Origin of the sequence: Streptomyces sp. NPDC101191 (assembly GCF_044767915.1) — a bacterium.
Classification (GTDB): Bacteria; Actinomycetota; Actinomycetes; order Streptomycetales; family Streptomycetaceae; genus Streptomyces.
In genome coordinates, this window is sequence record NZ_JBIWOU010000011.1 from 169,384 (window position 1) to 227,054 (window position 57,671).

A 57,671-nucleotide genomic window follows, 5' to 3' on the forward strand; every position below is an offset into this window, starting at 1 on the left:
CTGCCAAGCGCTCGCCGGGCCGCCCGCGTGGCTGTCGGCACTCGCCGCCGAACTGCACGCCGCCGGACTCGGCGCCGACTGGGCCACCCTGTTGTGGGAGGCGGCCTCGCTGCCGCCGGCCCGGCTCGCCGCCGTCGCGGGCGCCCTGGCCGACGCGGGCCGCCCGTACGACTGCGACCGACTGCTGCGCCAGGGCGTCGCGCGCCCGGTCGAGGAACTGGCCGGCGCCTGCGCGGCCCTGCACGCCGAGGGCCACCACGCCGAGGCGCAGGCCCTGCTCACCGCCTTTCTCCGCGCCCGCACACCCGAGGAGGCGGCCCACCTCGCCGCCACCGACCCGAACGCGCTCGGCCCCGCCCTCCTCGCCGCCGCGCGCACCGTCTCCCCGGCCTGCGAACGCGACCTGGTCCACGCCCTCAGGGTCTCCGGGCGGGGGTGAGGTGCCCCCTCACGACCAGGGGGTCCCGGACGCCGAGGCGCGCGGAACCGGTCCCGAGCGAGATCGGTACGCTCCCGGACGTGTCGGTACGTGTCCGACGTGGACCACTCGGGTATGAAACATGATCGACTCCGCTGCTTCACGGCAGTGGTCTTGCTCCGGGGTGTGACGGGGCTTACGTTCTCCTCCTACGCATCGCGTCTACGTGCGTAGAGGCTCTCTGACGCCGTGCCGAAGGAGCAGCTCATGACCGACGTCGTACGCGCCGCGCTCGTCCAGGCGACCTGGACCGGCGACACCGAATCCATGATCGCCAAGCATGAGGAGCACGCCCGCGAGGCGGCCCGGCTGGGGGCCAAGGTCATCGGGTTCCAGGAGGTGTTCAACGCCCCCTACTTCTGCCAGGTGCAGGAGCCCGAGCACTACCGCTGGGCCGAGCCCGTGCCCGACGGGCCCACGGTGCGCCGCATGCAGGAGCTCGCCCGGGAGACCGGGATGGTGATCGTCGTGCCCGTCTTCGAGGTCGAAGGCGCCGGCTTCTACTACAACACCGCCGCCGTCATCGACGCCGACGGCTCCTACCTCGGCAAGTACCGCAAGCACCACATCCCGCAGGTCAAGGGATTCTGGGAGAAGTACTACTTCCGCCCGGGCAACGCCGGCTGGCCCGTCTTCGACACCGCCGTCGGCAAGGTCGGCGTCTACATCTGCTACGACCGCCACTTCCCCGAGGGCTGGCGCCAGCTCGGGCTCAAGGGCGCCCAGTTGGTCTACAACCCCTCCGCCACGCACCGGGGTCTCTCCTCGTACCTGTGGCAGCTGGAACAGCCCGCCGCCGCCGTCGCCAACGAGTACTTCGTCGCCGCCATCAACCGCGTCGGCGTCGAGGAGTACGGCGACAACGACTTCTACGGCACCAGCTACTTCGTCGACCCGCGTGGCCGGTTCGTCGGCGACGTCGCCTCCGACAAGGAGGAGGAGCTCGTGGTCCGCGACCTCGACTTCGGGCTCATCGAGGAGGTCCGCCAGCAGTGGGCCTTCTACCGCGACCGCCGCCCCGACGCCTACGACGGGCTGGTGCAGCCGTGAGCAGCCTCCACGACCGCCACCGCGCCGTTATCCCCGACTGGGTCGCCCTCTACTACAAGGACCCCATCGAGCTCACCCACGGCGAGGGCCGCCACGTCTGGGACTCCGACGGCAACCGTTACCTCGACTTCTTCGGCGGCATCCTCACCACCATGACCGCCCACGCCCTCCCCGAGGTCACCAAGGCCGTCGCCGAGCAGGCCGGGCGGATCATCCACTCGTCCACGCTCTACCTCAACCGGCCGATGATCGAGCTCGCCGAGCGGATCGCCGCCCTCTCCGGCATCCCCGACGCCCGCGTCTTCTTCACCACCTCCGGCACCGAGGCCAACGACACCGCCCTCCTCCTCGCCACCGCCTACCGCCGCTCCAGCCAGATCCTGGCGATGCGCAACAGCTACCACGGACGCTCCTTCTCCACCGTCGGCATCACCGGCAACCGCGCCTGGTCGCCCACCGGCCTCTCCCCGCTCCAGACCCTGTACGTGCACGGCGGCGTCCGCACCCGCGGCCCCTACGCCCAGTACAGCGACGAGCGCTTCATCGACGCCTGCGTCGCCGACCTGGAGGACCTGCTCGGCCACACCCGCGACGTCGCCGCCCTCATCGCCGAACCCATCCAGGGCGTCGGCGGCTTCACCTCCCCGCCCGACGGCCTCTACGCGGCCTTCCGCCGCGTCCTCGACCGGCACGGCATCCTGTGGATCGCCGACGAGGTGCAGACCGGCTGGGGCCGCACCGGCGAGCACTTCTGGGGCTGGCAGGCGCACGGCCAGGCCGGCCCCCCGGACATGCTCACCTTCGCCAAGGGCATCGGCAACGGCATGTCCATCGGCGGCGTCGTCGCCCGCGCCGAGATCATGAACTGCCTCGACGCCAACTCCATCTCCACCTTCGGCGGCTCTCCCGTCACCATGGCCGCCGGGCTCGCCAACCTCTCCTATCTGCTGGAACACGACCTCCAGGGCAACGCCCGCCGGGTCGGCGGACTCCTCATCGAACGGCTCCGCGGCATCACCGCCGGCATCGACGCCGTACGCGAGGTCCGCGGCCGGGGGCTGATGATCGGTGTCGAGATCACCGAGCCCGGCACGGACCGCGCCGCCCCCGACGCCGCGGCCGCCGTCCTGGAGGCCACCCGCGCGAACGGCCTGCTCATCGGCAAGGGCGGCGGGCACAACACCAGTGCCCTGCGCATCGCGCCCCCCATGTCGCTCACCGTCGCCGAGGCCGAGGAAGGCGCCGCGATCCTGGAACAGGCCCTCCAGTCCCTCTAGTTCGCGTCCCTCCGGTTCGCGACCCCGTCAGCGATCCCCCTAGTTCGCAGGGAGAAGTCCCGTGAGCACCCGCACCCTCATCCGCGGCGGTCTCGTCGTCACCGCCGCCGACGAGATCCACGCCGACGTCCTCGTCGAGGACGGGCGGATCGCCGCCCTCGCCGCGCACGGCTCCGACATCGCCGCCGGCTGGACCGCCGGCCGCGTCATCGACGCCGCCGACCGCTACGTCATCCCCGGCGGTGTCGACGCCCACACCCACATGGAACTGCCCTTCGGCGGCACCTTCGCCTCCGACACCTTCGAGACCGGCACCCGCGCGGCCGCGTGGGGCGGCACCACCACGATCGTCGACTTCGCCGTGCAGAGCGTCGGCCACTCCCTGCGCGAGGGCCTCGACACCTGGTACGCCAAGGCTGACGGCAACTGCGCCGTCGACTACGGCTTCCACATGATCCTCTCCGACGTCAACGAGCACACGCTGAAGGAGATGGACCGTCTCGTCCAGGAGGGCGTCTCCTCGTTCAAGCTCTTCATGGCCTACCCGGGCGTCTTCTACAGCGACGACGGGCAGATCCTGCGCGCCATGCAGCGCGGCGCTGCCAACGGCGGCCTGATCATGATGCACGCCGAGAACGGCATCGCCATCGACGTCCTGGTCGAGCAGGCGCTCGCCCGCGGTGAGACCGACCCCCGCTACCACGGAGAGGTCCGCAAGGCACTCCTGGAGGCGGAGGCCACCCACCGCGCCATCCAGCTCTCCCGCGTCGCCGGCTCCCCGCTCTACGTCGTGCACGTCTCCGCCGAGGAGGCCGTCGCCGAACTCGCCGCCGCCCGCGACAAGGGACTGCCGGTCTTCGGCGAGACCTGCCCGCAGTACCTGTTCCTCTCCACGGACAACCTGGCCGAGCCAGGCTTCGAGGGCGCCAAGTACGTCTGCTCCACCCCGCTGCGGCCCCAGGAGCACCAGGCGGCGCTCTGGCGCGGGCTGCGCACCAACGACCTCCAGGTCGTCTCCACCGACCACTGCCCCTTCTGCTTCAAGGGTCAGAAGGACCTCGGCCTCGGGGACTTCTCCAAGATCCCCAACGGACTGCCGGGCGTCGAGAACCGCATGGACCTGCTCCACCAGGCCGTCGTCGACGGGCACATCTCGCGCCGCCGCTGGATCGAGATCGCCTGCGCGAGCCCGGCCCGGATGTTCGGCCTCTATCCGCAGAAGGGGACCATCGCGCCGGGCGCCGACGCCGACGTCGTCATCTACGACCCGCACACCACGCAGACCCTGTCCGCGGCCACCCACCACATGAACGTCGACTACTCCGCGTACGAGGGGAGGACCGTCACCGGCCAGGTCGAGACCGTCCTGTCCCGCGGCGAACCCGTCATCGAACAGCGGAAGTTCACCGGACGCGCCGGACACGGCAGCTTCGTCCCCCGCTCCACCTGCCAGTACCTGAACTAGGAGACCGCCCCTTGGACTTCGGACTCGTCCTGCAGACCGACCCGCCCGCCTCGGAGGTCGTCGGCCTGATGCGCCGGGCGGAACGCAACGGCTTCCGCTACGGCTGGACCTTCGACTCCGCCGTGCTCTGGCAGGAACCCTTCGTCATCTACAGCCGGATCCTCGAACACACCACCAAGCTGCACGTCGGCCCCATGGTCACCAACCCCGGCACCCGCACCTGGGAGGTCACCGCCTCCACCTTCGCCACCCTCAACGACATGTACGGCAACCGGACGGTCTGCGGCATCGGCCGCGGCGACTCCGCCATGCGCGTCGCCGGCCGCCGGCCCAACACCCTCGCCCGGCTCGGCGAGGCCATCGACGTCATCCGCGACCTCGCCGAAGGCCGCGAGGCCCTCGTCGACGGCAACCCGGTCCGGATTCCGTGGGTGCGCGAGGGCAAGCTGCCCGTATGGATGGCGGCGTACGGGCCGAAGGCCCTCGCCCTCGCCGGCCAGAAGGCCGACGGCTTCATCCTCCAGCTCGCCGACCCCTTCCTCACCGAGTGGATGGTCAAGGCCGTCCGCGCGGCGGCCCGGGACGCCGGCCGGGACCCCGACGCCCTCACCATCTGCGTCGCCGCCCCCGCGTACGTCACGGCCGACGACTCACCCGGGGCCCTGGCCCACGCCCGTGACCAGTGCCGCTGGTTCGGCGGCATGGTCGGCAACCACGTCGCCGACCTGGTGTCGAAGTACGGCGAACACTCCTCGATGGTCCCCGAGGAGCTGACGGCCTACATCAAGGACCGCCAGGGTTACGACTACTCCCACCACGGCCGCGCCGACAACCCGGACACCACCTTCGTCCCCGACGAGATCGTCGACCGCTTCTGCCTCCTGGGCACCGCCGAGGCCCACGTCGAGAAGCTCCGCCACCTGGAGAGCCTGGGCGTCGACCAGTTCGCCGTCTACGACATGCACGACAACCGCGAGGCCACCATCGACGCGTACGGCGCCGAGATCATCCCGGCGATCAACGCCTGACACGGATCGGCCGGCCTCCCCACGGCCGGCGCGACGTGGTGCCGGCCCACCGAAGAAGGAAGGCCCGCCGGCGCGACCTCGGAAGTCCTCTCGCGGACTTCCGAGGTCCTGCGTGTCGTGCCCGCGCGGTCGGTACCGCGTGAGCCGCGCGATCGCGTCCGGAGACGCTTGAAGCAGCGTCGGACGTTCTCCGGCCCTGCGCCTCGGCTTCGCCACCGGCATCAACGGGGATGACGTCCTGCCGGCCGCTCGCGGACGGGACCGAGGACCAGGCCTAGGGGCCTGATCCTCAGGGGTAGCAGCTGTTCACCGGTGGTGGCAGTCCCAGTGGCCCTTCACCCAGTAGTGCTCCCAGTGGGCGGGCACATAGACCCACTTGTAGGAGTGCTCGTGGCTCCAGTAGCCCCGGTGCCAGTCGCCGTGCCTGTCGTGATAGCCCGGGTGCCACGTCTTGTGGTGGGTCCACTTCTTCTCCCAGTGGCCCTTCACCCACTTCTTCTCCCAGTGCCCCTTCTTCCACTCGCACCGGTCGTGGTGGTCGTGACGGTCACCAGCCACGACGGTCGAGACGGATGTGGGCGCGGGTGCCGCGGTGGCCGTGCCGGACATGCCGAGCGCGGCGCCGCCGGCCAGCAGTCCCGCCGCCGCGGCGGTTGCCACCAGACGACGGGCGCGCATGGACGCGGTCATCGGACGCACCTCCCTCGATTGATCGACTGTCGGAGCACGTCGAGCACACGCCGTGCGGTTCGAACGGCTGCTTCGCCGTGCGGGGTCATGAGGGATTCGTAGCCGCCCCGCCGGCAGATGAAGGAGCGCCGGAAAACATCCTCATCAGGGTCGCCCCCCCATGACCGATCCGTCATCCGTGGTCGGAGCGGCTACGAATCCCTCACACAGGAACCCCTCGCCTCCAGGGAGCGGTCATGACCGTCACCGCACCACCCTTGACGCCCAGCGCCACGTGCCTTGTCGTGGCTCTTCCCTGGGGGCTGCAAAGCCCGGCTGCCGCCCGCCGTATCGCGGCCGGATGGCTGGAAGCGACCGAGTGCACCCGGACGGCCGACGCCGTCCTGATCGTGTCCGAGCTCGTCACCAACGCCGTCCGTCACACCCGCGGCCCGTGCCTCCTGACCCTGGCCGGGCACGGCGGTTTCCTGGACATCGCGGTCAGCGACCACAGCGAGGACATGCCCGACGTCCACCGTCCCGCGGGTGGCGCTCAGCGGGGCGGATTCGGCCTGGAGATCATGCGCTACCTGGGAGACTCCCTGAGGGTCGTTCCTCGTATCGGCGGCAAGACCGTGCACGTCGCCCTGCGGGTCCGCGCACCGGCACACGACCGCCGACGGCCCACGTGACGACCTCCGGCCCCGACCCCGGACTCACCCGGCCGGAGCGGCCACGCTGCACGACCCCGCCGAAGACGGCAGAGTCGAACGAGTCGCGCCGCCCGAGCAGGGCTACTCCGTCGCGCGGCCGGGCGACCGACCGACCGAGGCACGATGACGGGGGACGACCGTTGCCGCACCCATCCGAACCGAACCCCCCTCTCGACGCACTCCTGCTCCGGGCGGCCGACGGCGACCGGGAGGCGTTCGCCCACGTCTACGACGCACTGGCCCAGCCGGTGATGGGGCTTGCCTGCCGGATCCTGCGGGACGCCAGCCAGGCGGAAGAAGTCACGCAGGATGTCATGATCGAGGTATGGCGGACAGCAGACCGCTTCCGGCCCGACCTCGGAACGGCGAAGGCGTGGGTGCTCACCCTCACCCACCGGCGCGCCGTGGACCGGGTGCGTACCATCCAGGCGAGCAAGGACCGCGAAGTACGTGCCGGGATGCTGTCGCCCGACCGGGACTTCGACCAGGTCGTCGAGACCGTCGAAAGCAGCGACGAACGGCGCCGTGTCCACCAATGCCTGGCGGCCCTGGGACGCCTCCAGCGTGTGCCCCTGGTGCTCGCCTACTACCAGGGGATGACCTACCTCGAGGTGGCACGCTCCCTGTCCACCCCCGAGGGAACGGTGAAGTCCCGCATGCGTAAGGGCCTCGAACAGCTGCGTGCCTGCCTGGAGGCCGGATCATGACCACGCCGGAAGATCCCCACCTCGGCGCCGCGGCATACGTCCTGCACGCTCTGCCACCCGCGGAGGAAGCCGCCTTCGAGAATCATCTCGCCGGCTGCGAGAGCTGCCGCCAGGACGTCGCCGAGTTCGAAAGGACCACCGCCCGGCTCGCCTCCGCCGAGACCGCCCCGGTACCCGAGGGGCTGCGCGCGCGCATCATGGAGCAGGTCTCCCGTACGCCGCAGGACCGGCGCAGTCCCACCGCCCGGCCCGGTGGCAGCTCGCGCGGCCGGACCGGCCTGCGTCTCGCGCTCGCCGCGAGCATCGTGGCGGCGGCCACGCTCGGTGCCGTCGCCGCCCGGGAGCACGCGGACGCCGAACAGGCACGTGCCCAGGCGGCACGGGCCCAGGAGCAGGCCCGCACCGCGAGCAGCACCTTCGCGGACATCGTCACCGCCCCCGACGCCACCGTGCACGCCGGTGCACTCGCCGGCGGAGCCAAGGCAGCCGTCGTCGTCTCCCGCGAGCAGGCCCGGGCCGCGTTCACCGCCCGCGACCTCCCCACGCTGCCGAGAGACAGAGCGTACGAACTCTGGTACGCCGACAAGACCGGCGACCTGCGTCCCGCAGGCCTTCTGGACGACAACGACGACCAGGCGACACGTGTCCTCGACGGGCCCCTGGGCAACGCGGTCGCCGTCGGTATCACCGTCGAACCCGCCGACGGCTCCGCCCAGCCGACCACCGAACCCCTCGGCATCATCTCCATCAAGACCTGAGCCACGAGCGCACCGGGCACACCTCGCCCTGCGGGGAGGGGGGCGGGGGTTTCGTCCTCCCGGAGTGCGCGGGTGATCCGTCAGCAGTCGGGTCGTCCGGCACGGCGGACGGGAGTCAGAGACGGTTTCCAGGGCCGTCGGAGCGGGCGAACACTTCCGTGCTGTCCGTCGGGGCTCCGGGGAAGGGAGCGAGTCCGAGGAGAGCCGCCGCCGCTTCCGCTGTGAAGCGGTGCCACTGGCGGGCGTCACGCATCATGGCGTGGCCACCTCTGGGCATCGCGATGCCTGCGACGCGGGCCCCTGCCGTGCGGGCGCGGGTGAGGAAGGCCCAGGTATCCGCGGCGGACGTGACCCTGTCGGCCTCGTCGTGGAGCGCGACGACCGTACGGTCGTGCAGGTGTACCGCCGGCTCGCCCGGGGGACACCAGGGGGCGAGTGCGACGACTCCCCTGACGCCGGGGTCGGCCGCGGCGCGCAGCGCGGCCCGTCCTCCGAGAGAGTGGCCGACCAGGACGACGGGCACGGAGCCGGTGAGCGCCCGCAGTTCGTCCAGGGCCCTGCGCGTGTCGGCGACCGGATGAGCGTGAGGGCCGTTCCAGCCGCGGTAACGGTAGCGGACGTGGGCGACGAGGACTCCGTCGTGTGCCGTGGTGCGCGCGATCGCGCCGGCGAAGGGCCGCATCCGCCACGCGGGCAGGTTCACCGGCGGCAGTGGCCCCAGGTCGTCCGCCCGGCCGCCGTGCAGGACGAGGACCGCCGCCTTCGCCTGAGAAGGCGGCGGTCCGGTGAAGACGGGCACCAGAGCCGGTCGTGGTACCCGATGCGCGTTCGCTGCTGACGTGGGCACGTGCCACCTCCCAGGCCGTGGAGCGTACCGGCGGGCCGGTCGAGGAAGGAAGCCGCTGGTACGGGCGGCGTACGCGGTGTACACGGACCGTGGCCGGCGGAGAGTGTTCGGTGCGGGTATCCGGTCAGGCGGGAAGGGCCATCAGGAGCAGGGGGTCGGTGGTGGGCCGGGGCGAGCCTCCGGTGGGTTCGAGGGTGAGGCCGACGGCGCCCGCGTCGGCGGGGTTCCCGGCGAGGATCACGGTGCCGTCGTGGTCGATCAGTCCGGCCGGGCGCATGGTGCCGTCGTGGTCGAGCCACAGCTGGTAGGTCTTCCCGGCACCGGGCGCGGGCAGGTTGGCGGCGGTGAAGACGGCCTTGTCCTGCTGGTCGGAGGTCACGACGGTCGTCAGAGCCCCATTGGCGGCCTTGCCGTGAACGGTCCGGGCATCCGGCGCCGCCAGGACGGAACCGACCGCGTCGAGCTGCTGCCGGGCCTGTCGGGCCTGCTGTTCGAGCTCCTGTCCGTTCTGCGTCTGCCAGACCGCGACGCCTCCCAGCACGGCGGCGGCCACGCTGGCGGCGAGCGCCCAAGGCACCGCGCGTCGGCGGAGGAAGCCACCGAGCGCGGGCGTCACGCTGGGGGCGGGGACGCGCGGGGGCAGCTGGCGTACGCCGTCGATGGCAGCCATGACCTGTGTCTTGGCCGCGGCCGGGGGATTCTGGGAGACCGCCGCGGCGAGGCGGGCCGTGGTGGCCTCGAACTCGGCTGCTTCCTGCCGGCATGCCTCACACGTCCGGAGGTGGGCGTCGAAGTCCTTGCGCTCGTCGTCGTCGAGTGCGCCCAGGGCATAGGCGGCGACGAGGGTGTGGGCGTCGGTGGCGTGGTGGTTCATGTGGTCACCCCCATGCAGTCGCGGAGCCGGATGAGCCCGTCGCGCATGCGTGTCTTGATGGTGGGAAGAGGCGTGCGCAGGGCTTCGGCGACTTCACGGTAGGTCAGGCCCTGGTAGTAGGCCAGGGTCACGGCCTGGCGCTGGAGCTCGGTCAGGCCGCGCAGGCAGCGTCTCACCTGTTCGGACTCCAGCCGGGTTTCGACCTGTTCGGCGACCTCGTCGAAGGCGGTGGCGTGCTCGCGGGCGGCCTGGGCGTGCTCGCGGTCCGTGGCGGCCTGGGCGGAGCGGACCCGGTCGACGGCCCGGCGGTGGGCGATGGTTGCCGCCCACGTTCTGACGGAGCCGGCATCGGGCCGGTACCGGGCGGCCTGGCGCCAGAGATCGATCATGACCTCCTGGGCGACCTCCTCCGACTGTGCCCGGTCGCGAACGACTTTGAGCACGATGCCGAAGACCAGGGGGGCGAGGGCGTCGTAGAGGGCGGAGAACGCCTGCTTGTCGCCGTGGGCGACCCGCTGCATGACGTCGCTGAGGTCGTTGGCCTCGGCGGGACGGCCGGTGCCGAAGGGGATCGGTTGGTTCACCTTTGCCGCTCCGGTCGTGGGGAGAAGGCGAAGGGACGGCCTGGGGAGGCCGTCGGGGGGCGGGGCGTCCATCGCATGCCGCTCCTTGTGTGGTCGCTCGTGTGGTGCCGGACCGTCCCCGGAGACGGTCCGCTGTGGGGAATCTGTTCGTGTGTCGCCCGTTCTTCGTAGCGGACGGCCCTGCGGATGGGAGGGCTCTTCGTCACCGGCACCACCTTCGGGTAACCCGTTCGAGCGAAGTGGAGCGCCGGCGCCAAACCGGCGGGAGAACGGTCGCGAAGACCACGAGTGAGGGGCTCCCGAAGACGTTCGAGGGAGATCCTCACGGGCCGGGCGGGACTTCCGCACGGCCGTCATCCTCACGGAAGGTGCAAGACATGGTGCGTGTACGACGAGGTCTGGCCGTGGCACTGGCCGCCGGCGCGGTCGTGGTGGCCGGAGGCTCGGTGGCGTCCGCCGACGCGGGCGCGCAGGGCGTGGCCGCGTACTCGCCGGGGGTCGGCTCGGGCAACCTCATCCAGGTGCCCGTCCACATCCCGGTCAACGCCTGTGGCAACACCGTCAGCGTCATCGGCCTGCTGAACCCGTCCTTCGGCAACACCTGCGTCAACGCCTGACCGACCGCCGCGGGCAAGAGCCCCGGTCCGCCCCGCCAGGACGGGGCGGTGCGGACCGGTGACCCTCCGGCCCGACACGCGCTGAGCGTGTCCCCGGGCCGGGCGGGTCTGCTGCGGGTGGCCGTCGGCACAGCCACCCGCAGCACCGACGATTTCCAGCCGCCTTCCCGGTGACCGCCCCCGCGCCGGCCTGCCCCCGCGCCGGCCTGCCCCCGCACGCTCCGGACCCCGCACGCTCCGGACCCCGCACGCTCCGGACCCCGCACGCGCCGCTGCCGCGGCGACCTGACGGCAGCGCGAGCGCCCGGTTTCACTCTTTCGAAGGTCGTACCAATCCGCCGGGCGGGGGCTGCCGAACGCCAGGTGTGAGCAGCTTCCGCAGCAAACTCGTCCGCGCCGCCACCGGTGCCCTCGCCGGGCTTCTGGCCGCCTTCACGGCGCTGGCCTCTGCCGAACTGGTGGCCGGACTGGTGCGTCCTGCCGCAGGGCCGGTGACCGTCGTGGGCGGAGCGGTGATCGACCGCACACCGGCCCCGGTGAAGGATTTCGCGATCCGCACCTTCGGAGAGAACGACAAGACCGTCCTGCAGCTCGGGATCCTCTCGGTTCTCGCCCTCGTCGCCCTCGCCCTGGGCATCCTGGCCCTGTCACATCGGCGAGCAGGAGCCGCAGGCGTGCTGCTCTTCGGGGTCATCGGAGCGGTAGCCGCCCTCGGCCGCCCCGACTCCACCGGCATCGGCGACGTACTCCCCTCTGCCGCCGGAGCACTTGCCGGAGCACTCGCCCTCTACCTCCTTGCGGCGAAAGCCGCACGGGCCCCCGCCCCGTCCGGCGCCGGCGGGGAGAACGCCGCGGGCGGATGGAGCCGGCGTGGCTTCCTTACCGCGGCCGGCGTGACAGCCGTGGTGGCGACCTCGGCCGGGGCACTAGGCAGGTTCTTCACCGGCCGGCAAGGCCAGGGAGCCGTCGCCTCCCGCGAGAGCCTTGTTCTGCCCGAGCCTGCCTCTCCGGCGCCCGCCGTCCCGGTCGGCGTCCAGCTGAAGGTCCCCGGCATCACCGCCTTCACCACTCCGAACTCCGACTTCTACCGCGTCGACACCGCCCTGACCGTGCCCAAGGTCGACGCCGGAACCTGGCGGCTCCGTATCCACGGCAAAGGGGTCACCCGACCCCTCACCTACACCCTCGACCAGCTCTTGGCGCGCCCGCTCATCGAACGCGACATCACCCTGACCTGTGTCTCCAACGAGGTCGGCGGCCCGTACATCGGTTCCGCCCGCTGGCTGGGCGTCCCCCTCGCCGACCTGCTGAAGGATGCCGGCGTCATCCCGCCGTCACGCGGGGGGAAGGCCGATCAGCTGGTGGCCCGCTCCGTGGACGGCATGACCCTCGGTTCCCCGGTCGAGGACGTGATGGACGGCCGGGACGCGATGCTCGCGGTCGGCATGAACGGCGAACCGCTCCCCTTCGATCACGGCTTCCCCGTACGGATGCTCGTCCCCGGGCTGTACGGCTACGTGTCGGCCTGCAAGTGGATCACCGACATCGAGCTGACCACCTTCGATGCCTACGACCCGTACTGGGTGAAACGAAAGTGGGCCCGAAGGGCGCCGATCAAGACGCAGTCCCGCATCGACACCCCCAAGCCCTTCGCCCGCCCGCCCGCCGGCCCGGTCGTCATCGCCGGCGTCGCCTGGGCCCAGCACCGCGGCATCACACGCGTCCAGATCCGCGTGGACGACGGGCCGTGGCGGGACGCCGACCTCGCCGCACAGGCAGGCATCGACACGTGGCGCCAGTGGTCCTACCGCTGGAATTCCACCCCCGGCGGACACACCATCACGGTCCGCGCCACCGACGGCACCGGCCAGGTCCAGACCGAACAGCGCACCCGGACCATCCCCGACGGAGCGAGCGGCCGCCACAGCGTCTTCGTCACCGTCACATAGACCCCGGACACGCGTGCCCGGGCACTGAGCCATCCAGGTCAACTCCCCCGTAGAAAAAGCCCTTTGCAAGGAGCAATCGATCGTGAGCAGCATGAAGATCCGCCGCACCGCCATCGCCGTCGCAGCAGCAGCCCTGCTGCCCCTCTCCCTCGCGGCGTGCTCGGACTCCGACAGCGACACCAAGGGTGCACCCTCGAACGCGGCGGGCGACGAGGCACAGACCAGCGCGACGCCCACCGAGGAGGCCATGACCGGTGACCAGCCCTTCGGCCCGGCCTGCGCGGGCGTACCGAAGGAGGGCGCGGGCTCCTTCGACGGCATGGCCAAGGACCCCGTCGCCACCGCCGCGTCCCACAACCCCGCCCTGTCGACCCTGGTCACCGCGGTCAAGCAGGCCGGACTCGTGGACACCCTCAACAACGCCGAGAACATCACCGTGTTCGCGCCCACCAACGACGCCTTCGCGAAGATCCCGAAGGCGGACCTGGACAAGGTCCTCGCCGACAAGGCCACGCTCACCAAGATCCTCACCTACCACGTCGTCGGCCGGAAGCTCACCCCCAAGCAGCTGGAGAACGGCAGCTTCGAGACCCTCCAGAAGGGCATGATCACCACCAAGGGCTCCGGCGAGGACTACACCGTCAACGACACCTCCAAGGTCGTCTGCGGCAACGTCAGGACCGCCAACGCCAACGTCTACATCGTCGACACCGTCCTCATGCCGAAGTAACACCGCGCGCCCGCAGCGGCAACGGCCGCCGGCCCCGTTCCTCTTCCGTGAAGAGGGACGGGGCCGGCGGCATGGCCACAGTCCGCCCGCGCACGGCGCGGACGCGGGCCCGCGCGACGGTCCCCGGGCGCGGGCCCGGGCGCTCGAGGGCGGGCTACCTCTGGTTGACGGGCAGGGCCAGGTCGGTGACCTGGTACTTGGTGGGGAAGGCACCCTTGCCGACGGCCTTGCCCGTCAGTACGTCAACGGCGTACAGACGGTAGGAACCGCCGCTTCCGATGGCGGCGAAGCCGTGATTCATGCCGGTAGCGGCGTTGTAGTAGATGTCGAAGCCGGCGTCCAGGGCGGCGTCCACGCCGAGGCTGCCGGTGGGCGCGAGGGTGCCGGCGTTGGCGGGGGACTGCAGGGAGATTCGGTCGGCCACCGTGTCCAGGTCGAACAGGGTGGTCGCGGTCGCGGAGCTCAGGTCGTTGTTGGTGTAGGCGGCGCCGGTGACGCCCATGGCGGTCGACGGCGGCATCGTGGGGTTGGTGAGGGTGCCGTCGACGGTGGTGGTCAGCGGGGCGGCCGGGTCGTCGATGTTGTGGCGCAGGTTCTGTCCGGTGTCGGAGATGACCCGGAGCCGGTTGGCGGCGGGGTTGAAGTCCACGCCGAACGCGGTGCCCGCCGGCGCGACGGTCAGCTGGGAGACCTTCATGGCCCTGGCATTGGTGGTGTTCAGGGTGTAGACGCCGCCCTTGTCGCCGACGCCGTACAGCTTCTCGTTCTGGACGCGGAAGTCGATCCCGACGAGCCTGGTGTCGCCGGACAGCCCGGAGACCTCGCCCAGCGACCAGGTCCTGCCCGGCTTGTTCACGTCGAACTCGACGAGACGCTGGTCGCCGGTCAGGCCGATCGCGTGCAGGGCCCTGTGCTGCTTGGCGGGCAGCGTCTGCGGTGCGGCGCCGGACGCGGCCAGTGCGGGCGCCGCGCACAGGGCGGCCAGAACAGCCGCGGACACGGCGGTCAGCGTGCGGTTGCGCATGTTCACTCCTTCGTCGGGCCCCTGGACCGGGGTGGCCGAGGGCTCGTGAGGCCTTCGGCACCGCGGCTGCGGAGGACCGGTACTTCCGGCGGACGCCACCCGCATGGCGCAGCAGACGCCGCCCGGGCTGCGCCGGCCGGGTGCGGATACCGCGCGAGGAGCTGTCACGCCCCGCCGGATTCCGGCGGGAGTGGAGGAGGCTGACACCCGCACCAGGGCGCGGGCGCCCCCGCCGGAATCCGGCGGGGGCGCCCGGGTCTGCTCAGGACGTTCAGGACAGACGCGTGGACAGCACCAGACCGTCGCCGATGGGCAGCTCGACCGTGGCGTAGTCGGGACCGTTGACGTGCTCCAGGTACGGCTCCCACAGCCAGCGCGCGAGGTTCACGTCGTCGCCCAGCACCAGCGCGTTCGGGGCCAGCACCGGCTCCAGCATCTTCAGGACGGTGAGGTTGTCGTCCTTCCACGCGTCGAGGAGCAGCAGGTCGATGGGACCCTTGAGGTCGGCCAGCGTCTTCAGCGCGTCGCCCTCGCGGATCTCCACGTACTCGGTGAGCCCGGCCTCCGCGATGTTGCGGTTGGCGACCTCGATCTTGGACGGCATCACCTCGGTACCGATCACCTTGCCGCCGCCGTTGTCCTTCACACCGGCCGCCAGGTAGATCGTCGACACCGCGAACGAGGTGCCGAACTCGACCGCCGTACGCACGTTGCGGTTCCGGCACAGCAGGTACATCAGGTTGCCGATGTCCCGGTGGACCGGCAGATAGGCGTCCTCGAACATCTCGTTGAGGGCCTCGTGCCCGATCTGCTCCGGCGGCCGCCCGTCGGCGATCAGCTTCTGGATGGGGTCCGCGTCCTTGACCTTCTCGTCCTCGTAGAGGCGGTCGAGCAGTGCGCTGACGTTCTCGTTCTTCAGTGTCGTCATGCCACGCCTTTCGGGCGTTGAGGGAGCTGGCCGGCGTGGCCAGTCCGAGCGGAGATCGAATCGAGGAGAGCCCGTCCGGGCCCGGACCGGCTGCATCGCGGAGGCCTCGGTGACACATCCACCTGAGCACCGGGTTCGGCGACGAGGCTAGGGCCCCACGGCGCCGACAGGACCCCGGCCGGGGCGTCTTAGGGGGGCCGGTTCCACTGATCTGGGGTCCGGTCCGCTGGCGCCCCCGATCGGCCGGGTGGCTGAATGACCGAGGCCGGGACAGGTCCCTCCGCCCCGCGCCCCCGCGCCGGACTCGACCGGCGCCGCGGCCCCTCCGCCGACGATTGGACGAGCGAGTGGACGACCGAGTGGACGCACACGTGGACCGGCTGCGCGCGGGCCGGCTCTTCTTCGCCCACCACCATCTGACCGGATCGGCCTGGGGGCAGCCCGCCGTCCACCCCTTCCCCGAGCGGGCCGCCGCCGTCGCCGCCGCCGGTTCCACCGGCATCGGCTTCGACGCCCAGGAACTCACCCAGCTCGTCGCCGAGCACTCCGCCGACTGGGTCCGTGACGTCCTCGCCACCCACGGCCTGCGCATCGGCGAACTCGAGGTGCTGACCTGGTGGTGGGGCACCCGCGACGACGCCGACGCCTCCCGGCCGATGGCGGAGTCGATGTTCGCCCTGGCCGACGAGTTCGGCATCGGCCGGCTGAAGGCGTCCGCGGTGTTCCTGCAGGCGGGCGACCGGCCGCCGCTGGAGACGCTGGCCGAGCGGTTCGCCGTCCTGTGCGACCGTGCGGCCGAGCACGGCCTGCGCATCGCCCTCGAACCCGTCGCGGCCTTCCCGTACTTCGGCTACGCCGACGCGGCGCAGGTCGTCCTCGACGCCGACCGGCCCAACGGCGGCGTCGAGATCGACGCCTGGCACTTCTTCCGGGACCCGGACGGCTTCGCCGCCCTCGACCGGCTGGAAGGACGGCACATCACCGGACTCGAACTCTGCGACGGCGTCGCCGAACCGCAGGTGTCCCTCATGGAGGACTCCGCGGACGGCCGGCTGCTGCCCGGCACGGGCAGCTTCGACCTGCTGCGGCTGCTGGGCGAGGTCGAACGCAAGCGGCCCGACGTCGACCTGTCGGTGGAGGTCCTCTCCGCGCCGCTGCGGACCCTCTCCCCGGCCGAGAACACCAAGCAGACGGTGGCGGCGGTCGACGCCCTGCTCGACCGGCGCTGAAACGGCACCCCGCCCGCTCCCCAGCATCCCGTCAGTCAGTCATTCAGTCAGGACGGCTTCCATGACCCAGGCACCCCAGCCTCAGCAGGATGACAAGCTCCGTGACTACCTGAAGCGGGCGACCGCCGAACTGCAGACCACCCGGCGGCAGTTGAACTCGCTGAAGGACGCCGCACGCGAACCGGTCGCCATCGTCGGCATGTCCTGCCGCTTCCCCGGCGGGGTCGCCTCCCCGGAGGAGCTGTGGCGGCTCGTCGCCGAGGGCCGGGACGCCGTCTCCCCCTTCCCCACGAACCGGGGCTGGGACGTCGACGCGCTCTACGACCCCGAGCCGGGGGCCGAGGGCAAGACCTACACCCGGGCCGGCGGCTTCCTGCACGACGCGGACCGGTTCGACGCCGACTTCTTCTCGCTCAGTCCCCGGGAGGCCGTCGAGTCCGACGTCCAGCAGCGCATCCTCCTCGAACTCGCCTGGGAGGCCTTCGAGTCGGCGGGCATCGACCCCACCCTCGCCCACGGCAGCCGCACCGGTGTCTTCGCCGGGCTGGTCTACCACGACTACCCGGGCAACGCGAACATGGGCTCCATCGCCTCGGGCCGGGTCGCCTACACCTTCGGCTTCGAAGGCCCGGCGGTCACGGTCGACACCGCGTGCTCGTCGTCCCTCGTCGCCGTGCACCTGGCCGCCCAGGCCCTTCGCTCGGGCGAGTGCACCCTGGCGCTCGCCGGAGGCGTGAACGTCATGTCCGCCCCTGACGCCTTCGTCGAGTTCAGCCGGCAGCGCGGTCTGTCGCCGGACGGTCGGTGCAAGGCCTTCGCCGAGGCGGCGGACGGTACGGGGTGGGGTGAAGGTGCCGGGCTGCTGTTGCTGGAGCGCCTGTCGGACGCCCGCCGGCTGGGGCATCCGGTCCTTGCGGTGGTGCGGGGTTCGGCGGTCAACCAGGACGGTGCGTCGAACGGGCTGACCGCGCCGAACGGGCCGGCCCAGCAGCGCGTGATCCGGGCGGCGCTGGCCGGTGCGGGTCTGTCCGCCACCGATGTGGACGTCGTCGAGGGGCACGGTACGGGGACGCGCCTCGGCGACCCGATCGAGGCGCAGGCGCTGCTGGCCACGTACGGGCAGGGCCGGGAGGGCGGGGAACCCCTGTATCTGGGCTCGTTGAAGTCCAACCTGGGGCACACGCAGGCCGCCGCGGGCGTGGGCGGCGTCATCAAGCTGGTGGAGGCCATGCGGCACGGCGTCATGCCGCGGACCCTGCACGTGGACGCGCCGTCGTCCCAGGTCGACTGGTCGGCGGGGGCCGTGGAGCTGCTGACGGAGGCACGGGACTGGCCGGCGGCAGAGGACCGGCCGCGGCGGGCGGCGGTGTCGTCGTTCGGGGTCAGCGGGACCAACGCGCACCTGATCGTCGAACAGGCCCCCGAAGCACATGAGTCGGCTGCTCCCGAGGCCGGCGTCGGCGGACCGGTGCCGCTCGCCCTGTCCGCCCGGTCGCCGGAGGCGTTGACGGAGTCCGCCGCACGCCTGGCGTCCTGGTGGGCCGCTCGGGACGAGGTGGAAGTCCACGAAGTGGCCTCTGCGTTGGCGCACGGGCGGGCCACGCTGGAGCACCGGGCCGTCGTGCTCGCCGCCGGGCGGGACGAGGCGCTGGCCGGCCTGGCGGCGTTCGCGTCCGACGGGGCCGCCGCCGCCACCGGCCGGGCGACCGCGGGCGGGACGGGGTGGCTGTTCACGGGACAGGGGTCCCAGTGGCTCGGCATGGGCCGCGAACTGCACGCCGTGGACCCGGTGTTCGCGGCGTCCTTCGACGAGGCGTGCGAGGCCCTGGACCGGCATCTCGAACGGCCGATCCGTGAGGTGGTCTGGGGTGAGGATCCGTCGCTCGTGGACGCGACGGTGTTCACGCAGGCGGGCCTCTTCGCCGTGCAGGCCGGTCTGGTGGGGGTGCTGCGGCACTGGGGTGTGACTCCGGATGTGCTGGTGGGGCACTCGATCGGGGAGATCTCCGCCGCGTACGCGGCCGGGGTGTTCTCGTTGGAGGACGCGGCGCGTCTGGTGGTGGCGCGGGGGTCCTTGATGCAGGCGCTGCCCGAGGGCGGGGGCATGCTCGCGCTGGCCGCCGGTGTCGAGCGGGTCGAGGCCCTGATCGCCGGGCGGGACGTGGATGTCGCGGCCGTGAACGGGCCCGCGGCCGTCGTGGTCTCCGGCCCGGTGACGGAGCTGGAGCAGGTGGCTGCCGCGGCGGAGGAGACAGGGGTGCGGGCGACGCCGCTGGCGGTCTCGCATGCCTTCCACTCCCGCCTGATGGAGCCGATGCTGGAGGAATTCGCTCAGGTCGCCGCCACCGTCGCCTACGCGGAGCCCGGCACCCCCGTCATCTCGAACGTCACCGGTCAGGTCGTGTCGGCGGAGCTGACCGACCCGGGCTACTGGGTGCGCCACGTGCGCGAGGCGGTCCGCTTCGCCGACGGTCTGGCCACGGCCCGGGAACTCGGCGTGACACGGTTCGTGGAGGTGGGGCCGGAGGCCGTACTGACGGCCCTGGCGCGCCAGGGCCTCGACGGAGCCGCCGAGTCGACCTTCGCGCCGCTGATGCGGCGCCCGAAGGAGGACGGTCCCGGTGCTCAGTTCACGCTGCTGTCGGCCGCCGCCGCCCTGCAGGTGTCCGGTGCGGCCGTGGACTGGCACCTGCCCGCCCCCGCGCGCCGCCTCGACCTGCCCACCTACCCCTTCCAGCGCAGCCGCTACTGGGCCGACGCGCCGGTGACCGCACGGCATCCGGAGGACCGGGCCCGGCAGCAGCTGGATCAGTGGCGCTACGAGGTCGGCTGGGAGGCGCTGGAGGGGGACGGGTCCGCGGAGCTCACGGGGGACTGGTGGCTGCTCGTACCGGCCGGGAGCGACGACGTGGACGGCTGCCGGGTGTTCGGCGGCCTGACCCGCCGGGGAGCCCGGCTGACCGTCGTCGACGTACCGGAGTCCGACCGCGAGGACATCGCCGCGCTGCTCCGCGCCCGGCTGGCCGAAGGGCCCGCCCCGGCGGGGATCGTCTCCCTGCTCGGTGGTGAGCGGCGCCCGGGCGACTCGCCCGCCGCGTCGCACGGCCTGCTCGTCAGCGTCGCCACCGTCCAGGCCGTCGTGGACGTCGGGCTCGCCACGCGCCTGTGGTTCCTGACGACCGGCGCCGTCGCCGTCGCCGGCCCCGAGGAGCTGACCGCTCTCGACCAGGCGTCCCTGTGGGGCGTGGCCGTCGGCACCGCCCTCGACCACCCCGACGTCTGGGGCGGCATCGTCGACCTGCCCGTCGCGTTCGGCGAGGCCGACGTCGAGGCGCTCTGCCGTGTGCTCGCCGCGGGCACCGAGGACCAGGCCGCCGTCCGCGGCGGGACCGCCTACGGACGCCGACTGCGGCACGCCCTCGTCGCGGACCCGATCGCGGCGGCGTGGCGGCCGCGCGGGACCGTCCTGGTGACCGGAGGAACCGGTGGCGTGGGCGGCGAGGTCGCCCGCTGGCTCGCCGCGAACGGCGCCGAGCACATCGTGCTGGCGAGCCGCCGCGGGGGCGCCTCGCCCGAGGCCGCCGCGCTGGCCGAGGAGCTCACCGCGGCCGGCACCCCGGTCACGCTCGCCGCGTGCGACGCCACCGACGCCGACGCCCTGCGACGCCTCGTCGACGCCGTTCCCGCCGACCGGCCGCTGACCGCCGTGGTGCACGCCGCCGGCCAGTCGCAGCGGCTGGCTCCCCTGACCGAGCTGTCCACCGAGGAGTTCGTCGACGTGATCCGGGCCAAGGTGGCGGGCGCGTCGGCGCTCGACGAGGCCGTCGGTGACCGCCCCCTGGACGCGTTCGTCGTGTTCTCCTCCGGCGCCTCGGTGTGGGGCAGCGTCAACCAGACCGCGTACAGCACCGGAAACGCCTTCCTCGACGCCTTCGTCCAGGACCGGCGCCGACGCGGCAGACCGGCCACGGCGATGGCCTGGGGACCGCTCGACACCGGCATGCTCGACGCGGAGGCCGCGGACTACATGCGGCGGATCGGGGCGCCCCCGATGGTCACCGCCACGGCCCTGACGGCGCTGCGCCACGCCGGCGGTGCGGCGCCGGTCCACCAGGTGGTGGCCGCCTTCGACTGGGAGCGCTTCGCACCCACCTTCACGCTCGCCCGCCCCCGCCCGCTGCTCGACGCCCTGCCCGAGGTGCGCGCCGCGCTCAGCGGCGGCGAGGCCGGGGGAGAGGGCGGCGACTCCGAACTCGGGCACCGGCTGGCTTCGTTGCCGCCTGCCGGGCAGCTCAACGCGGTGCTGGACGTCGTCCGCACCCAGGTGGCGGCCGTCCTCGCCTACGCGGATCCCTCGACGCTCAGTCTCGACCGCCCCTTCGCCGACCTCGGTTTCGACTCGCTCGCCGCGGTCGAGCTGCGCGGCGGCCTCGGCAAGGTCACGGGGCTCGACCTGCCCAGCACCCTGGCCTTCGACTTCGCCAGCCCCGCCACCCTGGCCGAGCATCTCCGCTCACGGCTCTGCCCCGATCCGGCGGAGCAGGCCGCCGCGCTGCTCGACGAGCACCTGGCAGGTCTGGAGCGGGCGATCGAGGCGATGGCGCCGGCCGACCTGGAGGCCTCCGGGGCGACGACGAGACTGCGGTCCCTGCTCACCCGGCTCGACCAAACCGCCGACGACGGTGCACTCACCGACCGGCTGGAGTCCGCCACCGCGGACGACGTCTTCGACTACATCGACAGCGAGCTCGGTCTCGGCGCGAGCAACTGACCCGAAGGAAGCGGCGGAACCGATGTCCACTGACGGCAAGCTCCTCGACTACCTCAAGCGGGTCACGGCCGACCTCGCACGGACCCGGCAGCGGCTCGCCGAAGCCGAGTCCCGGGACCAGGAGCCCATCGCCATCGTCGCGATGAGCTGCCGCTACCCCGGCTCGGTGAACTCGGCCGACGACCTGTGGCGCCTGGTCCGCGACGGCGTCGACGCCACCTCGGACTTCCCGGCCGACCGCGGCTGGCGGGTCGCGGCGGCACGGCCCGCGGGTGCGGCGGACGCCCTCCGGACCGCCGGGCCGGCCGGCCGTCCCGACGCGCCCGGCTCCGCGGACCCGGCCTCCGCCGGGGACCCTTCCCGTCCCGCCGGCGCGGACGAGGACACGGGGGAGACGACCGAGGTCACCCGGGGCGGGTTCGTCACGGACGCCGCCCTGTTCGAGCCGGGCTTCTTCGACATCTCGCCGCGCGAGGCGGTCGCGATGGACCCGCAGCAGCGGCTGGTCCTGGAGACGGCGTGGGAGGCCTTCGAACGGGCCGGGATCGACGCCCACACGCTCAAGGGCAAGCGGGTCGGCACCTTCATCGGCTCCGGTCTGCAGGACTACGGCTACCTGCTCGAAGGCGCGCCCGAACTCGCGCAGACCTACCAGGCGACCTCCACGGCCGCGTCCGTGCTGGCCGGCCGCGTCGCCTACACCTTCGGATTCGAGGGCCCGACGGTCACCGTGGACACGGCCTGCTCGTCCTCCCTGGTGGCGCTGCACCTCGCGGCACAGGCCCTGCGGGCCGGGGAGTGCTCCATGGCCCTGGCCGGTGGTGTCATGATCATGTCCACAGCCGGGGCGTTCGTCGGCTTCGGCAAGCAGGGGGGACTGGCCGCCGACGGGCGCTGCAAGCCGTTCGCGGAGGCGGCGGACGGGACGGCGTGGGGCGAGGGCGCCGGTCTGCTGCTCGTCGAGAAGCTGTCGGACGCGCGCCGGCTCGGGCATCCGGTGCTGGCCGTGGTGCGGGGTTCGGCGGTCAACCAGGACGGTGCGTCGAACGGCCTCACCGCGCCGAACGGGCCCTCCCAACAGCGCGTGATCCGGGCCGCGCTGGCCAACGCGGGCCTGTCCGCCACCGATGTGGACGTCGTCGAGGGCCACGGAACCGGGACACGTCTCGGGGATCCCATCGAGGCGCAGGCGCTGCTGGCCACGTACGGGCAGGGCCGGGAGGGCGGGGAACCCCTGTACCTGGGCTCGTTGAAGTCCAACCTGGGGCACACGCAGGCCGCCGCGGGCGTCGCGGGCGTGATCAAGCTCGTGGAGGCCATGCGGCACGGCGTGATGCCGCGGACCCTGCACGTGGACGCGCCGTCGTCCCAGGTCGACTGGTCGGCGGGGGCCGTGGAGCTGCTGACGGAGGCACGGGACTGGCCGGCGTCCGTGGACCGGCCGCGACGGGCGGCGGTGTCGTCGTTCGGCATCAGCGGCACGAACGCGCACGTGATTCTGGAGCAGGCTTCCGAGGTGCCCGAGGCCTTTGGGGTGTCAGAGGAACCCCGGACGCCTGAGGTGCTTGAGGCATCGGAGGCATCGGAGGTCTCGGAGGCATCGAAGGCATCGAAGCTCTCGGAGGTCTCGGAGGAGTCTGAAGCCTCCGACGAGGTCGAGACGGCCGACGCGGCGGCGTGGGAGCAGGCCGTGGGGGTCGACGGTCCGGTGGCGGTCACCCTGTCGGCACGGTCACCCGAGGCGTTGGCGGAGTCCGCCGCCCGGCTGGCGTCGTGGTGGGCTGCTCGTGCCGGCATCGACGTCGAGGCGATGGCCTCGGCGTTGGCGTACGGGCGCGCCTCTCTGGAGCATCGTGCGGTGATCCTCGCTGCCGACCGCGAGGAGGCGCTGGCGAGCCTGGCCGCGTTCGCCTCCGAGGGGACCCGTGCGGTCACGGGGCGGGTGTCCGCCGGCCGGACGGCGTGGCTGTTCACGGGACAGGGCTCGCAGTGGCTCGGCATGGGCCGTGAACTGCACGGCGCCGAGCCGGTGTTCGCCGCCGCCTTCGACGCGGCGAGCGAGGCGCTCGACCGGCATCTTGAGCGGCCGATCCGTGAGGTGATCTGGGGCGAGGACCCGTCCCTGGTCGACGCGACGGTGTTCACCCAGGCCGGCCTGTTCGCCGTGCAGGCCGGCCTGGTGGCCGTGCTGCGGCACTGGGGCCTGAGCCCGGACGTGCTTCTGGGGCACTCCATCGGGGAGATCTCCGCCGCGTACACAGCGGGCGTGTTCTCGTTGGAGGACGCGGCGCGTCTGGTGGTGGCGCGCGGTTCGCTGATGCAGGCGCTGCCCGCGGGTGGCGGCATGCTGGCGCTGGCCGCCGGTCCGGAGCGGGTCGACGAGCTGATCGCGGGTCTGGGCGTGGACGTCGCGGCCGTCAACGGGCCTGCGGCGACCGTGGTTTCGGGACCGCTCGTGGAGCTGGAGAAGGTGTCCGCCCGAGCGGACGAGGCCGGTGTACGGGCGACCCGGTTGTCGGTCTCGCACGCCTTCCACTCGCGGCTGATGGAGCCGATGCTGGAGGAGTTCTCCCAGGTCGCGGCGGCGCTGTCCTCCCGCGAGCCGAACGCCCCCGTCGTCTCGAACGTCACCGGCCAGGTCGTGTCGGCGGAGCTGACCGACCCGGCGTACTGGGTGCGCCACGTGCGGGAGGCCGTGCGCTTCGCCGACGGTCTGGCCAAGGCCCGGGAGCTCGGCGTGACGCGCTTCGTGGAGGTCGGGCCGGAGGCCGTGCTGACCGCGCTCGCGCGCCAGGGTCTCGACGACGCCGACGAGTCGACCTTCGCGCCGCTGATGCGCCGCCCGAAGAAGGACGGCCCCACCGCCCGCACCACGCTCCTCACCGCGGCCGCCGCCCTCCACACCTCCGGCGCGGCCGTCGACTGGCACCTGCCCGCCCGGACCCGCCACCTCGACCTCCCCACGTACCCCTTCCAACGCCGTCACTACTGGGTCGAGCCCACCGTCTCGGTCGCCGACGTCGGTGCGGCCGGGCTCGACGCCGCCCAGCACCCGCTGCTGGGCGCGGCGGTCGGCGTCGCGGACACGGGGGGCGCTCTGCTGACCGGGCGCCTGTCCGTCGAGACGCAACCGTGGCTGGCGGACCACCGGGTCGGGGACGCGGTGTTCTTCCCGGGGACGGGCATGCTGGAGCTCGTCGTCCGCGCCGGCGACCAGGTCGGCTGCCGCCGGGTCGAGGAACTGACCCTGCACGCGCCGCTGGTACTGCCCCGGACGGGAGCCGTCCAGGTCCAGGTGACGGTCGGACCGGCCGACGAGCAGGGGCTGCACGCGGTCGCCGTCCACGCCCGCCCGACGGGGCCGGACGCTCCCGAGCAGTGGGTCCGGCACGCCTCCGGATCGCTGTCCGCCGCCGCGTCGTCCGTGGCCTCGGCGTCGTCGGTGCCGTCCGCACCGATCGCGCCGGAGGCAGCCGTCGCCTGGCCGCCTTCGGGGGCGCAGCCCATCGACATCGAGGCCCTGTACTCCGACCTCGCGGCATCGGGGCTGCGCTACGGCCCGGTGTTCCAGGGTCTGCGCCGGGCCTGGCGGCTCGACGACGAGGTCTTCGCCGACGTCGCCCTCGCTGACGTACGGGACGGGGCCGGGTTCGGCCTGCACCCCGCGGTGCTCGACGCCGCCCTGCACGCCGTCGCGCTCTCCTCGGCGAACGAGGGCGCCGCGGCGCTGCCCTTCAGCTGGTCCGGCTTCGAACTGCACGGCAGCGGGGCCGGCGCGCTCCGGGTCCGGATCCGGCCCCTCGCCGCCAACGAGGTCGCGCTGACCGTCGCCGACCAGGCGGGCCACCCGGTGGCCACCGCCGACTCCCTCTCCCTGCGCCCGCTCGCGAGCATCGACCAGCGGCCCGACGCGCCGCCGCTCTACCAGCAGACCTGGTTCCCGGTCCCGGCGCCGGTCGAACCGGTCGCCGTCGAGGAATGGCGGACACTCGACCCGTCGGCCACGCCGACCGGGGTGGTGCTGCTGCGGACGTCCCGGGGGAGCGAGCGGGACGTCGTGGCCGACGTCCACGCCCGGACCGCCGAAGTCCTCGGCGTGGTACAGCAGTTCCTCACGGAGCCGCGACTGTCCGCGGCCACCCTGGTCGTGCTCACCGAGGGCGCCGTCTCCACCGCCGGAGAGCCGGTCGCCGATCTGGCGGGAGCCGCCGTCTGGGGTCTGGTCCGCTCGGCGCAGTCGGAGAACCCGGACCGCTTCGTGCTGGTCGACGCGGACGCCGACCGTGCGGGCCGGGCCGACGGCGGCGCCGACGAACGGGGGGCGACGGGTCTCGCCGTCGCCACCGGCGAGCCCCAACTCGCCCTGCGCGGGTCTCGCCTGCTCGCCCCACGACTGACCCCCCTGTCCGCCCCGGTCGAGCGGCCGCCCGTCTTCACCACGGACGGCACGACGCTCGTGACCGGTGGCTTCGGCGCGCTCGGCGGACGCCTGGCCCGGCATCTGGTGAACGCCCACGGAGTACGCCGCCTCCTGCTGGTCGGCCGCCGGGGCGCCGAGACCCCGGGCGCCGCCGCACTCCTCGACGAACTGGCGCGGTCGGGAGCACAGGTCACCGCTTCCGCCTGCGACCTCTCCGACCGCGACGCGGTCGCCGGCCTGCTGGCCGCGATCCCCGCCGACGCGCCGCTGACCGCGGTCGTCCACGCCGCCGGCGTCCTCGACGACGGCGTGATCCCCTCACTGACGCCCGAGCGACTCGACGCCGTGCTCGCCGCCAAGGCCGACGCCGCGCTCCACCTGCACGAACTCACCCGCGACGCCGACCTGTCGGCGTTCGTGCTGTTCTCCTCCGCCTCCGGCCTGCTCGGCGCACCCGGCCAGGGCAACTACGCGGCGGCCAACACGCTCCTCGACGCGCTGGCCGAGACCCGCCGCGCGCGGGGACTGCCCGGCCTGTCGCTCGCCTGGGGCATGTGGGCCGTCGCCGACGGCATGGCCGACAGCGACGAGCCGGCCGCATCCGGAGCGCTGCTCGGCCACACCGCGGAGCAGGGGCTCGCCATGCTGGACGCGGCCCTGCACTGCGCCCCTGCCCTCGTCGTGCCGCTCCGGCTGGACCTCGCCGGACTCCGCCGCGACCCGGAGTCGCTGCCCCCGATGTTCCGCGTGCTGGCGCCGGTCCGCCGGCGCCGGGCCGGGAGCGGCCGCGCCACCGACGCGTCCGGGCTCCGGCGACTGCTGCAGGACGTCCCCGAGACCGAGTGGGAGCGGAGCCTGCTGACCCTGGTCCAGCGCGAGGCCGCGGCCGTGCTGGAGTACCCGGACCCCGCCGCCATCGAGGCGACGAAGGCCTTCCGCGACATGGGCTTCGACTCGCTGGCCGGCGTGGAACTCCGTAACCGCCTCAACACCGCCACCGGCCTGCGGCTGCCCGCCACGCTGGTGTTCGACCATCCCGAACCGGCCGTGCTGGCCCGCTTCCTCCGGGAGGAGGCCGCCGGCCCGGCCGCCGGCGCCGCGACCCCGGCACGCCTGACCGGCGCCCTCCCGGACGCCGAACCCCTCGTCATCGTCTCGATGGCCTGCCGCTACCCGGGCGGCGTCACGTCCCCGGAGGACCTGTGGCGCCTGGTCGCCGAGGGCCGCGACGCGGTCTCCCCGTTCCCCGCCGACCGGGGCTGGGACCTCGCCCGGCTGGTGGACCCCAGCCGTACGGTGCCGGACACGTCGTACGTCGACCACGGCGGCTTCCTCCACGACGCCGATCTCTTCGACGGCGACTTCTTCGGCATCAGCCCCAACGAGGCGCTGATCATGGACCCGCAGCAGCGCCTGCTGCTGGAGACGTCCTGGGAGGTGTTCGAGCGGGCCGGCATCGACCCCGGCACGCTGAAGGGCAGCGACACCGGGGTCTTCACGGGCGTCATGTACCACGACTACCCCCACAACACGGCGACCGGCGCGATCGCCTCCGGCCGGGTGTCGTACGTCTTCGGCTTCGAAGGCCCGTCGATGACCATCGACACGGCCTGCTCGTCGTCGCTCGTGGCCCTGCACCTGGCCGCCCAGGCGCTGCGGTCGGGGGAGTGTTCGCTGGCCCTGGTCGGCGGGGTGACGGTGATGTCCACGCCGGAGACCTTCGTCGAGTTCAGCCGTCAGCGCGGACTCGCCGCCGACGGGCGGTGCAAGGCCTTCGCCGACGCGGCGGACGGTACGGGCTGGTCGGAAGGCGTCGGTCTGCTGCTCGTCGAGAAGCTGTCGGACGCGCGCAGGCTCGGACATCCGGTCCTCGCGGTGGTGAGAGGTTCGGCGGTCAACCAGGACGGTGCCTCGAACGGCCTCACGGCGCCGAACGGGCCCTCCCAGCAGCGCGTCATCCGGGCCGCTCTCGCCAACGCCGGCCTGTCCGTGAGCGATGTGGACCTGGTGGAGGGGCACGGCACCGGCACCCGCCTCGGCGACCCGATCGAGGCGCAGGCGCTCCTGGCGACCTACGGGCGCGACCGGGACGGCGGGCCGCTGTACCTGGGATCGCTGAAGTCGAACCTGGGCCACGCCCAGGCCGCGGCCGGGGTCGGCGGCGTCATCAAGCTCGTGGAGGCGATGCGGCACGGCATCATGCCGCGGACGCTCCACGTGGACGCACCCTCGCAGCAGGTCGACTGGACGGCCGGAGCGGTGGAGCTGCTGACCGAGGCGCGGGCGTGGCCGGCGGCGGACGCCGATCGCCCCCGCAGGGCGGCGGTGTCGTCCTTCGGCATCAGCGGCACCAACGCGCACGTGATCCTGGAACAGGCCCCCGAACAGGCCCCCGATCCGGTAGGTGCGCCCGAGGTCGAGGGACAATCCACGGGCGACACCGCGGTGGCGTTCACCCTGTCCGCGCGCTCGCCGCGGGCCCTGGGCGAGGCGGCCGGGCGGCTGGCGTCGTGGTGGTCGGCGCACACGGACGTCGCGGCCACCGAGGTGGCCGCCGCCCTCGTACGGAGGCGGGCCTCGCTCGACCACCGGGCGGTGGTGGTCGCCTCCTCGCGCGAGGAGGCGCTGACGCGGCTGGCCTCGTACGCCTCCGAGGGGACCGGCGCCGTGACGGGCCGGGCGGCGACCGGCCGGACCGGGTGGCTGTTCACCGGGCAGGGGTCGCAGTGGCTGGGGATGGGTCGTGAACTGTACGCGGTGGAGCCGGTGTTCGCGGCTGCGTTCGACGAGGCGTGTGAGGCGCTGGACCGGCATCTGGAGCGGCCGATTCGTGAGGTGATCTGGGGCGGGGACGCGTCGTTGGTGGATGCGACGGTGTTCACGCAGGCGGGTCTGTTCGCTGTGCAGGCGGGTTTGGTGGGGGTGCTGCGGCACTGGGGTGTGGTCCCGGATGTGTTGGTGGGGCATTCGATCGGTGAGATTTCCGCCGCGTATGCGGCGGGGGTGTTCGGGCTTGAGGACGCGGCGCGTCTGGTCGTGGCGCGGGGGTCGTTGATGCAGGCGCTGCCGGAAGGCGGCGGCATGTTGGCGCTGGCCGCGAGTCTCGAACGGGTCGGGGGGCTGATCGCCGGGCTGGGCGTGGACGTCGCGGCCGTCAACGGGCCCGCGGCGGTCGTGGTGTCCGGCCCGGTCGCGGAGCTGGAGAAGGTGGCCGGCGCGGCGGAGGAGGCCGGTGTCAGGGCGACGCGGTTGTCGGTCTCGCACGCCTTCCACTCGCGGCTGATGGAGCCGATGCTGGAGGAGTTCGCCGAGGTCGCCGCCACCCTGACCTACGCCGAGCCGAACGTGCCCGTCGTCTCCAACGTCACGGGGCAGGTTGTGTCGGCCGAACTGACCGACCCCGGCTACTGGGTGGGGCACGTGCGGAACGCCGTGCGCTTCGCCGACGGACTGGCCGAGGCCCGGGAGCTGGGGGTGACCCGGTTCGTGGAGGTGGGGCCGGAGGCCGTACTGACGGCCCTCGCGCGCCAGGGTCTCGACGGAGCGGACGAGCCGACCTTCGCGCCGCTGATGCGCCGCCCCAAGCCGGACGGCCCGACCGCCCGGGTCACGCTGCTGACCGCGGCCGCCGCCCTGCACGCCTCCGGTGTCGCCGTCGACTGGCACCTGCCGGAGCCCGTCCGCCACCTCGACCTGCCCACGTACGCCTTCCAGCGCAGCCGCTACTGGTTGACCGGGCCGACGCAGGCGTCCGTCGGCGTGGGGGCGGCGGGTCTGCGGGAGACCGGGCACGGGCTGCTGGCCGCCTCCGTCACGACCGCGGACGGCGCCGCGACGGTGCTCACCGGCCGGATCGGCGTGAACAGCCATGCCTGGCTGGCGGACCACGCGGTGGGCGGGGTGGTGCTCGTACCCGGTACGGCTCTGCTGGACATGGCGCTGTACGCCGCCGACGTGACCGGGTACGGCGAGGTCGGCGAGCTGGTCATCGGGCAGCCCCTCACGCTGCCGGCCCAGGGGGCCGCGGACGTCCAGGTCCAGGTGACCGCCGCCGGCGACCAGGCGGAACTCACCGTCCACTCCCGCCCGGCCGGTGACACGGAGACCCCGTGGACGCCACACGCCACGGGCACCCTCACCCTGAGCGCCGCACCGCCCCCGGCTCCCGCGGCACCGGACACATGGCCCCCGACCGAGGCCGTGTCCATCGACGTGTCCGACGGATACGCGGAGCTGCACGAGCTGGGGCTGCAGTACGGCCCGGCCTTCCAGGGCCTGCGCGCGGCCTGGCGGCACGGCGAGGACGTCTACGCGGAGGTCGTGCTGCCGGAGGGCGTCGACGTGGCGGGGCACACGGTGCACCCCGCGCTGCTCGACGCCGCCCTGCACGCCGTCGCCCTGCTCGACAGCGACGCCGGAGGGGGCACCGTACGGCTTCCGTTCGCCTGGTCCGGCATCGCCCTCCTGGCGGAACGGCCGAGCCACCTGCGGGTCCGCCTCACCCTCGACGGCGCCGGTGTACGACTGCGGGCGTGGGACCCGGGCGGGCAGCCGGTGCTCGCCGTCGACTCGCTGGCCCTGCGCGAACTGTCCGACGCGTCACCGGCCGCGCCGACCGCGGCCGTGGACGGCCTCTACGAACTGAGGTGGATCTCGCGCGGGCCGCTCGCGTCGCCCGGGAGGACGCCGACGAGCGGTCGGGTGCTGGACTTCACCGAGCTGTCCGCGGACGGGGAGGTGCCGGAACACGTCGTGCTGCGGACCGGCGGCGGAGATCCCCGTGAGGCCGTGCACACCGCCCTCGCGGCCCTGCAGGACTGGCTCGCCGACCCGCGGACGTCCGCGTCGACGCTCGTCGTCCTCACCCGCGGAGCCGTCTCGGTCGCGGGCGAGGACGTCCCGGACCTGGCCGGCGCCGCCGTCCGCGGACTGGTCCGCTCGGCACAGGCGGAGAACCCGGGCCGCATCCTCCTCGTCGATGTCGATGTCGATACAGATACAGATACGGATGCGGATGCGGATGCCGATGCCGACATCGACGTCGGTGCTGACCCGGATCGAGACACCGGCACCTACGGCGCCGACCTCCCCTTCGGTGTGCTGACGGGCCTCGACGAGTCCCAACTGGCAGTCCGTGACGGCCGGGTATTCGCCGCCCGACTGCTGCGCGCCACCGTGCCGCCCGCGTCGCCCGACCCGTTCGCGTCGCCCGCGTCGCCCGCGTCGCCCCACCCGTCCGCGAGCCCGGAGGCGCTCCCCGCCGTCGCCGGGTACGGCGACGGCACCGTGCTCGTCACCGGCGCGACCGGCAACCTGGGCCGGCTCTTCTCCCGGCACCTCGTCGCCGAACGCGGCGTACGCAGCCTGCTGTTGGTGGGACGCCGGGGAGCGGACGCGCCGGGGATGCCCGAGCTCGTCGAGGAGCTCACCGCACTGGGCGCCCACGTCAGCGTGGCCGCCTGCGACGTCGGCGACCGCGCGGCCCTCGCCCGCGTGCTGGCCGGTGTCTCCGAGGACGCCCCGATCACCGCGGTCGTCCACTCCGCCGGCGTGCTCGACGACGGCGTGATCGCGTCGCTGACGCCCGAACGCGTCGACACGGTCTTCCGGCCGAAGGCCGAGGCCGCGTTGCACCTGCACGAGCTGACCCGGGACATGGACCTGTCGGCCTTCGTCCTCTTCTCCTCGGCGGCAGGCGTGCTCGGCGCGCCGGGGCAGGGCAACTACGCCGCCGCCAACGCCCTGCTCGACGCCCTCGCCGGGCACCGCCGCGCCACCGGCCTGGCCGGCCAGTCGCTCGCCTGGGGGCTGTGGTCGCTCGACGGCGGCATGGCCGGCGAACTCGGCGAGGCCGACCTCCAGCGCCTCCGCCGGGCCGGCATCGAGCCGCTCTCCGAGAAGAGGGGCACCGAGCTCTTCGACCGCGCCGGCGACTCCGACCGGCCGCTGCTCGTACCCATGCTGCTCGACACCTCCGCGTCCGGCGAAGGCGAGGTGCCCGACCTGCTGCGCGCCCTGATCCGGCTCCCGGGACGGCGCCTGGTCGCCGCGGCCGCCGACCGGGGGGCCGCGCTGCGCGAGCGGCTGGCCGGCCTCGCTCCCGCCGACCGCCTCGACCGCATCTCCGACCTCGTGCGCGGACAGGCGGCGGCCCTCCTGGGCTACTCCGGCCCCGAGGCGATCGACGCACAACGCCCCTTCGGGGACATGGGATTCGACTCCCTGGCGGCCGTCGAGTTCCGCAACGGCCTCGGCACGGCCACCGGCCTGCGCCTGCCCGCGACACTCAGCTTCGACTACCCGACCCCGGCCGGCCTGGCCGCCCACCTCGCCGAACAGCTCTTCCCCGAGGGACGGTCCGACGCCACCGCGGAGCAGGACGTGCGGTCGGCCCTGCAGAGCATCCCGCTCGCCCGGCTGCGCGACGCCGGCCTGCTCGACACCCTGCTCCAGCTCGCCGGTCGCACCGGCATCGACTCCACCACCCCGTCCGCCGGCTCCGAGACCGACGACGCCGGCTCCGGCGCCGTGGACGTCGACGCCATGGACGCGGACGCCCTGATCAACCTGGCGCTCGAGGGCGCCGACTTCGACGACGTCGCCGAGGATGCGTGAGGCTGCGATGACCGGAACCGACGAGAAGCTCGTCCATGCGCTGCGCGCCTCCGTCAAGGAGACCGAGCGGCTGCGCGGACAGCTGCGACAGGTCACGGCGGACAGCCGCGAACCCGTCGCGATCGTGTCGATGGCCTGCCGCTACCCGGGCGGCGTCGCCTCCCCGGAGGACCTGTGGCGCCTGGTCGCCGAGGGCCGCGACGCGGTCTCGCCGTTCCCGGCCGACCGCGGGTGGGACGTCGACGGCCTGTACGACCCCGAGCCGGGCGTCGAGGGCAGGTCGTACACACGTGAGGGCGGCTTCCTCCACGAGGCGGCCGCCTTCGACCCGGCCTTCTTCAACATCAGTCCCAACGAGGCCCAGATCATGGACCCGCAGCAGCGCCTGCTGCTGGAGACGTCCTGGGAGGCCTTCGAGCGCGCCGGCATCGACCCGGGCACGCTGAAGGGCAGCCGCACGGGCGTCTTCGCGGGCGTCATGTACCACGACTACCCGTACAACTCCGCGACCGGCGCCATCGCCTCCGGCCGCATCTCCTACGTGTTCGGCCTCGAGGGACCGGCGGTGACGGTGGACACCGCGTGTTCGTCGTCGCTCGTGGCGCTGCACCTGGCGGTGCAGGCGCTGCGGTCGGGGGAGTGTTCGCTGGCCCTGGTCGGCGGGGTGACGGTGATGTCGACGCCGGAGACCTTCGTCGAGTTCAGCCGTCAGCGGGGACTGGCCGCGGACGGCCGCTGCAAGTCGTTCGCCGACGCGGCGGACGGTACGGGCTGGTCGGAAGGCGTCGGTCTGCTGCTCGTCGAGAAGCTGTCGGACGCGCGCAGGCTCGGACACCCGGTGCTGGCCGTGGTGAGAGGCTCGGCGGTCAACCAGGACGGTGCGTCGAACGGCCTCACGGCGCCGAACGGGCCCTCCCAGCAGCGCGTCATCCGGGCCGCTCTCGCCAACGCGCGGGTCGGCGCGGACCAGGTCGACCTGGTGGAGGGGCACGGCACGGGGACGCGGCTCGGCGACCCGATCGAGGCGCAGGCGCTGCTGGCCACGTACGGGCAGGGCCGTGAGGTCGGCGAGCCGCTCTATCTGGGGTCGGTGAAGTCGAACCTCGGGCACACGCAGGCGGCCGCCGGAGTCGCGGGCGTGATCAAACTGGTGCAGGCGATGCGGCACGGCGTGATGCCGCGGACCCTGCACGTGGATCAGCCGTCGTCACAGGTCGACTGGGCCGCCGGGGCGGTCGAGCTGCTGACGGAGGCGCGGGCCTGGCCGATGGTGGACGACCGCCCTCGCCGGGCCGCGGTCTCGTCCTTCGGCATCAGCGGCACCAACGCACACGTCATCGTCGAACAGGCGCCGGAGGAGGGGGAGTTCTCGGTCCCGAAGACCGGACGACCGGTGGCACTGACCTGGTCGGCACGCTCGCCGGAGGCGCTGACGGAGTCCGCCGCACGTCTGGCCTCCTGGTGGACCGGTCGCGAGGACGTGGAACCGGGCGAGGTCGCCTCGGCGCTGGCCCACGGACGCGCGGCGCTGGAGCACCGGTCCGCCCTGCTCGCCTCGTCCCGAGAAGAGGCGCTGACCGGCCTGGCCGCGTTCACCTCGGAAGCCCCCGGGGCCGCAGTCACCGGACGGGTGATATCGGGGCGGACGGGGTGGTTGTTCACCGGGCAGGGGTCGCAGTGGCTGGGGATGGGTCGGGAACTGTACGCGGCGGAGCCGGTGTTCGCGGCTGCGTTTGACGCGGCGTGTGAGGCGCTGGACCGGCATCTTGAGCGGCCGATCCGTGAGGTGATCTGGGGCGAGGACGCTTCGTTGGTGGATGCGACGGTGTTCACGCAGGCGGGTCTGTTCGCGGTGCAGGCGGGTCTGGTGGGGGTGCTGCGGCACTGGGGTGTGAGCCCGGACGTACTGGTCGGGCATTCGATCGGGGAGATCTCCGCCGCGTACGCCGCCGGGGTGTTCGGGCTTGCGGACGCGGCGCGCCTGGTGGTGGCGCGGGGGTCGTTGATGCAGGCGCTGCCGGGGGGTGGCGGCATGTTGGCGCTGGCTGCCGGCGTGGAGCGGGTCGAGGGGCTGATCGCGGGTCTGGGCGTGGACGTCGCGGCCGTGAACGGGCCGAGGGCCGTTGTGGTCTCCGGTCCGGTGGCGGAGCTCGAGCGGGTGGCCGGCGCGGCGGAGGGGGTGGGGGTGCGGGCGACGCGGTTGTCGGTCTCACACGCCTTCCATTCGCGTTTGATGGAGCCGATGTTGGAGGAGTTCGCCGAGGTCGCCGCCACCGTCACGTATGCCGAGCCGAGCATTCCGGTGGTTTCCAATGTCACCGGTCTGGTCGTGTCGGGGGAGCTGACGGACCCGGGCTACTGGGTGCGGCACGTGCGCGAGGCGGTCCGGTTCGCCGACGGTCTGGCCACGGCCCGGGAGCTCGGCGTGACGCGCTTCGTGGAGGTCGGTCCCGAGGCCGTACTGACCGCGCTGGCCCGCCAGAACCTGGACGACGTCGCGGAGTCGGTGTTCGTCCCGCTGATGCGGCGTCCGAAGGAGGACGGTCCCGGCGCCCAGGCCCTGCTGCAGTCGGCGGCTGCAGCCCTGCACGTGTCCGGCGTGGCCGTGGACTGGCACCTGCCGGTCCCCGGTCGCCACCTCGACCTGCCGACCTATCCCTTCCAGCACCGCCGCTTCTGGCAGGACTCGATGCCGGTCGGCGCCGATCCGCGGCAGGTGGGCCAGTCGCCGACCGGGCACCCGTTGCTGGGCGCGGCGGTGACGGTTGCCGAGACCGGGGGCGTCGTCCTCACCGGGCGGTTCTCGGCCGAGGCGCAGCCCTGGCTCGCCGACCACGACATCAACGGGACGATCATCTTCCCGGGGACCGGCTTCGTGGAGCTCGCGATCCGGGCGGGCGACGAGGTCGGGTGCACCGCCCTGGAGGAGCTGACCTTGCGGACCCCGCTCGTCATTCCGGCATCCGGCGGTGTCCAGGTGCAGGTGAGCGTGGGTGCGGCGGACGGCTCGGGACGGCATGCCCTGGGCATCCACTCGCGGCCCGACGACGGCGGAGACGCCGGGGGCGCCGGGGACTGGACCTGCCACGCGGAGGCGGTGCTGTCGACGGCCCACGTTGCGGCCGCCTTCGACCTCACGACGTGGCCGCCTGCCGGCGCCGAGCCGATTCCGGTCGAGGGCGGGTACGAGCGGCTGGCCGAGCGCGGCTACCGCTACGGCCCCGCGTTCCGGAACCTCCGCGCGGCCTGGCGACGGGGCACCGACGTCTTCGCCGAGGTCGTCCTGCCCGAATCCGCAGATGCCGAGAGCTACGGCCTGCACCCTGCGCTGCTCGACTCGGCCCTGCACATCGACCTGATCGCCGGGGACGAGGAGGCGGAGGGGCAGACCTTCCTGCCCTTCGCATGGACCGACGTCGCGCTGCACGCGTCCGGATCCCGGGCCCTGCGGGTGCGCATCGAGCGGCGTGAGGGTCAGGCCGCCTCGGCGGTGTTCGTCGCCGACCAGAGGGGACGGCCGGTGGCCACCGTCGGGTCGGTGGCCTCGCTGCCGATCGCACCCGACCACTTCTCTTCCCCCGATCCGACCGCCGACGCGCTCTTCGGCGTGGCCTGGAAGCCGGTGACGATCGGCACGGCCGAGGGTGCCGAACCGGTCCCGACCGTCACGCCCGAGGAACTGGGCGCCGCCGAGGGCCCGATCGTGGTGTGCGACTGCACGCCGGGTGACGGCCACGTTCCCGAGGCCACGGCAGCGGCGGCCGAGGCCGCGCTGGGCACCGTGCAGACCTGGCTCGCCGACGGGCGGCGGACCGACCGCACCCTGGTCGTGCTCACCCGCGGCGGCATGGGTCCGGACGGTCCGGCCGGCCCCGCGGCCGGCGCCGTCTGGGGCCTGGTGCGGGCGGCGCAGGCGGAGAACCCCGGGCGCTTCGTCCTGGCGGACGTCGACCGCCCCGCCGACCTCGACCCCGCCGTGTGGCCGGCCGTCGTGGCCTCCGGGGAGCCCGAACTCGCCCACCGCCAGGGCACCTGGCTCGTACCGCGCCTGGAGAAGGCGAACCCCGACGGTGCTGGGTCGGGGTGGGGTGGGGGGACGGTGTTGATCACGGGTGGTACGGGTGGTCTGGGTGCGGTGGTGGCGCGGCATCTGGTGGCGTCGGGGGTGTCGTCGTTGGTGTTGGTGAGTCGTCGGGGTGAGGGTGCTCCGGGGGTTCGGGAGTTGGTGGAGGAGTTGTCCGGTGCTGGTGCTGGTGCTGGTGCTGGTGCCGGTGCCGGTGCTGGTGACGCGACTGGTGCCGCGACTGGGTCTGGCTCTGGCTCTGGGTCTGGCTCTGGGTCTGGCTCTGGGTCTGGGTCTGGTGCTGGTGCTGTGCGGGTGCGGGTGGTGGCGTGTGATGTGTCGGATCGGGATGCGCTTGCCGTGGTGGTGGGTGGTATCGGGGATCTGACGGGTGTGGTGCATGCGGCTGGTGTGGCGGACAACGGCATGGTGACGGGGATGTCGGCGGAGCGGTTGGGTGCGGTGTTGGCGGCGAAGGCGGATGCGGCGTGGCATCTGCATGAGTTGACGGCGTCGTTGTCGTTGTCGGCGTTCGTGTTGTTCTCGTCGGTGGGTGGTTCGTTGTTGGCGGGTGGGCAGTCGGCCTATGCTGCGGCGAACGTGTTCCTGGACGCTCTGGCCGCACACCGGCACGCGCAGGGCCTCCCCGCCACCTCCCTCGCCTACGGCCTCTGGCTGAACGAGGGCATGGGCGGCGCGCTCGGCGCGTCGGACGTCCAGCGGCTCCGGCGCCTCGGACTGCCGCCGCTCGACGCGGAGACCGGCCTCGCGTTGTTCGACGCCGCCCTCCGTTGCGAGCGGCCCCATGTCCTGGCCACGCCCGTCGACCGGGCCGCGCTGCGTGCCCGTACCGACGAGATCCCCGCACTCCTGCGCGGCCTCGTGCCCGCCGGCCGCCGCAAGGCCTCCCGCGCGGCCGTCCCCGCCTCCTCCGGACTGGCCGCCGCACTGGCCGGTCTGGACCCGGAGGCCAGGGCCCGGCGCCTGCTGGACCTCGTGCGAGGCCATGTCGCCGCCCTCCTCGGGCACGCCGGCGCGGACGACGTCGAGCCGGACCGCCCCTTCTCGGAGCTGGGCTTCGACTCGCTCGCCGCCGTGGAACTGCGCAACCTGCTGACCGCCGCGACCGACCTGCGGCTGCCCGCCACCCTCGTCTTCGACCACCCGAACGCGTCCGCCGTCGCGGCCCTGCTGGACGAGCTGCTTGCCGGACCGAGGGCTGAGGAGGCCTCCGCAGCCGTCGTCGTCCGCACGACCGCCGACCAGGACGACCCGATCGTCATCGTGTCGATGGCCTGCCGCTACCCGGGCGGTGTCGCGTCCCCGGAGGACCTCTGGCGCCTGGTCGCCGACGGCGTCGACGCCGTCGGCTCCTTCCCGACCAACCGCGGTTGGGATCTGGACGACCTCTTCGACCCCGAGCCGGGAGCCGAGGGCAAGAGCTACACCGACCGCGGCGCCTTCCTCCACGACGCGGACCGGTTCGACCCGGTCTTCTTCGGCATCAGCCCCAACGAGGCGCTGACCATGGACCCGCAGCAGCGGATCTTCCTGGAGGCCGCCTGGGAGACCTTCGAGCGCGCCGGCATCGAACCGGCCTCCCTCAAGGGCAGCCGCACGGGCGTCTTCGCGGGAGTCATGTACCACGACTACGGCGACCTCAGCAGCGGCGGCAGCGTGGTCTCCGGCCGTGTCTCGTACTCCTTCGGCTTCGAAGGCCCCGCGGTGACCGTGGACACGGCGTGCTCGTCGTCACTCGTGGCCCTGCACCTGGCCGTGCAGGCGCTGCGCTCGGGGGAGTGCTCGCTGGCCGTCGCGGGCGGGGTGACGGTGATGGCCACTCCGGCCATGTTCGTGGAGTTCAGTCGGCAGCGAGGGCTGTCGGTCGACGGCCGCTGCCGCTCGTTCGCCGAGGCGGCGGACGGCACGGGCTGGTCCGAGGGCGTCGGTCTGCTGTTGCTGGAGCGCCTCTCGGACGCCCGCAGGCTCGGGCATCCGGTGCTGGCCGTGGTGCGGGGGTCGGCGGTCAACCAGGACGGTGCCTCGAACGGCCTCACGGCGCCCAACGGGCCGTCGCAGCAGCGCGTGATACGGGCCGCCCTCGCGAACGCCCGGCTCGCCGGCGCCGACGTCGACCTGGTCGAGGGCCACGGCACGGGGACGCGCCTCGGGGACCCGATCGAGGCGCAGGCGCTGCTGGCCACGTACGGACAGGGCCGCGACAACCAAGAGCCGCTGTACCTGGGCTCGTTGAAATCCAACCTCGGCCACGCCCAGGCGGCCGCCGGTGTGGGCGGCGTGATCAAGCTCGTGGAAGCGATCCGCCACGGAGTCATGCCCCGGACGCTGCACGTGGACGCGCCGTCCTCGCAGGTCGACTGGACGGAAGGAGCCGTTCAGCTGCTCACGGAGGAGCGTGCCTGGCCGGAGCTGGACCGCCCGCGACGGGCGGCGGTGTCGTCGTTCGGCATCAGCGGGACCAACGCGCACGTGATCGTCGAGCAGGCTCCGGACCCGATCGGAGCAGAGGCCCCCGATCCGGGCGTCGAGGGCCCGGTCGCGGTCCCCCTGTCGGCACGTTCGCCGGAGGCGCTCACGGCATCGGCTGCACGCCTGGCGGCTTGGTGGGCCGCGTGTGAAGACGTGCAAGTAACCGAAGTCGCCGCGACGTTGGCGCACCGACGGGCCGCGTTGGAGCATCGAGCGGTGGTGACCGCCTCCACACGAGAAGAGGCACTGCAGAGCCTCGCGTCGTTCGCCTCCGGCGATGCCGGCGCCGTGACGGGCCGGGCGATGTCGGGGCGGACGGGGTGGTTGTTCACGGGGCAGGGCTCGCAGTGGCTCGGGATGGGCCGTGAACTGCACCCGGTGGAGCCGGCGTTCGCGGCTGCGTTCGATGAGGCGTGTGAGGCGCTGGACCGGCATCTGGAGCGGCCGATTCGTGAGGTGATCTGGGGTGAGGACGCGTCGTTGGTGGATGCCACGGTGTTCACGCAGGCGGGTCTGTTCGCTGTGCAGGCGGGTTTGGTGGGGGTGTTGCGGCACTGGGGTGTGAGCCCGGATGTGTTGGTGGGGCATTCGATCGGGGAGATCTCCGCCGCGTATGCGGCGGGGGTGTTCGGGCTTGAGGATGCGGCGCGGTTGGTGGTGGCGCGGGGGTCGTTGATGCAGGCGCTGCCGGAGGGTGGCGGCATGTTGGCGCTGGCTGCCGGCGTGGAGCGGGTGGAGAAGCTGGTCGACGGTCTTGCGGTCGACATCGCGGCGGTCAACGGACCAGCGGCAGTCGTCGTTTCCGGTCTGGTCACGGATCTGGAGCGGTTGGCGGGCCGTGCGGCCGATGCGGACGTGCGGGCGACGCGGTTGTCGGTCTCGCATGCCTTCCATTCGCGTTTGATGGAGCCGATGTTGGAGGAGTTCGCTCGGGTTGCTGGCACCGTCACGTATGCCGAGCCGGGCATTCCGGTGGTTTCGAATGTCACCGGTCGGGTCGTGTCGGGGGAGCTGACGGACCCGGGCTACTGGGTGCGGCACGTGCGCGAGGCGGTCCGGTTCGCCGACGGTCTGGCCACGGCCAGGGAGCTCGGCGTGACACGCTTCGTGGAGGTCGGTCCCGAGGCCGTACTGACGGCGATGGCGCGCCAGAGTCTCGACGACGCGGACGGGTTGACCTTCGCCCCGCTGATGCGCCGCCCCAAGGAGGGCACCTCCGCTCAGGTCACTCTGCTCACGGCGGCCGCCACTCTGTACGCGTCCGGGGTGGCCGTGGACTGGCACCTGCCCGTTCCCGGACGTCATCTCGACCTGCCGACCTACCCCTTCCAGCGCCGCAGCTACTGGCTGTCCGGACCGGTACGGACGTCTGTGGGCGTGGGGGCGGCGGGGCTGCGGGAGACCGGGCACGCTCTGCTGGCCGCCTCGGTCACGACCGCGGACGGTCTCTCCACGGTGCTGACCGGCCGCATCGGTGTGAACAGCCACCCCTGGCTGGCCGACCACGCCGTGGCCGGCGTGGTCCTCGTACCGGGCACGGCCCTTCTCGACATGGCGTTGTACGCCGCCGAGGTCACCGGGTACGGCGAGGTCGCCGAACTCGTCATCGGACAGCCCCTCACCCTGCCCGCCCACGGCGGCACGGACATCCAGGTCCAGGTCACCACGGCCGGCGACCGGGCGGAACTCACCCTCCACTCCCGCCCCGCCGACGATACCGAGACGTCCTGGACCACCCACGCCACCGGCACCCTCGTCGGCGCACCCGCTGCCGCCCCGGCCGCAGCAGTTCCGGAGACCTGGCCCCCTACGGACGCGAAGCCCCTCGACACCGACGACCTCTACGTCGAACTGCTCGACCAGGGCTACGCGTACGGGCCTGCGTTCCAGGGGCTGCGCGCGGCCTGGCGGCACGGGGACGACGTGTACGCGGAGATCGTGCTGCCGGAGGACGTGACCGCCGAGCGGCACCCCGTCCACCCGGCGCTTCTGGACGCGGCCCTGCACGGCCTCCGCTTCGGTGTGCACGGTGACCGGACGCCCGGCTCGCGTCCGGTGCTGCCGTTCGTCTGGCAGGGCGTCCGGCTGTTCCGCACGGGCGCGCGCGAGCTCCGGGTGCGGCTCTCGGCCCGTGGAGCGGACGCCGTACACGTGGAGTTCGCGGACGCTGCCGGGCAGCCGGTCGGCGCCGTCGAATCCCTTGTCCTGCGGGAGGCCCCGGAGGCGGTCGCCAGGGTCTCGGACACGCTCTTCGAGGTGACATGGACGCCGGCCACGCCGGCGCCTCTCGCGGGCGCCGATCCCGTCCCGGTGGTCTCACCGGCCGAACTCGCCGGAGCGTACGGCTCCGTGGTCGTCGCCGACTGCGTACCGGGCGGTGGTCCCGTCCCGGCCGCCGCACTGGAGCTGGCCGTCACGGTGCTCGGCACCGTGCGCGACTGGCTGGCCGACCCGGCGCGCGCGGGTGCCACGCTGATCCTGGTCACCCGGGGCGCGGCCGGACCCGACGGCGCCACGCCGACCGAGGTGGCCGCGGCGCCGGTCTGGGGTCTCGTACGGGCCGCGCAGTCCGAACACCCGGGCCGCTTCGTCCTGGTGGACGCGGACGACCCTCGTACGGTCGATGCCGGGGCCTGGCGCAGTGTGGCCGCGTCCGGGGAGCCCGAGTGGGCGGTCCGTGACGGGCGTTGGTACCAGGCGAGGATCGGCCGGCTCGCCGCACCCGTCTCCACACCCCTTCCCGCCACGGGACCCGATGAAGAGGGTGCTGGGTCGGGGTGGGGCGGGGGGACGGTGTTGATCACGGGTGGTACGGGTGGTCTGGGTGCGGTGGTGGCGCGGCATCTGGTGGCGTCGGGGGTGTCGTCGTTGGTGTTGGTGAGTCGTCGGGGTGAGGGGGCTCCGGGGGTGCGGGAGTTGGTGGCGGAGTTGTCCGGTGCCGGTGCCGGTGCGGGTGCTGTGCGGGTGCGGGTGGTGGCGTGTGATGTGTCGGATCGGGATGCGCTTGCCGTGGTGGTGGGTGGTATCGGGGATCTGACGGGTGTGGTGCATGCGGCTGGTGTGGCGGACAACGGCATGGTGACGGGGATGTCGGCGGAGCGGTTGGGTGCGGTGTTGGCGGCGAAGGCGGATGCGGCGTGGCATCTGCATGAGTTGACGGCGTCGTTGTCGTTGTCGGCGTTCGTGTTGTTCTCGTCGGTGGGTGGTTCGTTGTTGGCGGGTGGGCAGTCGGCCTATGCTGCGGCGAACGTGTTCCTGGACGCTCTGGCCGCACACCGGCACGCGCAGGGCCTCCCCGCCACCTCCCTCGCCTACGCGCTGTGGCAGACCGAGACCGGTCTCAGCCAGTGGCTCAGCGAGATCGACCTGCAGCGCATGCGCCGTACGGGCATGCCGCCGCTGACCGAGCGGGAGGGCCTCGCCGACCTCGACGCCGCCGTGGCGGCCGGCCGGCCGGCGGTGCTGTCGATGCACCTGGACCTCCCGGCACTGCGCCGGCTGCCCGAACTCCCGCATCCGATGCTCCGTGCCCTCGTGCCGGCGCCGCGGGTGGTCCGGGCGGCGAGCGGTGGACCGGGGCGGGACGACGCGCTGCGCCGACGGCTGCACGAGCTGTCCGGGGCGGAGCAACTGGCCGAGCTGCGCCGTCTCGTCCTCGGACGGGTCGCGACGGTGCTCGGATTCGACGACGAGGCCGACGTCGATCCCCGACGGGACTTCCTGGAGTCCGGCTTCGACTCGCTGGCCGCGATCGAACTCCGCAACCAGCTCAACAAGGCCCTCGGGCTGCATCTCCCGGCCATGGCCGTCTTCGACGGACAGAACCCGGAGCAGCTCGCCGCGCTCGTCCAGGCCGAACTGGCTGCCGCCGGTGCCGATGCCGGCACCGCGCCCGTCCCCGATGCCGATGCCGGCCCCCGCCCCCACCCCGCCTCCCACCCCCACCCCGGTTCCGGCCACGACAGCGCCACCGTCCGCACGGGCACGGGCTCCGGCACGCCCCCCGAGGGCGGCGCCGTGCCGGTCGCCGCCCCGGAGCCCGGCGCCGGTGCCGACTCCCTCAGCGGCCTGTTCCGCGAGGCGGTGCTGGCGGGCAAGGTCGGCCAGGCGTTCGGCGTCCTGCGCGCCGTGGCCGAACTGCGCGACAGTTTCGACTCCGAGGGAATGACGACCCCCCTGGCGTCGGCCCGGCTGGGCGACGGGCCCGGCGGCCCCCGGATCGTCTGCGTCTCGACGCCGATGGCCGGTGGCGGTCTGCACCAGCACGCCAGGCTGGCGTCCCACCTGCGCGGAGCCCGGCCGGTCTCCGCCCTGGCCCTGCCGGGTTTCGCCGCCACGGAGCCCCTGCCCGCGTCGGCTGAGGCGGTCGTGCACGTCATGGCCGAGAACGTGCTGGCCGCCGCCGAGGGCCGGCCGTTCGTCCTGCTCGGGTACTCCTCCGGCGGGCTGATCGCCTACGCCACCGCGCACCACCTGGAGCGGGTGCACGGCGTGGTGCCGGCCGGCGTGGTCCTCCTGGACACCTACCGGGTGCAGGACGAGGCCATGGTGGTCGGCATGGACCGGCTGGCGCGGAGCCTGCTGGAGGTCGAGCGCACCGTCGGCCGCTACGACAGCACCCGGCTGTCCGCGATGAGCCGCTACTTCGACATCCTGCCGGACTTCACGCTGGACGCCGTGTCCGCGCCGGTGCTGTTCGTCACCGCGACCGGCGACTTCCTCGACCGTACGCAGTACGAGGGTGACCCCGGCGACCTCAAGGCCCGGCCCTGGGACCCGGACCACGTGCTGCGCACGGCACCGGGCAGCCACTTCACGCTCATCCAGGACGACGCCGCGAGCACGGCCGCCGTCGTCGAGGACTGGGTCGGGCAGCTGTAGGGGGAGCGCCGCCCCCTACAGGGGGCCGCAGCGGGTCCGCGGGCCCGTTCCCGTCACTACCGTCGCAACCGAATGCCGGACCTGACCCGCCGACCGCGCGCGCCGCGCCGGACCCCTCGGCCGCCGCCGGTCCGGCGCATCCGCGCGCCGCATCCGGCGTGGAAGGAGAAGTCGCATGGCGCTGCCACCGAGTGCCCGAGGGACCGTGGCCTTCGGCCCGTACCGGACCTGGTACCGGGTCACCGGGGACCGCAACGCCGCCCGGCCGACCGTGGTGCTGGTGCACGGCGGTCCGGGCAGTACGCACGACTACCTGCTGAGCCTCGCCGCGCTGGCCGAGCACGGCTGGCCGGTCGTGCACTACGACCAGATCGGCAACGGCGGTTCGACGCACCTCCCGCAGGCGGGCGCGGACTTCTGGACCGTGGACCTGTTCCTGGACGAGCTGGACAACCTCGTCCACGCCCTCGGGATCGCCGACGACTTCGTCCTCCTGGGGCAGTCCTGGGGCGGCATGCTCTCCTCCGCCTACGCCGCCCGGAGGCCGAAGGGCCTGCGGGGCCTCGTCGTCGCCGACTCGCCCGCCTCCTATCCGCTGTGGCGGAAGGAACTCCAGGCGCTCCGCGCTCAGTTGCCGCCCGGCGTGAACGAGACGCTGCTCGCGCACGAGGCCGCCGGCAGCACGGACAGCCCGGAGTACCTGGAGGCCATGAACGTCTTCTACGACCGCCACGTCTTCCGTCTGCCGGCGAAGCCGACCGAGCTGACCGCGTCGTTGATGGAGATCGCCAACGACCCGACCGTCTACTTCACGATGAACGGGCCGAGCGAGTTCCATGTCGTCGGCACCCTGCGCGACTGGTCCGTGACCGACCTCCTGCCGCGTATCGAGGTTCCCACGCTGCTCGTGTCCGGACGCCACGACGAGGTGACCGTCGGCGCGGTGCAGCCCTACTTCGACCTGATCCCCGACGTGCGCTGGGAGATCTTCGAGGAGTCGAGCCACGGCCCGCACCTCGAAGAGCCCGAGCTGTTCATGAAGGTGCTCGTCGAGTACCTGCGTTCGCTGGACTGAGCCGAGCACACGGTCCCGTGCCGCGGGCCGAGCGTGCGGCCGGGCCCACGGCCGAGCGCCCGCCCGCGCCGGGGCCGGGCACCTGGCCGAGCACTGAGCCGAGCACCCCGAGCAGAACACGAGGACCCGTGGACACCCAGGTTGACCAGCTGGTCGAGGCACTTCGCAACTCCCTGATCGAGAACGAGAAGCTGCGCGAGGCCCATGACGCGCACCTCGCCACGGCGCGGGAACCGATCGCGATCGTGTCGATGGCCTGCCGGTTCCCCGGCGGCGTCGGCACCCCCGAGGACCTGTGGCGACTGGTCGCCGACGGCCGCGACGCGGTCTCGGGGTTCCCCACGAACCGCGGCTGGGACCTCGACGGCCTCTACGACCCGGAGCCCGGCGTCGACGGCAAGTGCTACACGCGCGAAGGCGGCTTCCTCCACGACGCGGACCGCTTCGACCCTGGCTTCTTCCACATCAGTCCCGGTGAGGCCCTGGTCATGGACCCGCAGCAGCGCCTGCTGCTGGAGGTGGCCCACGAGGCCTTCGAACGCGCGGGCATCCCGCACAACAGCCTCAAGGGGAGCCGTACGGGAGTCTTCGCCGGCGTCATGTACCACGACTACGGCCTCGGCGACGACGACGGCAGCACCAGCGGCGGCAGTGTGGTGTCCGGGCGCGTCGCCTACACCTTCGGCCTGGAGGGCCCGGCGGTGACGGTGGACACGGCGTGCTCGTCGTCGCTGGTCGCCCTGCACCTGGCGGCGCAGGCGCTGCGTTCGGGGGAGTGCTCGCTGGCGCTGGCCGGCGGCGTCACGGTGATGGCCACACCGGAGACGTTCGTGGAGTTCAGCAAGCAGCGTGGTCTGTCGGTGGACGGCAGGTGCAAGGCGTTCGCCGAGGCGGCGGACGGTACGGGGTGGGGTGAGGGCGCGGGGCTGCTGTTGCTGGAGCGGCTGTCGGACGCGCGCAGGCTGGGGCATCCGGTGCTCGCCGTGGTGCGGGGTTCGGCGGTCAACCAGGACGGGGCGTCCAACGGCCTCACCGCGCCCAACGGGCCTTCGCAGCAGCGGGTGATACGCGCCGCGCTGGCGAACGCCGAGCTCTCCGCCGGTGACGTGGACCTGGTCGAGGCGCACGGCACGGGGACACGACTCGGGGACCCGATCGAGGCGCAGGCGCTGCTGGCCACGTACGGGCGGGACAGGAACGGCGCGGAGCCGCTGTACCTCGGGTCGGTGAAGTCGAACCTGGGGCACACGCAGGCCGCGGCGGGGGTCGCCGGCGTGATCAAGCTCGTGGAGGCGATGCGGAACGGGATCATGCCGCGGACGCTCCACGTGGACGCGCCCTCGTCGCAGGTGGACTGGTCGGCGGGTGCCGTGGAAGTGCTCGCCGAGGCCCGGGAGTGGCCCGCGACGGAGGACCGCCCGCGACGGGCGGCGGTGTCGTCCTTCGGGATCAGCGGCACCAACGCACACGTCATCATCGAAGCGGCCGTGGACGAGGCGGAGTTGTCCGATTCCGGCATGGGCCCTGACGGCCTCCCGGTGCTCGCGCTGTCGGCACGCTCGCCGGAGGCCTTGACCGAGGCGGCCGGGCGGCTGGCGTCGTGGTGGTCCGAGCGGGAGGACGTCGAAGTCGGGCAGCTGGCCTCGGCGTTGGTGTACGGGCGGGCTTCTCTGGAGCACCGGGCGGTGATCGTCGCCGCCGACCGTGCGGAGGCGCTGGCAAGCCTGGCCGCGTTCGCCTCCGAGGGCACCGGTGCGGTCACGGGACGGGTCGCGTCCGGGCGGACGGGTTGGCTGTTTACGGGGCAGGGGTCGCAGTGGCTGGGGATGGGTCGTGAACTGTACGCGGCGGAGCCGGTGTTCGCGGCTGCGTTCGACGTGGCGTGTGAGGCGCTGGACCGGCATCTTGAGCGGCCGATCCGTGAGGTGATCTGGGGCGAGGATCCGTCCCTCGTGGACGCGACGGTGTTCACGCAGGCAGGCCTGTTCGCCGTGCAGGCCGGTCTGGTGGGGGTGTTGCGGCACTGGGGTGTGAGCCCGGACCTGCTGGTCGGGCATTCGATCGGTGAGATCTCCGCCGCGTACGCCGCTGGGGTGTTCGGGCTTGAGGATGCGGCCCGTCTGGTGGTGGCGCGGGGGTCGTTGATGCAGGCGCTGCCGGAGGGTGGCGGCATGCTCGCGCTGGCCGCGGGTCTCGAACGGGTCGAGGGGCTGATCGCCGGGCTGGGCGTGGACGTCGCCGCCGTCAACGGACCTGCGGCGGTGGTGGTTTCGGGGCAGCTCGCGGAGCTGGACCAGGTGGCTGCCCGCGCGGCCCAGGCGGACGTGCGGGCGACGCGGTTGTCGGTCTCGCACGCGTTCCATTCGCGGCTGATGGAGCCGATGCTGGAGGAGTTCGCCGAGATAGCGGCGTCGCTGTCCTACCGCGAGCCGAGCATCCCGGTGGTTTCGAATGTCACCGGTCAGGTCGTGTCGGCGGAGCTGACCGACCCGGGCTACTGGGTGCGGCACGTGCGCGAGGCGGTCCGGTTCGCCGACGGTCTGGCCACGGCCCGCGGACTGGGCGTGACGCGCTTCGTGGAGGTCGGCCCCGAAGCCGTACTCACGGCGATGGCCGGCCAGAACCTGGACGACGCGGACGGGTCGACCTTCGCGCCGCTGATGCGCCGCCCGAAGCAGGACGGCCCCGGCGCCCGGACCACCCTCCTCATGGCGGCCGCCGCCCTCCACACCTCCGGCGCAGCCGTCGACTGGCACCTGCCCGCCCCGACCCGCCACCTCGACCTGCCCACCTACCCCTTCCAGCGGCGCAGCTACTGGCTGCCCGCGGCCGAGCGCGGGATGGACGCCGGCAGTCGCGGTCTCGTCGCCGTGGTCCACCCCCTGCTGGGGGCGGCGGTATCGGTCGCGGACACCGGCGGGACGATCCTCACCGGACGTCTCTCGATCGAGGCCCAGCCCTGGCTCGCCGACCACGCGGTCAACGGCACGGTGCTACTCCCGGGCACGGCGTTCGTCGAACTCGCGCTGCGGGTCGGCGACGAGGTGGGCTGCGACCGCGTCGACGAGATCGTCACGGTCGCCCCGCTGGTGCTCCCCGACCGGGGCGGTGTCCAGATCCAGGTCGCGGTCGGGGCGGCCGACGACGAGGGCCGCCGCGCACTGACCGTGCACTCCCGCCACGACGGCGAGGACTGGGTCTGCCACGCGCAGGGCGCCCTCTCCGCCGGGCCCGCGCGCCCGGCGGACTTCGACCTCTCCGCCTGGCCGCCCACCGGGGCCGAGAGGGTCGCGACGGGCGACGCGTACGCAGCCCTCGCCGCCGACGGCTACGACTACGGCCCCACGTTCCAGGGACTACGCGAGGTCTGGCGGCGAGGCGACGAACTGTTCGTGGACGTCGCGCTGCCCGAGGACGTCGACGGAGGCGCGTTCGGGCTGCACCCGGCCCTGCTCGACGCGGCACTGCAAGGGGTCCACCTCGGCCGCCCCGACCCGGAAGCCGGACCCGGTCTGCCGTTCTCCTGGCACGGTGTCACCCTGTGGGCGGCCGGTGCCTCCCGACTGCGCGTCGCCGTGGACGCGGGTGGCCGACTGCGGTTCGCGGACGCGGACGGGCGTCCGGTCGGCGTCGTGGACGAGCTGGTGGTGCGGCCCGTCACGGCCGCCGACCTCTCCGGTGCAGCGGGCCCTTCCGACGTGCTGCACCGGATCGAGTGGACACCGACCCGGCTGCCGGAACCCGTGGAGCCGGTCGAGGCGACGGGGTCGGGGCGACCGACGCCACCGGTCGTGGTCACGGCGGACTCCCCGGCCGGTTCGCGCGCCCCCGTGGTCGTGTTCCGCACCGCGGCCGGCGATCCCGTCGTGGCGGTCACCCGGGCACTGCAGGAGTGGCTCGCGGACGAGGACCGGCACGAGGCCGTCCTGGTCGTCGCCGCCGACGGCGCCACGACCGGCGGCCCCCTGCGAGCCGCCGTGGCGGGCCTGGTCAGAGCGGCCCAGGCCGAGCACCCGGGGCGCTTCGTCCTCACGGACGTGGACGACGTCGAGGCGGTCGAGCCCACGGCCTGGCACGCCCTCGCGACCTCCGGCGAACCCGAGTGGCGGCTGAGGGACGGCGCCTGGTCCGTGCCGCGCCTGGTCCGGGCGACAACCGCGTCCCGCGCGTCGACCACCGCCACCACCGCCGCGAGCGGCACCACACCCGCGGGCGACGGCACCTCGGTCGCCGCGACCCCTCCCGCCTGGGGTCCGGGTGCCGTGCTCGTCACCGGCGGTACGGGAGGGGTCGGGGCCGAGATCGCCCGGCACCTGGTCGTCGGGCACGGCGTGCGTGACGTCGTCCTGCTGTCCCGTTCCGGCCCCGGCGCCCCCGGCGCCGCCGCGTTGGTCGAGGAGCTGACCGCCGCCGGAGCCCGGGCGCGGGCCGTCGCCTGCGACGTCGGCGACCGTGCCGAACTGGCGGCCGTGTTGGAGACCGTCCGCGACCTCGGCGCCGTGGTGCACGCCGCGGGCGTCCTCGACGACGCCGTCCTGACCGAGCTCACGCCCCAGCGCCACGAGCGGGTCTGGCGTCCCAAGGCGACGGCCGCCGACCATCTGGCGGAGCTCACCGACGGGCGCGAGCTCTCCGCCCTCGTGCTGGTGTCCTCGATCGCCGGCGTGCTCGGCGCGGCGGGCCAGGCCAACTACGCCGCGGCCAACGCCTACCTCGACGGCCTGGCCGCGAGCCTCCGGCACGAGGGCCGGCGGGCCACGTCCATCGCCTTCGGGCTGTGGGGCGAGGCCGGCATGGGCGCGGCACTCGACGCGACGGAGCTGCGCCGTACCGAGCGGGCCGGGCTCCCCGCACTGACCACGTCAGAAGCCCTGGCGGCCTTCGACGAGGCGGTGTCGGGCGGGTACGACGCCGTCGTCGCCGGCAGGCTGCTTCCCCAGCTGGCACAGCACGCCGGACAGCGCGCACCCCTGCTCGCCGAGCTGTTCCGCGGGACCGGACGGCGGACCGCACGGACCGCGGCCGGCGACTCCCGCGCACTGGCCCGGCGACTCGCCGAGGTCGACCCCGCCGAGCGGTTCGGTGTCGTCCTCGAACTCGTCCGCACCCAGGCCGCCGCCGTCCTGGCGTACGACGACGCGTCCGCGATCGAGCCCGAACGCCCCTTCTCCGAGCTCGGGTTCGACTCCCTCAGCACCATCGAGATGCGCAACCGGCTCGGCGCCGCCACCGAACTCCGGCTGCCCGCCACGCTGCTCTTCGACTATCCGACCGCGCACGTCCTGACCCGGCACCTGCTCGACGAGATCGGAGGCCGGGCGGCCGTGCCCCCGACCGTGACCGCCCCGACGCCCGCCGCCCGGGACGACGACCCGATAGCGATCGTGTCGATGGCCTGCCGATACCCGGGCGGCGTCGCCTCCCCGGAGGACCTCTGGCGCCTGGTCGCCGAGGAGCGTGACACCGTGTCGGCGTTCCCGGCCGACCGGGGCTGGGACATCGACGCGCTCTACGACCCCGAGCCGGGCGTCGAGGGCAGGACCTACTCGCGGCACGGAGCCTTCCTGCACGACGCCGACCAGTTCGACCCGGCCTTCTTCAACATCAGCCCGACCGAGGCCCTGACGATGGACCCGCAGCAGCGCCTGCTGCTGGAGACGTCCTGGGAGGCCATCGAACGCGCCGGCATCGACCCCGTCGCCCTCAAGGGCAGTCGCACCGGCGTCTTCGCGGGCGTCATGTACCACGACTACGGGCCGGGCACGAGCAGCGGCGCGATCGTCTCCGGCCGGGTGTCGTACGTCTTCGGCTTCGAGGGCCCGGCGGTGACGGTGGACACGGCGTGCTCGTCGTCGCTGGTCGCCCTGCACCTGGCGGCGCAGGCGCTGCGGTCGGGGGAGTGCTCGCTGGCGCTGGCCGGCGGGGTGACGGTGATGTCGACTCCCGAGACGTTCGTGGAGTTCAGCAAGCAGCGTGGTCTGTCGGTGGACGGGCGGTGCAAGGCGTTCGCCGAGGCGGCGGACGGTACGGGGTGGGGCGAGGGCGCGGGGCTGCTGTTGCTGGAGCGGCTGTCGGACGCGCGCAGGCTGGGGCATCCGGTGCTCGCGGTGGTGCGGGGTTCGGCGGTCAACCAGGACGGTGCCTCGAACGGGCTGACCGCGCCGAACGGGCCCTCCCAGCAGCGGGTGATACGCGCGGCGCTGGCCAACGCGGGCCTGTCCGCCGCCGACGTCGATCTGGTGGAGGGCCACGGGACGGGGACACGGCTGGGAGACCCGATCGAGGCGCAGGCGCTGCTGGCCACGTACGGGCAGGACCGGAAGGGCAGGGAGCCGCTGTACCTGGGGTCCGTGAAGTCCAACGTGGGCCATACCCAGGCCGCTGCGGGTGTCGCGGGTGTGATCAAGCTGGTCGAGGCCATGCGGCACGGGACCATGCCCCGGACCCTGCACGTGGACGCCCCGTCGTCACAGGTGGACTGGGCCGCCGGAGCGGTGGAACTGCTGGCCGACGCCCGGGACTGGCCGGCGGCGGACGAACGCCCACGGCGGGCGGCGGTGTCGTCGTTCGGGATCAGCGGCACCAACGCGCACGTCATCGTCGAACAGGCCGCCGAACCCGAGGAGTCGCCCACGTCCGACGACGTTCCCGAAGGACCGGTGGCCCTGGTGCTGTCGGCCCGGTCGCCGGAGGCTTTGAGGGCGTCCGCCGCCCGTCTGGGGGCGTGGTGGTCCGAGCGGCGTGACGATCTCGAAGTCCACGAGGTGGCCTCGGCGTTGGCGCGGGGGCGGGCCGGGTTGGAGCATCGCGCCGTCGTCCTCGCCTCGTCGCGCGAGGAGGCGATCGGATCGCTGGCCTCGTTCGCGCACGAGGGGGTCGTGGCGGTCACCGGCAGGGTGTCTGCCGGCCGGACGGGTTGGCTGTTCACGGGGCAGGGGTCGCAGTGGCTGGGGATGGGGCGTGAACTGCACGTCACCGAGCCGGTGTTCGCGGCTGCGTTCGACGAGGCCTGTGATGCTCTGGACGCGTATCTGCCCACTCCCATTCGTGAGGTGATCTGGGGCGGGGACGCGTCGTTGGTGGATGCGACGGTGTTCACGCAGGCGGGTCTGTTCGCTGTGCAGGCGGGTTTGGTGGGGGTGTTGAGGCACTGGGGTGTGAGACCGGATGTGTTGGTGGGGCATTCGATCGGTGAGATCTCTGCCGCGTATGCGGCGGGGGTGTTCGGTCTTGAGGATGCGGCGCGGTTGGTGGTGGCGCGGGGGTCGTTGATGCAGGCGCTGCCGGAGGGCGGCGGCATGCTGGCGCTGGCTGCCGGCGTGGAGCGGGTGGAGAAGCTGGTCGACGGTCTTGAGGTCGACATCGCGGCGGTCAACGGACCTGCGGCGGTCGTCGTTTCCGGTCTGGCCACGGATCTGGACCGGTTGGCGGGCCGGGCCGCCGAGGCCGGTGTCAGGGCGACGCGGTTGTCGGTCTCGCACGCGTTCCATTCGCGGCTGATGGAGCCGATGTTGGAGGAGTTCGCCGAGGTCGCCGCCACCCTGACCTACGCCGAGCCGAGCGTGCCCGTCGTCTCCAACGTCACGGGGCAGGTCGTGTCGGGGGAGCTGACGGACCCTGGCTACTGGGTGCGGCACGTGCGCGAGGCGGTCCGGTTCGCCGACGGTCTGGCCACGGCCCGCGGACTGGCCGTGACTCGCTTCGTGGAGGTCGGTCCCGAGGCCGTACTGACGGCGCTCGCGCGCCAGAAGCTCGACGACGCGGACGAGTTGTTGACCTTCGCCCCGCTGATGCGCCGCCCGAAGCCGGACGGGCCGATCGCCCGGACAACCCTCCTCACCGCGGCCGCCGCCCTTCACGTCTCCGGCGTGGCCGTCGACTGGCAGCTGCCCGCCCCGACCCGTCACCTCGACCTGCCCACCTACCCCTTCCAGCGCAGCCGCTACTGGCAGGACTCGATGCCGGTCGGCGCCGATCCGCGGCAGGTGGGCCAGTCGCCGACCGGGCATCCGTTGCTGGGCGCGGCGGTGACGGTCGCCGAGACCGGGGGCGTCGTCCTCACCGGACGTCTGTCGACCGAGGCCCATCCCTGGCTGGCCGACCACGAGATCGACGGCGTCGCGCTCGTGCCCTCTTCCGTTCTCGTGGACCTCGTCCTGCGGGCCGCCGAGGAGGTGGACTGCGCGACCGTGGAGGAGTTGGACCTGGATGCGCCGGTCGTCCTGTCGGCGTCCGGGGGCACACCCGTGCAGGTGAGTGTCGGTGCGGCCGACCACGCGGGTCGACGGGGCGTCGGCGTGCACGTCCGGAACGGAGACCGGGGTCCGTGGGTCCGCTGTGCCTCCGGCACGTTGAGCGCTGCCCCTGCCGGTCCCGCCGCACCCCCGGCCGCCGCGCCGCGCGCGTGGCTCGCGCCGGAGGCCGTACCGCTGGACCTCGACACCCTCCACGAGGCACTCGCCCGTCGCGGGCACGCGTACGGGCCGGCGTTCCGTACGGTCCGGGCGGCGTGGCGGGACGGGGCCGACCTCTATGTCGAGGCGGCGCTTCCCGAGACGCCCGAAGCCAGGTCGACAGCGTCCTCGTTCGCGCTCCACCCCGCCCTGCTGGAGGCTGTCTGCCAAGTCGTCACGGCCATGGACTGCCTTGCGGTGGACGACTCCTCCGCCCCGGCCGACACCCCGATGCTCGCCACGTCCTGGCGCGGCATCACGGTGGTTCCGGGGGGTGCGGCGACGACCCTCCGGGCGGTGATCCGTGGTGGGCGGCTGTCGCTGCTCGGCGAGGAGGGAGCGGTGGTCGGCACGGTGGCGTCGCTCGTGCTGCGGCCGGTGACCCGCGCCGAGTTGAGCGCAGCCGGCGCCGCCGCCTCCTCTGTCCTGGACGGCCTTCACCGGGTGGGCTGGGTGGCTGCCCCGCTTCCTGAGCCCCGGGCGCTCGCCCCGGTCGCGGTCGTCGGGCCGGCGGAGGTGGCGGACGCCGATGCCGACGTCGTCGTCTGTGTGTGCCCGCTTCCGGTGGCCGCCGACGCGGAGTCGGCGCGTTCGCTGACGGCTGCGGTGCTCGCCGTGCTGCGCGCGTGGGTGGCCGACCCGACCAGGGAAGGCAGCACACTCGTGGTCGCCACGGCCGCGGGCGGTGACACGGCCGGTGCCTCGGTGCCCGCGGCCTCCGCCGTGGCCGGACTCGTCCGCGCCGCACAGGCGGAACACCCCGGGCGCTTCGTCCTGGTGGACCTGGACATCGCCGTGGCCCCGGACACCGACGGAGTCGTGAAGCGAGACGGAGCCGTAGCCCGGGACAGGGACACGGGCACGGACGCACACGCGCACACGGACACGGACAGAGACGGGGCCAGGGACGGGGCCAGGGACGGGGACGCAGAGGGGGATGTCGCCGTAGTCGGCCCGGCGGACAGGGCCGCCGCCCCCGCGACTCCTCTCGGCGCCCGGACCTGGCAGGCGCTGGCATCAGCGGAGGAGCCGGAGTGGCGCCTGCGGGACGGGAGCTGGCACGTGGCCCGCCTCCAGCGCCGCTCCCCGGCCGTGGGCGGTCCCGACTGGGGCGACGGCACGGTGCTGATCACCGGCGGTACGGGAGGCCTGGGCGCGCTGGTCGCCCGCCGCCTGGTGTCGCAGCACGGCGTACGGACCCTGGTCCTCGCGTCCCGCCGGGGCGACACTGCCCCGGGCGCGGCGGAACTCCTCTCCGAGCTGCGCGACGCGGGCGCCGACGTCAGGGCCGTGGCCTGCGACGTCGCCGACAGGGAGGCCCTCGCCGGCATGCTGTCGACGGTCGACGACCTGACCGGCGTCGTCCACGCGGCCGGTGTCCTGCACGACGGCGTGCTGAGCGAGCAGACCGAGGACCGCCTCGACGCCGTGTGGGAGCCGAAGGCCGCCGCGGCCTGGGCCCTGCACGACCTCACCCGGGATCTGCCGCTGCGCGCCTTCGTCCTGTTCTCCTCGGTCGCCGGTGTACTCGGCTCGGCCGGCCAGACGAACTACGCCGCCGCCAACGCCTTCCTCGACGGCCTGGCCGCACACCGCCGTGAACAGGGCCTGCCCGCGGTCTCGATCGCGTACGGGCTCTGGGAGGGCGGCGGCATGGGCGCGGCCCTCGACGCGGCGGAGCGGGAGCGCGGCGCGCGCGTCGGCCTGCCCGCCCTCTCGGTCGAGCAGGGCCTCGCCCTGTTCGACGTCGCGGTCACCGTGCGGGAGGCGTCGGTCGTCGCCACCCCGCTGCTGCCTGCCGTGGTCGACCACGCGGGGCAGCGGGCGCCGCTGCTGGCCGGACTGTTCCGGGCGGCGACCGCCCGTGCCGCCGCCCGGCGCGCGGCAGGCGGCCGGCTCGCCCGCCTGCTCGCGGCGGCACCGGAGGCGGCGCGGCACGGCATCGCGCTCCGGGCCGTCCAGGAGCAGGCCGCCCAGGTGCTCGGGCACCCGGAAGGGACGGCGCTGGAGTCCGACCGCCCCTTCTCGGAGTTCGGCTTCGACTCGCTCACCACGATCGAGATGCGCAACCGGCTCGGCGCGGAGACGGGTCTGCGGCTGCCCGCCGGTCTGCTGTTCGACCACCCGACCTTGCGCGCGCTCGCCCGCCACCTGGTAGAGGAGCTGTCCGGCACCGACTCCGCCGCGCACACGAACGCGACCGCGACGGCGGGTGCCCGCCGGGCCGCCGCGGCGGCGGCGGCCGACGAGCCGATCGCGATCGTGGCGATGGCCTGCCGCTTCCCGGGCGGGGTCACCTCGCCGGAGGATCTGTGGCGCCTGGTCGCCGACGGCGTCGACGCGGTCTCCGACTTCCCGGCCGACCGCGGCTGGGACCTGGACCGTCTCTACGACCCCGAGCCGGGCAAGCCCGGACACACCTACACGCGCAGCGGAGCGTTCCTGACCGACGTCGACCGCTTCGACCCGGCGTTCTTCAACATCAGCCCGGTCGAGGCGCTCGCCATGGACCCGCAGCAGCGCCTCTTCCTGGAGACGACCTGGGAGGCCCTCGAACGGGCCGGAATCGACCCCGTGACCCTGATCGGCAGCGACACCGGCGTCTTCACGGGCACCTCGTACCAGGACTACGGCTCCCGACTGCAGCAGATCCCCGACGAGGTCGCCGGCTACGTCGGCAACGGCACGCTCGGCAGCGTCCTGTCCGGCCGGGTGTCGTACGTCTTCGGTTTCGAGGGCCCGGCGATGACCGTGGACACGGCGTGCTCGTCGTCGCTGGTCGCCCTGCACCTGGCGGCCCACGCCCTGCGTTCGGGGGAGTGCTCGCTGGCGCTGGCCGGCGGCGCCACCGTCATGTCGACGCCGGAGACCTTCGTCGAGTTCAGCCGTCAGCGCGGTCTGTCGGTGGACGGCCGGTGCAAGGCCTTCGCGGACGCCGCGGACGGCACGGGCTGGGGCGAGGGCGTCGGTCTGCTGCTGGTCGAGAGGCTGTCGGACGCGCGCAGGCTGGGGCATCCGGTCCTTGCGGTGGTGCGGGGTTCGGCGGTCAACCAGGACGGTGCCTCGAACGGGCTGACCGCGCCGAACGGGCCCTCCCAGCAGCGGGTGATACGCGCGGCGCTGGCCAACGCGGGCCTGTCCGCCGCCGACGTCGACCTGGTGGAGGGCCACGGGACGGGGACACGGCTGGGAGACCCGATCGAGGCGCAGGCGCTGCTGGCCACCTACGGGACGGGCCGGGACGCGGACGCACCGCTGTACCTCGGGTCGGTGAAGTCCAACCTGGGGCACACGCAGGCCGCCGCGGGTGTCGCGGGCGTCATCAAGCTGGTGGAGGCGATGCGGTACGGAGTGATGCCGCGGACGCTTCATGTGGATGCTCCGTCGTCGCAGGTCGAGTGGCCGGCGGGGGCGGTGGAGCTGCTCACGGAGGAGCGGGCGTGGCCGGTGGCGGACGGCGATCGCCCGCGGCGGGCGGCGGTGTCGTCCTTCGGGATCAGCGGCACCAACGCCCACGTGATCCTCGAACAGGCCGGGGACGCGGGGAGGTTCGTGGCCCCGCAGATCGAGGGGCCGGTGCCGGTGACCCTGTCGGCGCGGTCGCCCGAGGCCTTGGCGGAGGCGGCCGAACGCCTGGCGGCGTGGTGGTCCGAGCGCGACGACGCCGAGGTCGGCGAAGTCGCTTCGGCGTTGGCGGGCGGGCGGGCTTCCCTGGAGCATCGCGCGGTGATCGTCGCCACCGACCGAGAGGAGGCGCGGGCGGCCCTGGCCTCGTTCGCGAACGAGGGGACCGTTGCGGTGACCGGCAGGGTGTCTGCCGGCCGGACGGGGTGGTTGTTCACGGGGCAGGGGTCGCAGTGGCTGGGGATGGGTCGTGAACTGCACGGTTCCGAGCCGGTGTTCGCGGCTGCGTTCGACGAGGCCTGTGATGCTCTGGACGCGTATTTGCCCACGCCGATTCGTGAGGTGATCTGGG

At 73.3% G+C, this 57,671-nt stretch carries 21 protein-coding genes and 2 pseudogenes (2 of these 23 only partly in view); 17 read left to right on the forward strand and 6 right to left on the reverse strand.

The window, feature by feature from the left end; all coding sequences use genetic code 11:
* The 5 genes from ACIRQF_RS33660 to ACIRQF_RS33680 all read left to right on the forward strand — a co-directional run.
* Positions 1-439, forward strand: the end of a protein-coding gene (locus ACIRQF_RS33660; RefSeq protein WP_404098197.1) for a UL36 very large tegument protein. Its footprint begins 836 nt before the window's first position; 439 of the gene's 1,275 nt are visible here — the last part of the coding sequence; its start codon lies off the left edge, out of view; the stop codon is at positions 437-439.
* A 246-nt stretch (positions 440-685) separates the two neighbouring features.
* Positions 686-1,528: a nitrilase-related carbon-nitrogen hydrolase gene (locus tag ACIRQF_RS33665; protein ID WP_376633484.1), complete on the forward strand. Its 843-nt coding sequence runs from the start codon at positions 686-688 to the stop codon at positions 1,526-1,528.
* A complete protein-coding gene (locus ACIRQF_RS33670) occupies positions 1,525-2,805 on the forward strand; it encodes an aspartate aminotransferase family protein (RefSeq protein WP_404098201.1) in 1,281 nt (426 codons plus the stop codon). Before ACIRQF_RS33665 ends, ACIRQF_RS33670 begins: the two co-directional genes overlap by 4 nt.
* A 61-nt stretch (positions 2,806-2,866) precedes the next feature.
* Positions 2,867-4,270, forward strand: a complete 1,404-nt coding sequence (gene hydA / locus ACIRQF_RS33675) for a dihydropyrimidinase (protein WP_404098204.1) — start codon at positions 2,867-2,869, stop codon at positions 4,268-4,270.
* 11 nt (positions 4,271-4,281) lie between these two features.
* Positions 4,282-5,298: a TIGR03842 family LLM class F420-dependent oxidoreductase gene (locus ACIRQF_RS33680; protein WP_376633479.1), complete on the forward strand. Its 1,017-nt coding sequence runs from the start codon at positions 4,282-4,284 to the stop codon at positions 5,296-5,298.
* Positions 5,299-5,604: 306 nt separating this feature from the next.
* Here ACIRQF_RS33680 and ACIRQF_RS33685 read toward each other — a convergent pair whose 3' ends face one another.
* A complete protein-coding gene (locus ACIRQF_RS33685) occupies positions 5,605-5,988 on the reverse strand; it encodes a hypothetical protein (protein ID WP_376633477.1) in 384 nt (127 codons plus the stop codon).
* 284 nt (positions 5,989-6,272) lie between these two features.
* On the opposite strand from ACIRQF_RS33685, the gene ACIRQF_RS33690 reads away from it, so the two are divergent.
* From ACIRQF_RS33690 to ACIRQF_RS33700, 3 genes are all read left to right on the forward strand, one after another.
* Positions 6,273-6,659: an ATP-binding protein gene (locus tag ACIRQF_RS33690; RefSeq protein WP_404098208.1), complete on the forward strand. Its 387-nt coding sequence runs from the start codon at positions 6,273-6,275 to the stop codon at positions 6,657-6,659.
* Positions 6,660-6,820: 161 nt separating this feature from the next.
* Positions 6,821-7,387, forward strand: coding sequence for an ECF RNA polymerase sigma factor SigK (gene sigK / locus ACIRQF_RS33695; RefSeq protein WP_376633473.1), 567 nt, complete (start codon positions 6,821-6,823; stop codon positions 7,385-7,387).
* Positions 7,384-8,145 (forward strand): anti-sigma factor domain-containing protein, encoded by a 762-nt coding sequence (locus ACIRQF_RS33700; protein ID WP_404098213.1) that lies wholly within the window; start codon positions 7,384-7,386, stop codon positions 8,143-8,145. The genes sigK (ACIRQF_RS33695) and ACIRQF_RS33700 overlap by 4 nt, the downstream gene beginning before the upstream one ends.
* A 115-nt stretch (positions 8,146-8,260) precedes the next feature.
* Here ACIRQF_RS33700 and ACIRQF_RS33705 read toward each other — a convergent pair whose 3' ends face one another.
* The 3 genes from ACIRQF_RS33705 to sigK (ACIRQF_RS33715) form a co-directional block, all read right to left on the reverse strand.
* Complete coding sequence (locus ACIRQF_RS33705) at positions 8,261-8,944, reverse strand: alpha/beta fold hydrolase (RefSeq protein ID WP_404098216.1); 684 nt, start codon at positions 8,942-8,944, stop codon at positions 8,261-8,263.
* Positions 8,945-9,116: 172 nt separating this feature from the next.
* Positions 9,117-9,866 (reverse strand): anti-sigma factor domain-containing protein, encoded by a 750-nt coding sequence (locus ACIRQF_RS33710; protein WP_382480965.1) that lies wholly within the window; start codon positions 9,864-9,866, stop codon positions 9,117-9,119.
* Positions 9,863-10,450 carry an ECF RNA polymerase sigma factor SigK gene (gene sigK, locus ACIRQF_RS33715; protein ID WP_376633465.1) on the reverse strand — a complete coding sequence of 196 codons (588 nt, stop codon included), beginning with the start codon at positions 10,448-10,450 and terminating at the stop codon, positions 9,863-9,865. Before sigK (ACIRQF_RS33715) ends, ACIRQF_RS33710 begins: the two co-directional genes overlap by 4 nt.
* A gap of 377 nt (positions 10,451-10,827) precedes the next feature.
* Here sigK (ACIRQF_RS33715) and ACIRQF_RS33720 point away from each other — a divergent pair, with 377 nt between their 5' ends.
* The 3 genes from ACIRQF_RS33720 (at position 10,828) to ACIRQF_RS33730 (ending at position 13,746) form a co-directional block, all read left to right on the forward strand.
* Positions 10,828-11,067 carry a chaplin gene (locus ACIRQF_RS33720; RefSeq protein ID WP_306311021.1) on the forward strand — a complete coding sequence of 80 codons (240 nt, stop codon included), beginning with the start codon at positions 10,828-10,830 and terminating at the stop codon, positions 11,065-11,067.
* A 365-nt stretch (positions 11,068-11,432) separates the two neighbouring features.
* Entirely contained in the window at positions 11,433-13,016 is a 1,584-nt protein-coding gene (locus tag ACIRQF_RS33725; protein ID WP_404098221.1) for a molybdopterin-dependent oxidoreductase, read from the forward strand.
* A 91-nt stretch (positions 13,017-13,107) separates the two neighbouring features.
* Positions 13,108-13,746: a fasciclin domain-containing protein gene (locus ACIRQF_RS33730; RefSeq protein ID WP_404098308.1), complete on the forward strand. Its 639-nt coding sequence runs from the start codon at positions 13,108-13,110 to the stop codon at positions 13,744-13,746.
* Between the two features lie 154 nt (positions 13,747-13,900).
* Here the strand turns inward: ACIRQF_RS33730 and ACIRQF_RS33735 are convergent, their stop codons facing one another.
* Together ACIRQF_RS33735 and ACIRQF_RS33740 are read right to left on the reverse strand one after the other, a co-directional pair.
* Complete coding sequence (locus ACIRQF_RS33735) at positions 13,901-14,770, reverse strand: DUF4394 domain-containing protein (RefSeq protein ID WP_404098224.1); 870 nt, start codon at positions 14,768-14,770, stop codon at positions 13,901-13,903.
* A gap of 271 nt (positions 14,771-15,041) precedes the next feature.
* Positions 15,042-15,698 (reverse strand): O-methyltransferase, encoded by a 657-nt coding sequence (locus ACIRQF_RS33740; RefSeq protein ID WP_404098227.1) that lies wholly within the window; start codon positions 15,696-15,698, stop codon positions 15,042-15,044.
* Between the two features lie 359 nt (positions 15,699-16,057).
* On the opposite strand from ACIRQF_RS33740, the gene ACIRQF_RS33745 reads away from it, so the two are divergent.
* From ACIRQF_RS33745 to ACIRQF_RS33770, 6 genes and pseudogenes are all read left to right on the forward strand, one after another.
* Positions 16,058-16,927 carry a sugar phosphate isomerase/epimerase family protein gene (locus ACIRQF_RS33745; protein ID WP_404098230.1) on the forward strand — a complete coding sequence of 290 codons (870 nt, stop codon included), beginning with the start codon at positions 16,058-16,060 and terminating at the stop codon, positions 16,925-16,927.
* A 61-nt stretch (positions 16,928-16,988) separates the two neighbouring features.
* Positions 16,989-21,698, forward strand: a complete 4,710-nt coding sequence (locus ACIRQF_RS33750; RefSeq protein ID WP_404098233.1) for a type I polyketide synthase — start codon at positions 16,989-16,991, stop codon at positions 21,696-21,698.
* Complete coding sequence (locus tag ACIRQF_RS33755; protein ID WP_404098236.1) at positions 21,610-32,733, forward strand: type I polyketide synthase; 11,124 nt, start codon at positions 21,610-21,612, stop codon at positions 32,731-32,733. The genes ACIRQF_RS33750 and ACIRQF_RS33755 overlap by 89 nt, the downstream gene beginning before the upstream one ends.
* A 55-nt stretch (positions 32,734-32,788) precedes the next feature.
* Positions 32,789-44,167, forward strand: a pseudogene (locus tag ACIRQF_RS33760) (SDR family NAD(P)-dependent oxidoreductase); the annotation flags it as partial.
* A gap of 175 nt (positions 44,168-44,342) precedes the next feature.
* Positions 44,343-45,242 (forward strand): proline iminopeptidase-family hydrolase, encoded by a 900-nt coding sequence (locus ACIRQF_RS33765; RefSeq protein ID WP_404098239.1) that lies wholly within the window; start codon positions 44,343-44,345, stop codon positions 45,240-45,242.
* Between the two features lie 221 nt (positions 45,243-45,463).
* Positions 45,464-57,671 (forward strand): annotated as a pseudogene (locus ACIRQF_RS33770) (type I polyketide synthase) (its annotated part continues 2,378 nt past the right edge of the window); the annotation flags it as partial.

Excerpts from the sequence above, each read along its gene's own strand:
- ACIRQF_RS33665 (WP_376633484.1), top strand. The coding sequence starts at position 686 with ATGACCGACGTCGTACGCGCCGCGCTCGTCCAGGCGACCTGGACCGGC.
- ACIRQF_RS33685 (WP_376633477.1), bottom strand. The coding sequence starts at position 5,988 with ATGACCGCGTCCATGCGCGCCCGTCGTCTGGTGGCAACCGCCGCGGCG.
- ACIRQF_RS33700 (WP_404098213.1), top strand. The coding sequence starts at position 7,384 with ATGACCACGCCGGAAGATCCCCACCTCGGCGCCGCGGCATACGTCCTG.
- ACIRQF_RS33710 (WP_382480965.1), bottom strand. The coding sequence starts at position 9,866 with ATGAACCACCACGCCACCGACGCCCACACCCTCGTCGCCGCCTATGCC.
- ACIRQF_RS33720 (WP_306311021.1), top strand. The coding sequence starts at position 10,828 with ATGGTGCGTGTACGACGAGGTCTGGCCGTGGCACTGGCCGCCGGCGCG.
- ACIRQF_RS33730 (WP_404098308.1), top strand. The coding sequence starts at position 13,108 with ATGAAGATCCGCCGCACCGCCATCGCCGTCGCAGCAGCAGCCCTGCTG.
- ACIRQF_RS33735 (WP_404098224.1), bottom strand. The coding sequence starts at position 14,770 with ATGCGCAACCGCACGCTGACCGCCGTGTCCGCGGCTGTTCTGGCCGCC.
- ACIRQF_RS33740 (WP_404098227.1), bottom strand. The coding sequence starts at position 15,698 with ATGACGACACTGAAGAACGAGAACGTCAGCGCACTGCTCGACCGCCTC.
- ACIRQF_RS33750 (WP_404098233.1), top strand. The coding sequence starts at position 16,989 with ATGACCCAGGCACCCCAGCCTCAGCAGGATGACAAGCTCCGTGACTAC.
- ACIRQF_RS33765 (WP_404098239.1), top strand. The coding sequence starts at position 44,343 with ATGGCGCTGCCACCGAGTGCCCGAGGGACCGTGGCCTTCGGCCCGTAC.